This window comes from Streptococcus sanguinis, from assembly GCF_026781265.1.
GTDB lineage: Bacteria > Bacillota > Bacilli > Lactobacillales > Streptococcaceae > Streptococcus > Streptococcus sanguinis_T.
Map to the genome: position 1 here is coordinate 1 of NZ_JAKUVC010000006.1, position 53,655 is coordinate 53,655.

The window sequence follows — 53,655 nt, forward strand, 5'->3', positions numbered from 1 at the left end:
TTTTGTTTTAATTCAGGAGAGTAATAACGGTTTTTCCCTTTTTTGACATTTTCTATTCCGTAGCGATTAATCAATCGGATTAAGTACTTAAGATTTGAAAGGTTCATTCCATATTTTTCTGAAAGTCGCTTGAAGCTGATTCCTTGTTTTCTTAGTTCATAGATTCGAACTTTATCCTCATAAGTTAATTTCATTTAAAAACACCCCAAAAGTTAGATTTTTTTCTGTCTAACTTTTGGGGTGCAGTTCAGAACAGCGGGTCTTTTGTATTCTACAAGTAGGCCTCCGTCCATCATATCAATACGACCAGAAAATTCAAATCCAAAATCTTGTTGTGTAAATTCTTTTTTTTGTTTATCCTCAACACCTAATTTAGATTCAAGAAATAGATAGATTTCATTTTCGAATATAGAAGCGATAGTATCCTCATTGTCACTTTGATGAACACGTGATTTAATTTTTGATACTGAGATAGCTAAATCTTCTTTATATTTTTGAGATTCTAAATACTGATGTTGATTCCTAGATAATTTCATGGGCTAGTCCTTTCAGTTTACTATACTTTATATTATATCAAAAAATTGTGGACAGTATACAAATATTGAAAAAAATTGTGGACAGTATTTTTCAAAAAATCTTTTTTGGAAATAAGACAATAGACATTAACATACCTACTAGCCGTATATGGAAATAAATCTGATGACTACAACCAAATATAATAGTATAATTCCAGCTACTTCAACTTTAGTGGTTACATTGATACATCCCCACCAGAGCTAAAAAGCCACTGTTACCAGTGACTTGAAAAGCCTTTCGCTAAAAGGTTTCTAATCTTTCACGAGCAGAGCCACTACCTCCACGTGTGCTGACGTTATCTTCCTATACTATGAAACGAAATAAAGACCGTCCGAATATTTGAATTAAACCATTAAACGTAACTTATCAGTTTACTTAGTACATCTTCGACATACAAAATAGCAATGAAAATTTTGAGGAAATCGTTCTTACTATTATGCTGGTTTAGTTACTGGCCGCCATACTTCATAGATATACTTTTAAAAGTTTTTATGTGATCTAAAATCCCTTAATTTCGCATTCAAAAACTTGGCCACTTGAATATCGTGGGTATTAATTATTTTTGTTCGATTCGCAGTATCTCCACTCAATTTAGGTTTACGAAAAATATCCAAATTTTCGTATATTAGGTTTTTGACTATGAGTTTATCAAATTCTTCTTTTTCTTGCACTGATTCAAAAACAAGTATCAACTCAAGAAACCTTCTTTGAGCCGAACAAGCTTCTTGGTTTTTTTCGTCAAGAAGAAATTTGTGAATTAGCCATTCTGGACTTCCATCTATAAAATAATTGTAAGAAACATCATTTTTTTGTTCTTTATCAATTGAAAGAATCTCCCACCTAGGACTTGAAGTTGTATATCTACCTGAGTCCATCACAATCAACTCATCCTCATAAATAATTGTCTGATGATATTTGAATTGATAAGACATGAAATAGTGCCTACTGTTCATCATATTATGAGCGTAGTACACATCTTTACTTCTATCTTCAGAATCCTTATCCTCTACAAAAACAAATTCTGGAAATTGCTTATAATATCTTCCAACAGAATTACTCTCCCATCCATCCTTATCTTCTATGTAATGGAGTAATCTATCAAACGGTGATAAATCAATTCCAAATCGCTTTCTCCATAGATATTCAACTTCTTGTTGACTCGCAACGCTATCAATTGGGGTATTAGTATCCTGCCTTCGTGTATATATTGTCCCAGCTGGAATACATGTTTTCCCATCTTTATACTTCTTTTCTAAATAGAAAGGTGTATTATCGGAATTCTTTATGATTAACACATCAATTTCTTTTGAATTAAGAGTTATGGTTTCAATTGTTATAAACGGTACATTTCCACCAGCAAAACTAGTATTCCTAAGCATATCTACAATCATGGCTTGAGTTTTTCTGCCTTCATCATTGCTGACTCCCTTTATTTCCCCATGATCTGATACTCCAAAAATTAAATAGGAATCATTCCTAGAAGGTATGTTAGAAAGGCATAGAATATCATGGATAAATTTAGCCTTATTTTGATGGTATTTTTCTTTGAAATCCCAATACTCGCCTTCTCTTTTTAGACTAATCAGGTCCATAATAGCAGTCTTGGAAAAACTCATGACTAATTGCTCCTTAGTTTTCTATAAAAGATATGTACATACACAATTTACAAGTTTACAAAATCAACTACTCAGAACGATTATTTGTCTCAAATCTCATTGACCCTCTGGTTTTTCAACCAGTATAGTAATTAGCTTCCAGTCAATTGGGATTATCAATATCAATAATTACCGTGCCATTATCTATAGTACTTTGTAATTCATCCCTTGGATTAATTAAATAGGTATAAATTAACTTTGTCAACATTTCTAACCTTCCAAGTCATAAATTTATCAAAATCTTCATTTGAGACTTTTGGTATCAAATCTAGTTTTTATTTATTAATTTGAAAGTTTGCAGTAATGTGTAAGAGTAGCTTCTAAATGATTGACTTGATATAGGAAAAATGTTTAGTCTCGCAAATGCTAAAGACATAGACACTTTCAGTAGCTTTTGATACTCATTGTTATTTTGTAATTTTTTGTAAAGAGATTCAGTCATTATAATATTTTGAGATGCATCTAACAAAAAAAATTCAATGATTTTTATAAAGTCACTCTTATCGCTCTTGCTATATTCTGCTTCTATATTCTCAATTACAATTTTCATTGAATCCTTTGATTCGTTTGGAATTAAAATACAGAAATATGCTGTCTTTAAACTCTTTTCAGGAATTATTGCATAGATAGACTGAAGGGGACTCTCACTCCTAGTAGGATTGGCTGAGAAAAACATAGTTCCACTTGCAAAAAAGTTAGGAAGGAATCCTAAGTCATAATACTTCAATTCAAAATATTGACAAAAATCAGTATAATTTGGTGATTTCTTTTCAAGAAATATATTATCAAATCTATTTTTTAAAACATCAGAATTATGAAAATTTGCATTTTCGCTTATAATCTTGGTCGAGAGTTCCTGTTCAAATAAATATCGACTTTCGTCTTCTTTTGATATTTTTTTAGAGTAATCCCTTTCGATATTTATTTTTCTATTAACGATTGGATTGTGAACTTCGGATTCCAATTGATAATCATATATATAAGAACGATAGAGAAACAAACAAAGATAAGTCTTAAGGTCTGTGTTAAAATCTTTTACTTCGATTGCTTTAAATAGGTCAAAATCATGTTTTTTACAGAATAAAGGTTGAACACCAGAATATTTAATATTAGTATCTATTACCAAATCTAAGACACCTTTATCATAGATATTACCTACAATATGCTTTATATCAGTTGCAAAGACCTTGTTTCCATCGGCGATTCTTCTCAAAAAAGATTTTGGATAAGTATGAGATTCTATAGCTTTCTCACAACAACCAGGATAATGACATAACGTTCCAGATTTATTTTCTTCATAGTAATCAGTTTCGTTAAGCTTTAGAAATATATTGCTTTTCTGTTTATATTTGTTCTGAATAAAATCATTCATAAACTTATCGACTGTTCCAAACTCAAAATTCAAAATGATACCTCCATTTAAAATCCATTCATAAAGTTTGCACACTTTTCTAGCTTTCCCTTGTTTTCACGAAGAATCTCTACAGCTCTGAAGAAACCTTGCTGAAGCGTTTCCTTATCAATATGTCGATTAGTACAGCCTTGAACACTTTTCACCTTATAGTGGTTGTCACACTGCTAGACTAGCCGTTTCCCTCTGCTTGTGGTCAAGTTCTTTCAGCCAAACAGACCTCCACATTATTTACAAAAAAATTCTTGAATCTTGGCTTTTTTTCATCTATCCACCGGTACATATTATTGATGTACTCTCGATTTCTTATGCTACTCATTTTATATTGAAGATCACTGATTTGCCGTTCAAGATTTGAAATCTGTTCTATTTTGCGGTTGATAGCATCATATTCTATCAAAAATCCCTTCAGCGATAGTATCATACGCTGTTAAATTCATATTTTGTGGGGTAGTATCTAGAGTAGATGTATTTATTTTATAACTATTATTTTTTCCCCAATATTTTTATTCTCCATAAATTGAACCTACTATCTATCATTTAACAAACAAAATTCTTAATGAATCTCTAAAGGTATAAATTGACACTCTGAACTATACTAGACAGAAACTTCCGACTTAAATCATAAATTATTTAATTCTTCGATTTAAATCTTCCATGACAGGGTCGAAATCAAAGGTGCGTTGACAATCTGAACAACTATAAAAAGGTAAGTAGGTAGTTGAATTAATATTTAGATATAAGTCTCCCGAACAATCAGGACAGGCTGCTCTATATTCAGAGAATAAGCCAGATTGCTCACGTTGATTAATCGCAAAGACAAAAAAAGACACGTTTTCTGCTCCAGCTTGAAAAAGAGCTTCCGCGCAGGCTTTTAGTGTTGCACCAGTAGTGACAACATCATCAATGACCAGAATGTTTTTCCCGGTTAAATCCTTTGTTACTGTAAAGACGTTTTCTACATTCGTCAACCGTTCTCCAGTGCTTAGATATTTTTGTTTTTCAAAATCCCTTGTCGCAATTAAAAATGGTGAAATATCTTCTAGTTGTTGTAACCATTTATCAGTTCTCGAAAAAATATGGTCAAATATATCACTAAATCTACTTTCCTCTTTAGGACGAGGAGGAACATAACAGAGTGCATCAAGCTTAAAACTACCAGGAAAAGACCCTATTGTTTGGATAATAAGGTCCGAAAGTTTTGTATTAAATTTACCAAATAACTTGCTGCTAGAGCTTTTATTAGAAATAATCGCCTTAGAATATGGGTGTAATTCATGCATATAATGTTTAGAACCATAATATCTCCCCAACGAGAACAGTCGAACTCTCTTAGAATCCGAAATAGGATATAATGAATGAATATATCTACTAATGAATTGACTGGTCGACAATGGGATTTGATTTTCACCAAAATAATTTTTTCCCACAAGATTTTTCGCAATTACTTTTTCATAAAGTTCATCAAAGCTGTAGAGTATAACGTCTGGGGTATTGTCTAATTGCTCATATTTCAAAATATTCTCTGTTATCAAGACGACCCCGCATAATAACTTCATTGAACGTTTAGTAAATCGAGGCTCTTTAGAGACTAAAATAATTTCAGAGGTCCGTGCATTGAGGCGTTCCTTAAAAAGATCAAAAAGAGATAATGAGGGCCAAAGAACCATTTTTACTGTTTCAACTTTTATAATATCACTTTCATCAATAAAACCAGGCAGCCCTTCTAAGTCGGTTAAAAACAGACAATTAAACTCGGACTCATATATTTTCTGAATGTCTCTCCAATCATCGGTAGATAAAAGAGGAAGCTCAGAAATATGGAAAACGATACCTTTTATCTCACTAACATTTCTAAGCAAGTCTATTTCCCCCCTCCTCAGAGATAATATCTAACGAAAAGTCCAAAGGGATAAGCTCAAATTCTTCATCAATATCAAACTCCCCTTTAAAGAAACTACTCTCTGCCAAAATCTTTAGTGCATCGCTAGGATTATGCATCACTTTGGCTCCTTTTTTAACAAACTTCTCTGGCCAAGTTATATGTTTATTTTCTAATGCACTCTCAGGTAGAAGAACCAATCTCCCCTGTTTAAGAGCATAATCAGCTTGAATAAGAGAGCCAGATGTTTCCCCTGCTTCCATAACAATAGTCGCAAGAGACAGAGCACTCATAACCCGATTTCTCATTGGGAAGAACCACCGTTGAGTTTTAGATGCTGGAGAGAATTGAGAAACTACTAAGCCTTTCTTCTCTATCTCTAACTGCACTTCTTTGTTTTCTGCTGGATAGTACTGATTTAAATGAGTTCCTATTACAGCAATAGTATCTAAACTTAAATCAAGCGCTGCTTTATGAGCAGAAACATCAATTCCCTTTGCTAAGCCTGATACTATAGTAATTCCGTTTTTACCAAGTTTTTGAGCTAGCCTAGTTGTGTTGTATTTAGCCTTTTCAGTCGCATTTCTTGAACCAACAAGCGAAACCTTTCGTAATTCGTATAGAAGACTTTTTCTGCCTCTAATATATAAAAATCTAGGTGATTTTTCTGTTGATTCCAGCATATCTGGATAATCGCTGGTCCCCCGTTTTATTATCTCATCTGCTTCTTTCAATTTTGAAAACTGAGAAAAAGCAAACGCATACTCATGATTTAATTGATCTTGATTGATTTTGAAATAAGCGCTATACAAATCTAGATAATCTAAAATAGGAGATGACTCTTTACCTTTATATTCTTCTATAAATGAATCAAAAATTGGCTCAAATTTCCCTTCTGTCATTTTTAAACAGTTTTGCAAAGTTGAAAAATTCAAAGCTTCTTGTTTAATCTTATTATCTATTTTAAACATGTGCCCTCCTTTCCAAAAATCAATTTGTGCCTTATCATTATAACATATTCCATGTCAAATTAATTTATATATGTAAAATTGACTTTAAAAATTTAAAACTTATCTTTAATTATAACATTAAAATAGAAAAAAAGCTGTAGTGACAGTATCTCATTCTGTAACTACAGCCTTATAAATTTACTTCTGTTCCTTCTAAAAACTTAACGGTGATGTTACCGTCTTCTCCAAGACTAATCTTCTCGAGAACCTGGCACATTTTTCTTCCATTGAATTCTTCCTGATTACTATTAAGTGTCTCCTTTAATTTAGCCGCATGGTACCTCTCCAGCTTTTGTTCTTCTCTAAAGTTATCCCACTTATCTCGTAGCTTTTCTTTATTTTCTCGAAGAACCTCTACGGCTCTGAGGAAAGCTTGCTGCAGGGTTTCTTCATCAATATGGCGATTAGTGCACCCCTGGATTCCTTTTACCTTGTACCGGTTATTGCACTGCCAGACAGGACGTTTCCCTCTGCTCGTGGTCCAGTTCTTTCTGCCAAATAGACCTCCGCATTCTTTACAGAATACTTTGCAGGTGAATGGGTTTTGTTCGCACTGGATAATGTAAAAATTGATGTAATTGTCATGCCGAAACTGGTTTCTCCGTTCTATCTCAAGCTGAACCAACTCCCATTCTTCTTTATCAATAATAGCTTCATGGTTGCCTTCGATATAATATTGATTGACTTGTCCCTGATTCTCACTGCGCTTTTTGGTCAGAAAATCAACCGTATAGGTTTTCTGTAAGAGGGCATCTCCCATGTACTTCTCATTCTGAAGCATCCTTTGAACCGTAGTGGGATACCAGTTAGCTTTCCCATTCCATCCTGGAACCCCTTCTTCTTTTAGACTTCTCGCTATACTTTCTGGTGTTTCTCCTTGTAAAAAATCCCGAAAGATTCGTCTGACAATCTTGGCTTGCTCCTCATTGATGACTAGATTTCCATTCTCACCCTTATCGTAGCCTACAAACTTGGTTGTGTTAACTCTTATTTCGCCCCGTTCGAACTTCTTTCGAATCCCCCAGGTCGCATTCTCTGAAATAGAACGGGATTCATCTTGGGCCAAGGAAGAAAGAATAGTCAAGAGCACCTCTCCTTTGGCATCTAGACTGTCAATATTCTCCTTTTCAAAGATAACCCCAATTCCAAGTTCCTTTAATTCCCGGACATATTTCAAGCAGTCTAGCGTGTTTCTAGAAAAACGACTAATGGATTTCACAATGATTCTATCTACTTTGCCTTTTCGGCAGTCAGCTATCAACCGATTAAACTCTGTGCGTTTCTTGGTATTAGTTCCTGAAATCCCCTCATCCGCATAAATATCAACCAACTCGTAGAGAGGATTCTGCCTAATAAACTCTTTGTAATACCGAACCTGGTTCTCATAGCTTGATAGCTGTTCGTCTTGGTCGGTGGATACTCGGCAGTAGGCCGCCATTCGGATTTTCTGAATGTGTTGCTTCTGCTCGACTTGTATCGTTTTCTTTGCTGGAATAACTGTAATATTTTTTGCCACCGATGTTCTCCTCCTTTACCACTGTGGGTTCATGGATACTCCAATCCTGTACTGCACTGTCTGGCACGCGCATGCCGATGCAGGCGACCTTCCCTTCTAGGATGTACTTGCTACAGACCCATACAACCTTTCCTTTGTAGTACTTCTGCCGTTTTAAAGTAGAGCCACAATGCTCGCATTTCAATAAGCCACTCAAAGGATATCGCCGATTGTAATCGATGCTTAGGTTTGCCTTTCTATTCTGTTTCAGACGCTTTTGAACGGCTTCCCAATCTTCTCTGGATACAATAGCTTCATGGTTATCTGTAATCAGGTACTGCTGCACCTGACCTTTGTTGAGCCGTTGCTTGGCCTTGATTTCCGCAAAATAGTATTTTTGTAGGATTGCATCTCCCTTATACTTTTCGTTTTTTAGAATATTGGTAATGGTGCTTGAATACCATCGCCCACCGTCTACCGTAGGAACTTCCTCTTCATTGAATAGCTTTGCGATAACATGAACTCCCATACCAGATAAATAAAGGTTATAAATCCGTTTGACTATTTTAGCTTCTTCAGGATTGATGATTAACTCGCCATTCTCATCCTTGTCATAGCCTAAGAAGCGCTTAGTGTTAATCACTAGCTCTCCTCGCTGGAACTTCTTCTGAAAAGCCCACCGTTGGTTCTCACTCATGTTGCGCAGTTCTTCTTCTGCATAGCTAGCCAGAACCGTAAGCATGACCTCTCCTTCGTTTGATAAGGTATGGAGATTTTGTTCTTCAAAGAAGATATCCACTTGAATAGTTTTCAGTTCCCGGCTTACTGCAAGCAATAACTCAGTGTTTCTGGCAAAGCGAGAAATGGACTTAGTATGAATAACATCAATCTTTCCGGCCCTGCAATCTTCCAGCATCTGCTGAAAACCTGGACGCTTGGCCAGTTTGCCTGAAATCCCCTGATCATAATAAACCCCGATAAAGTCGACATCTTTTTTATTTTGATAGAGATGACTATAGTAGGCTTGCTGATTGGTGAGGGATTCCTGCTGTTTTTCTGTCATGGTTGAAACCCGCGCATAGGCACAAACTCTTATCTTTCCTGGCTTCATCCCATTCTCCTTTCTTCCTTACTATATATCACTCTAAAGGCCAAATTTATCAAGTATTCAGCCCACTCATTCAAGCTTTTTTCTAGTTGAAATGCTGTCTATGTAAAAGGCCTGCATAGACAACCACACAGACCTTGATGGATTATTCAATTCGTAACACTTGACCGGGATAAATCAAATCCGGATTTTCAATTCCATTAAGGGCAGCTAAGTGCTGGTAGTTCGTGCCATGCATGTCCGCAATGGCTGAAAGCGTATCGCCACTTTCAACTGTATAAGTGGTGCTACTAGGTGCTTGAGGATTTCCCGTAACCTGCAAAACTTGCCCCGGATAAATCAAGTCAGGATTGGCAATCCCATTGATTGCCGCTAATTCCTGATAACTTGTTCCATAGAGAGCCGCAATAGCTGATAGGGTATCCCCCTCTTGAACCGTGTAAGTCCCAGTCGACCCTGTGGCTGTTGCTTGTTGCGGCAGTTCTGATCGAGGCTCTGGTACCTGTCCGGTATAAACAGAACGCAAATCCCGATACATATAATTGGAATCTACTCGGCCACTGATACCACCAACAATTCCGTCACTGGTAAACTGCCAAATATCTGTTGGAACAGAACAAGTAGCCACCTGCCACTGAGCTACCCAATTCGTATAACGGGATAAGTCGCCCATATTCTGGAACCAGTACAGGCTCGCATACACACCAGCCCAGTAACCAGCTGCTTCTACATTGTCACAAAACAGTCGGCAGATAGCCGTAGAAGTTTCCCAACTCACACCCCCATTGTTAGCTTTCCAACCGTCTGCATCCTCCATATCAATGTAGAGCGGCATGCTGGGATGGAACTGTCCTGCAAAGTTCAAAAATGCATTGACCTCAGCTTGTGCTTCTCCCAAGTTTCGAGCATAACTGTAATGGTAAAAGCCATAAGGAATACCAACCCGTTCACATTCAGATGCATTTCGTCGTGCACGCAGGTCTTCCGCAAAGCTACCCCAAGACGAACGGATAATGACAAAGTCAACATTGTTTTTCAACTGATCAAAATCAATAAAACCATTGTGTTCACTGATATCTACTCCAAATAATGCCATCTTATTTTTCCTCCGATTTTAATTGTTTCAAAGTTTGTTTGAGTTTCTCTGGAACTGGCAGACCAATCCGTGCTGTATTTTCTATAATACTGAGCCCCTCGTTAGACAAGTAATAGAAAATAATAGCAGTTCGGATGATGCCTCCCTGTTTCAAGATATGAGTATCAATAATCTGCCCCATAGCCACTAGCATCAAAATAACAACTTTTTTAAACAGTCCTCGAAAACCAACTGCACTGGATAGCTTCTTTTCAACAACTGCTGCCATCAACCCACTGATATAATCAATAGATATAAAGACAATCAAGGCAAAAATAAAACCATCCCAATCACCAAAAACACTTCCTAAAAGTCCTCCTACTGTGGAAAACAAGACTTTATTCGCAAAAACTAACTGTTTCATGATGCATTTTCCTTTCTATGCGGTTCGCTCCAGTTGGGATTTCCCTTTTCGTCAAATTGCATGATATAAAAGTTTTTATGAAATAACTCAGACAAATTAATGGTTGGAACTGTCGCACCCCACTGAGTCAAAGCTCCCACTGTTTCGACTTCCATCAACTGACGTCGACCTTCCTTAATCACGGGACGCTTTTGTACTTCTCTGTACATATAAAAATCCTCCCCCTCACTCTTGCAGCGAATGAACTCACCATTCTCGCGCATATAAGTGAGTGCTGCCACCAAATCAAAAGGTTCTGTAATTCTACTTAGATCAGGTAGTAATTCCTTTTCTTCCATCTTTCTTTCCTCCATCTATTTTTAATGGTGTAGTTGCTTCTTTGAGATTAGCTTCCAATTCTTCTTTCTTCTGAAGGAGAACTTGGTAAGCTTCCTCTTTCTGCGTCAATTGAATGGCTAAGAGGTTCTTTGATGTCACCTCATCAGCCAGCTTTCTGGTCAGCTCTTCAATAGTCAAACGAAGAGCCTGATTAATTTCTTCTGGGTTCATTTGTTTCCTTTCTTATAAATGTCCCACTAAGTTTCTGGTATCCCACCAGGCTGGATGCCCTTCACTATGGCTAGCCCTGTATTCATAGAGCGCCCCAATGCTATTAGACATTCGTTGTAATACCTCGTGAAGTGAAACATAATTACCGCTTGTATCTAAATAGAGCCAAACATCGCCTGTATTAATGGTTGAATCCCTTCTGTCCTGTTTCCTGCTCGGACGCAGTTGAAGTTTTCCTGTTGTAGTCATGACCCAACCATCTTTATTATCATAGGCAGAACTGGCAAAGGACAATTCATCCCCAACCAGATCAAGTGAATCAATATTGTACCCATTCCAAGCACGAATACCGACAAAGCCACTATCATTGGAGCTTTCAGTGCCATAACGATTGGATCCAATAACAGTTACACCCGCTCTTCCTTTGCCATCGACATTCCCTGTCGCAAACTTAATAAACTGGGTTGGATAACCAGCTAGAACTCGTTTCAAGGCAGCTTGGTCTGTATAATACAAAATTTGACCCGCATTGAGACTGATTTCCATAGCTCGGTTAATGGCTGTTAGGATACCACCTGATATCTTGTTCGCAGATAAAGTTACCGACTGCACCTGGCTGATGAATGCCTGCTTTGAGAAAAGCTTCCTCAGATAAGCTTCGGTCGCAGATAGCTTGTTAAACAAGGCATCATCAACTTTCAATTTCTCAGCCGTTACTGCTTCTGCACTTAAGATTGCGGTTGTGACTGATCCCGATTCAAAGTTGGCTGTCTTTAACTTATCCACCATGGCAGACTTAATCACAGCATGGTCAATTAAAGTTTGTCCTGTGATATGAGTGAGTCTACCATGGATATGATTTACTCCATTCGCTAATAGATTCAAACTGTTTAGTACTGCCCCACTTGAAGTCAAATGCTGAACCGACCAACTGTTTGCGAGCTGAGTTTGAACAGTAGAAACTTTCTGGGTCAAATCCGTCACCTTGGTCACATAGGAAGAATCTGTCAGGACAATCTGAGCCAAGTTATGTTTGATACTATCTTCCTTTGAGCCAATGAGCCGTGAGTACAGATTAACTGTTTCCTGAACCTTTTGAAAGTCACTGCTGTTGGTCTTGCCATTGACTGCCTGCAAAATTTCTGAAATGCGTCCCTCCACTGTTTGAGAATAGGAGGCAATCTTGGTTTCTGTGTACTGCCGGTCATCCTCTGGAGCTGGACTCGGTGTCGTCGCAATTGTCCCATCTTCCAATTGTGGATCCCGAATATAAAGAACATCGCCAACAAGCCAGCCATTTGAATAACATACCAAGGACCAAAATCTCTCAAACTTCACGGTAAAAGGGTGAACAAACCGATGCCATTCAGTTTGAAGTGTCACGGTCGAAACACCACCTGTCTCAAAACCAAACCGAACAACTACCGACCGACTCGCTTTCATATCAGCTGCATAGACCATTTTCTTTCCTTGCCATTCAGCTCCCCTTAAATCAAAAATGGGCTTATGAAAGCCACCATTTCCTGCTTTGGTACAAGTAGCTTTGAGATAGTATCCACTTTTGGCATTCGTATCCGGTGCCCGTTCAAACTTCCATTCTGATACATTAGACGAGAGGGGCAACAGACCATCAAAATCATAATGACGGATGTAGTTGCGCCCACCAATTTGCAAACTCTCAAAGCGACGATTTAAGCCTTTCACATCTTCTGAATAGGAGGCTTTTGCGACATAGTCCTTGGCTACTTGTTCTCGGACAGTTCTGGCCTGATTGGCTGTTTCCGTCCGTACATACTGCTCCAGTCGTTCCCGTCGTTCACTATCTTTTGAAACATACCCCTGAACCTGTTGGAGAGTTGTTTCAAGACCGGATAGAGTTTGCTTGACTTCTGTCTTACTGACAAAAGTGCCCATTTTCTGAAGAGTTTCTGTTTGAAAAACTTTCAACTCTGCTATTGTTCGATTAGTTACTTCTTGGACTTTGTTCAGAGCTTGCTGAGTGGCTCCTACCTTCCCCAAGGCTTCTTCTGACTTTTGGGAAATCGCTTGAAGCGTGGATTCTGTCGTTTTCGTAAAAGCAGTAAACGAACTCTGAATCTGTTCACGAGTCTGAGCTGCAATTTCCTCTGCCTTTGCTTTTGCCTTTTCAATGCCATCTAATACAATACTCTCTTGCTTCTCAAAAGCTGCATCAAAGGCTCGATTGGCATTTTCTAAGGCTCGTTCAATCATCAACTCTTGACTGACTTTAACAAGATTCAAAATGGAATGTGCTGTAGCAGTTATATTTGAAGAGCTCCCATGGCTACTTACTTTTGCAGCATCATCAAAGGTCAATGAGATATATTCTTTAGTCAGCGCATCATATTCATAAGATACTGCTTGTTTGATGACATCTACATGGTGTTTTCTGCTCTTTAGAGTAATCCAGTCAGCTAAATGAACCGTTTGACCATCTAGCTCATAGGCTTCTATCACAATTGCATCTTGCTCTCGGTCAATCTTATCATGATAGAATTTACTCTCACCCCATTTTTGCAATTCCTCAAGGGTTTTAAGATTGTTATTCGTGAATTCTTTTTCGTTGATATAGGGATAAGCATCAAGCAAAGGACTATCAACAGTCACGGTTAACGTCTTCTCTTCTTTAGCTCCGTCTGGTTTAAAGGTCGAATGAACATGGATACGTGTCACTACAGTTTGCGAACTTCTATTCCGTTTGTATGATTTCAGGTTTTGATGAGTCGTAACAATGACACCACGATTCTCTCCTCTGTGCTCTTGAATGGAGAATGAGAAATTATCTCGAATAAGCTCTCCTTCCCAAGTTCCGACAATAGAATGAGCACCATCTAACAGGACGTTATAAAGCGTAGTTGTATCAGCCGTGTTAAAATCCCTGTGTTTGGTAATATCACTTGTGAAAGAAAAAGGCTCAAGACTTGTCTTAGCCGCCTGGACCATGCTAGACAAGGCCGTCATACAACCTACTTGAGAATTGCCAATTGGCTTGATGGAATGCTGCATGACATCATCCGTAATGTGGTAACACAGAACCTCCACATGGTCATCCATTTCAACTGGTTTCTTAATACGAAAAAGCTGTTCTCCTAATTCAGGGACAGGAGCCTTAATGAGTTTATCTACTTTCAATAGCCGATAAAGATGGCTGTCCGTGATGGGATACTTGAGGGTTAAGGTAAAATCTCCATTCAACGTTTCCTTTACCCTAGCAGATACTGCTTCATAAAGGGGGATACCGTTCCATTTAACGGTCTGTACTTCCTTATCCAATAAATAAAGCATTAAGCCCACCCCCAGACAATCTCAAAACGAATGGACTGAATCCCAGTTTCCAATACGACTCCCACTGTTGTATCTTTTGAAGGGTCAATCGTTAAAAAGTCACCAGACCACTTGATGCTTTTTCCCGATAAGGTTCTAAAACTTGGTTTGTCAGGGTTGTTATCCATCACCAGTGTTTCACCAGACTCTATTTTCTCCAAACGAATAACCTGACTGCCAATCGTAAAACTGGTTTCAGTTGAGGTGTTTCCAACTATTGTCAATTTGGGAAAAGCCAAAGCCGACCCCTTCGTTCGCAGAGCACCATTTTGAGTGAACGACTGACTATCTGTATCTTTAAAGAACTTTGTGGGATGGCATTGGAATGTCGCTTCCATCTCATAAACCTCATGCTTGTCCTTTATAACTTTTGAAACAAGGACCTTATAGCACCAGAGTTGGACTGTTTTCAACTGCTCGCTCTCCAGCCAAAACTGTTCTTTAGAAAAGAGAGTCAAAAACTGAAAAAGTTCTTCTTCACTTGGCTTGACCACATAAATCTTAAATGTCAACTCCATCACATTGCGATGCTTGTTGGTTTCCATGACGGCACCACTGATCCCTCTATGCTCAAGGAGCTGAGTCTTGCTGCTTTTCATGACAATCGGTGGACTGTTTTCTACAATCACCTTAAAAGGGAAAGAGGAAGTATGCACCCCATCAATCACCAACTCATTGTGTCGAATCATATTCCCAATCCTTTCAGTTGTTTTTGCCTAGTGAGTTCATCTGCCAATCTTCCTGCTACATGTTCTGCCAAGCGTTCTAAATCCGCTTCTTCTCTGATCACAACATCTGAAATCGTAATGGTAATCTGCGGCAGAGCATCCAAGGTAGAAGCAATTCCACGACCAATCTGACTCAATGTTTCTCTGTTTAAGGGAAGAACCGCCTCTCTGCCTGCCTCCCCTCCTACTAAGAGATTCGTACCATTTAGGCCAAAGATGGTTGGCTTGGTTAAAATCCCACCCTTGGCATACCATTCAATCCCAATCCGTGGAATATCCCCTTTTAGCCAATCAAGCGGATTGGCCGACCCACTGACACTAAAGTGTGGCAAAGGAATATGCGGCCAAGAGATATGAAAATTAAAGAGACTCTTTATGGCATTGATGGCAGAGGATACGGCATTTTTAGCCCCATCAATCGCTCCAGAAATGGCATTTTTAATTCCATCCCAAATATTTCGAACAGTTGAGAAGATGTTGTTTAGGATATTTGATATGGTCTGCAAGATACCATTCCAGATATTAGATAGTGTGCTTGCAATCCCCTGAACAATCCCTGTCACCGTGGATTGAATGGCATTCCAAATGGATGAAAATAAAGAAGAAAGGGCTGATAGAATATTTGAAACACTATCTCTGATACCGTTCCAGCTATTCACTATAAATTGCCAGATGGCATTAAGAATGGTGCCAATGATGGACTGAATCCCTTCCCATACGGTAGATACAATTTGCTTAATGGTTTCCCAGGCACCAGACCAATCCCCAGTAATTACCTGCATGACCAATGTGATAATGCTAAGAATAATATTTAGGACTGTTTCTATTATCGTCTTGATAATATCCCAGGCTGTTGTGACAACGAGCTTTATATTCTCCCAAACGGCTGTTAGATAAGGCCCAATTAAATCCATAATGGTGGTGATTACAGTCGAAATGGCATTCCAGACTGTCGTTGCAGTATCTTGAATCAACTGGTGATTTTCCTGCCACCAAGAAACCAAGATTCCCCAAATTTCCATCACAAAGTCTACGACTTGTTGAACGATGAAAGAAATAGCTGAATAGATAGCATTCCAAGCTTCAGTAACAGCCGTTCTGAAAGCTTCATTATGTTCCCATAGTTCCTTAATACCAATGACCAATAAAGCAACAGCCGCTATCACCGCAAGTACAATCCCTACAATCGGAGCAGCCGCAGCTAACATCCCTCCAATCGTCGTCCCAAGAGCTAAAGCTGCAGCTTGTAAGGCTACAATAATGGGTAAGAGAATACCCGCAACAGTCACCAGTCCACCCACAACCAGAATGAACTCGCGCACAGGTTCCGGAAGATTCAAGAACCATTCCGCAACACTTTTTAAAAGCGGAACAAGTTGTTGGAGAAACGGAGCTAGGGTTTCTGCAATCGCTCCTCCAACTTCGGCCATGGCCTCTTTAGCTGCATTTTGAGCTAAGGTGAACTGATCAATAGGGTCAAGTGTTGCTTCATAGGTGGAAGCAACCACTCCCTTTGCTTTTTCTGCGGTTCCCGCTAAATCATCAAAAGATAGAGCCCCCCGCTTAATGGCATCCACCATCCGTGGAGCAGCTTTAGTACCAAAGATACTGGATGCAAGCGTTAAGGCTTCCGTTTCACTAGTGCTGCTTCGGATTTGTTCGACCGTTTCTTTTAAGCCTTCACTCAGTGTCTTTCCTTTAGCTGCATAGTTGACTGCTGCTTTGGAGAGAGAAGAAAGAGCAGCCGAAGAATCGACCCCACTTTTTTCAAACTGCCCCATAAGAGCCACGCCCTCATCAAACGAAAGTCCTAAAGCCTTAATTTGTGGAGCACCTTGAATGGCTTTGGTCATCAAATCCTGAACGCTGACACCAGTCGCCTGGGCCGTATAAGTGACAGTATCTAAGACTCGATTTAAATCAATCGTCTCAAGTCCATAAGCTTCAATAGCTTGTTTTGCAGAAATAGCTGATTCCGTCACGTCCGAACCATTAATTTCCGCATACTTAATCAAAGTCGCAGAAGCGTCCTTTAAGGCATCACCAGTCAACCCAAATTGGGTATTAAGCTCACCAACAGCACTGCCCACTGTTTGAAAGTCCGTTGGAATTTCAGTCGCAAGACCTTTTGCAATATCTGTCATCTCATCCAGCGCTTTTCCACTGGCACCAGTTTTGGTGACGATGATATCCATCCCTTCGTCCACTTCCCGAAAAGCTTCCAGTGTTGCTTTTCCGAAGTCAATCAGTTTCTGACTGATTTCGCTCAGTTTTTCACTGAAGTTGGCTAGAATCTCAGACCTTAGTAGATTGTTAGTTTCTGCTAAGCTGTGGTTGGCATTATCACTTGCCCCACTCATGCTGCCCATCTCATTTTGCAAATGATGATAAGCCGTCTTGGTTTCATTGAGAGACTTCTCTAGCTTATTGGCTTCAACTGAGTTCTCACCGTATTCAGCCTTGGTCAACTCTAACTGTCGTTCTAAATTGGCAATCTGTTTCTCGACAATCTCTGACTGAGCCGCAACCTTTTTCTGAGCAAGGGCCAGTTTTTCAGATTCACTGGCATTACGACCTAGCTGACTTTCTTGCAACTTAAAGGAGGAAGCGACTTTCTCACTCTCTGATGCTAGTTGATTTTGTTCAGCTCCTAAAGCAGCTAGTTTACTTTTGTTGCTGGTGACACTGGAGCCATTTTGCTCCAAAGCTCGGTTGACACCCTCTAGCTTATTTTCATAGCTTTTGAGAGTGTTCTGAGTGATTTCGACCTCTCTTTGAAAAGCCCGATACTGATCAGCTCCGATTTTCCCGCTTTGAAACTGAGCTTCTACCTGAGATTGGGCTTGACGTAGTGTCTCTAGCTTCTCTTTGGTTGTTTGAACTTGCTTGGCTAAAACCTCTTGTTTCTGAGTTAAGAGAGTGACATTGCCTGTGTCAAATTTTAGTGCCTTATCAATTTGTCTCAGCTCTCGGCTTGCTTCTAAGGCTTCGTGGTTCACCCCTTTTAGAGCTTTTTGTAAGGGCTGGGTATCGCCTCCAATTTCAATTGTGATTCCTTTAATCGTTCCAGCCATACCGTCACCTCCTTACCACCACATCAAAAATTATCAAAGTCTACCTGCGTAGCCTTGCGAGTTCTATCTGCTTCTTTAGTACGCACTTCCACATAGTCTGTCTGATAGTCCAGTGCCATGCCAATCGTTATCTCTTTTAAATCTGACATGGATAGTCCTGTCTCTTTACAACAGTGAAGATAGGATTCTACCGTGAAGGTTTCGCTGCTCGCTTCTTCCGACGCATCGACTTTTTTCTGGTTGTCATCCCTTGATTTAACAATTCCATCAGAACCGGTCCTACTGTTTGAAGCGGAAATTCTTCTAAGCCCATAAAGAACTCTTCAAAAGGTTCAATAGATGGGTTAGCTGATTTGGCAAAAACCCAAAAGAGCCGGTGGAAAAACGTCATATCAAAATCCGCTAACATGCTCATATCCACATCAGATGCAGATAAAGTTTTGCCTTCTTCTAGCTGTTCAACTTTTTTTAGAATCGACTCAGCCTGCAACATTTGAAACAGGTCCTGGAAATAATCTTTTCCAAATTCTTTTTTATAGGCAATTGGTGTGTAAGCATTGGTCGCAAGCTCAATTTTCTTACCTGATAACTGAATCGTTTTCCGCATGATTAACCTCCCGGTTTCACAGTTGGCTCATAGACTTTTGTAAACCAAGTCTTTTTGACATCTTCTGGGGTATCCTCTGTGGTCCTGCGACGGACGATTTTATCCAGCGGCCGAGGACTGGCTTTGAATTTCAATTCTACTTCGTTGATGTCTGAACCGCTCTTTGTTTTAGAAGCAACGGTTGGCCGGCTTGCATAACAATAATAGAGCACATGAAGCGTTTCTTTCTTATCCCCTTCAAAGCGAAACATTAAAGCAAAGTTTTTCTTTTCGCTGCTTGCAATTTCTGAGATGACTTTACTCTGGGCATCGATAGTTTCTCCCAACACTCGGGTCAAAAATTCCTGTGTCAAAAGAGCCAGTTTCAGAGTTCCTTCATAGCCATCATTGGATTCTGTCGTATAAAAATTGATGTTGTCTGCTTTATATGAACCAGAATCGCCTTGTGGCTCCAAGGTCAGCTCTGCGGCACCCCTAAGTCGCTCCACTGCTCCGTAGGTCAGCGACCCATCATCTCCTTCTTTGGTCACTTCTGCCCAATGGACATCCTGCAAACCAAAGGTGACTTTATTTTTCTCCATCGGATTTTTCCTTTCTATTGACTTAAATGATAAATAACCTGATACAGCTTTTCTGTATCCAGATAGGTTTCTTCCTTGTCAAAAAAGAGAGAATGAATGTCGAGTGCCGCTTCTATTTTCTCTTCTAAACCAAGGTCTTTTTTCTCGGTATAAAGCTCCAGTCTGACTTGACTTCCTTTGTGATAAGCCAGATTATCTGCTCCATAATTCTGAGAAGCAGGAAACCAATACACCAAAAAGGGAGGAGCTGGACTATGCCCCTCCTCAAAATGGTGGTAAGCACAGGACAAACCTAGACTGCTTAAAAATGGAAACCACTCATCTTTTTTCATAACTTCTCCTTCAAGCGCTCTTCAAATTGTCGAATCATCTTTTCTTCAACAGGAGCAATATGCCGAATTCCTTCAACCCTACCACCGCCTCGTTTGGCATGACCATTTTCTAAGAGATGCGTCAGTCCTGGTGTTCGATTATGAATCGTTTTTGTCAAAGCTAGATTCGTTTCTTTAGTCGCGGTAGAGGTCCATCCTCGAGCATATTTTCCCCGATTTTTTGGAGAATGTTGCTTTAACTCATTGACGGCTTCCTGCGTACTGTCTTCCACCACTGCTTTCACTGTTTCAGTAGACCTTTCAACATAATCTTCTAACTCCTTTTGAACAACCCGAGCTAGGTCAGACGGGTCAATTGTTGGCATATTGTACCTCCTCTGTCGCATCTATCAGGATTATCTTCTGAGGATAAGTCAACGAATCAATGGCCTTGATATTATAAACCTTATTATCAAAGCGAAGACGAGTGGTTTTACTATCCAACTCTTGAATAGCTGGGTCATAGCGCAGCGTAAAGCGTAACTGATGAATATTCTTGACCATTACTGTTGCAGTGCCTTCCGTTTCAAGAAGTACCTTGCAGGAACACCACCTAGAAAACAATTGCTGCCACTGACTGCTTTCATTGCCAATAGCATCTTTCACAATGACTCGTTTTTCAAAGAAAACCCGTTTGCTTAATGGAGCTATCTTCATCAGAACACATCCCTTCTGTGAGCAGAAAGAAGAGCCTTGAGGAGTTCTACCAAACTCTCCTGCCCTCCTTCTTCTCGGTGCTCGTAAAGATAAGCTGTCCCAAACAAAACAATCGTCTGAAGGAAGTCAACTTCTTTCTCCTCCGTCACTTCCTCCAGATTCTTGCGTAGGATACTGGAACACAACTCTTCACTGGCAGAAATCATGACTTGAATCAAGTGGTCATCCTCTGAGTGTTCAACCCTTAGATAGTTCTTTGCTTCCTCCAAACTAATCTTCGTGAGAAGCCTCATTTCATGGTCAAAACTTTAACCGCTTCATTCAGAATTAACTTACCATCCACACGCTGACTAGCAAGGAAGCCAACTTGACCACTTTCTGCATAGAGCTCATTCAGACGCTTAAAGGAACGTCCTTGACGGTCCGCAATCCAGTAGTAAGAAAAGTCACCGAAAGCCAAAACTTTCTTACCTGTATCAATCGTTGGTACAAAGCTAGAGGTGAAATAAGGACGATTCAGAATCATATCTGGTACACCAGCTTGAACAGATGGCTGCCAGATATAGTTGCCATTATTGTCCTTGAGTTTCCGTAAGGCTTTGACAGTCGAATCGTTCAAAATCCATACTGCATTTTTCCGATAAGGTGATTTAAGCGAGTGATACAAATCCATGACATCGTCAAAGGTAATCGTCGCACCACCACTAGTCGCCCCTTCAGTGACCGTTTGAAAAATTCCAGTTGGCTTACCTGTTCCATCACCAATCAGAAAAGCTTCTTCTTCCTTCACACCAATACGACGAGCAAATTCATTAGCCATATAGCTTTCCAAATCAAAGACGGAATCATAGAGCAGCTCATCAGAAATCTTAATGGCTGTTCCAACCTTATGGGAACCAAGCGTTACTTGACTAAAGGTATCTTCTGATTCCTTAAACTTAGAGTTCTCATCCATCCAAGTGGCTTCACCGTTCCCTGACACAACTGGAATCTTCCGCTCCCCGCTTGAAGTCTGAATGACCGTTGCAAGACTCCGCATGAAGTTTTCTTCTTGAAGAGCCTGAATCAGGCGTTTCTCATATTCATCTGGAACCAAGTAACCGCCACGTGAGTCGTCTCCAATACTGAGGGTATTTTCGATATCATAGAAGTTTTTCTTGCGGATATTGTTCCAAAAAGCTGTGTTATAGGCTTTAGAGGAACGTCCGCCTTTTGGATTTCCTCCGCCTACAGTTGGATTGGCAACAATCGCTTGACTAACCGGACTGGCTAATTCCTTATCCAGTGCTTCCTGCCGCTCCAAGCGTTCAATCTCTTTACCAAGGCGAACAACCTCATCTTCCATTTCTTCATAACGGGCCGTATCTTCTACAGAAACCAGCCCCTTATCATCCCGACAGGTATCCAGAAAGCTTTTTGCTTTCTCCCATACCTGTGCTCGTTTTTCCCGCAATTGTAAAATTTTACTCATGGTTATTCCTTTCTTATTTCAAGAGTGACAACCGTTTCTCTAACTGAGAAACTGGTGTTTTGGGCTGAGGTTTTTTATCAGCCAATTTTAAAAGCAGCTGGTTGGTCACCGCTGCTCGACTAAACATCATACTTTGAACCATCCCATCTTCATGAGGTGCAGGCTCATACAAAATAGAATCCGCAAATCCAAGTTCAAGAGCCTTCTTAGCATTAAACCAAGACTCAGCATCCATCAAGTGGGATAGCTGTACCCGAGATAAACTAGTCTTAATTTCATAGGCATTGAGAATGGACTCTTTGACTTCCGATAACATAGCAATGGCCTTCTCCATTTCTTTAGAGTCGCCAATTGCGACCGTCATCGGATTGTGAATCATCATCATAGCTACCGGACTCATATTGACTGTGGTTCCCGCCATAGCAATGACACTGGCTGCCGAAGCTGCAATGCCATCAATATTGACGGTCACGTCATCTTTGTAGTCCATTAACATGTTGTAGATTTGGGCTGCCGCAAAGACATCTCCACCCGGTGAATTAATCCATAAGGTCAATGGACCACTGCCACTCATGAGTTCATTCTTAAAGATTTGTGGAGTCACATCATCATCCACCCAGGATTCACTGGCGATTGTGCCATTTAGATGCAGTACGCGCCCCATTTCATCCTCGCTGAAATTCCAAAATTTATTCATGACTCTCTCCTTCTTGATTTGTTTTCATAAATCCTCCTGCATCCTTTAACTTGGTCATATTTCCATTAATGAGATAAAGGTCACCACCTTCTTCTGACGGTATAGGGTTAAGTTCTTCTAACTTCCTGATGTCATTGGTTGATAGCCAACCGTTTTGTCGGCCAATCGCATAGCCATTCATCCGACTTTGGTAATCCCCACGAAGCAAGCCGTCCACATTAAATTTGATGAAATGGGTCTTCTTCTCTTCCGGCAGCAGCAAACTTTTCTTAAGAGCCTGTTCAAACCGAACCACCCAGGGGTCCAAGGTATACTTAACAAACTCAAGGGATTGCTGTTCAATATTAGAAAAACTGGACTTCTCTAAATCTCCTACCATATGCGGTGGAATCCGAAAGAGACGTGCAATCTCATTGATTTGAAACTTGCGGGTTTCCAAGAACTGTGCTTCTTCAGGCGGTATCCCAATTTGCTTATAGCTCATCCCTTCTTCCAGGACAGCTACCTTATGAGCATTTCGTGTCCCCTGATAGACTGCATTCCAAGAATCTCGCACCTTTCCAGGGTCTTTTAAGATACCCGGGTGTTCGAGAACTCCACCGGGGTTAGCACCGTTGCTAAAGAAACTAGCGCCATATTCTTCACAAGCAAGCGTCATCCCCACCGCATTCTTCGCCAGAGCAATCGGAGAATAACCAATCAGACCATCAAACCCTAAGCCTGGAATATGAAGTACCTCTTCTTGTGATAAAACAATGCTTCCTTTTTCCTGAAAATTAGGATTGTCTTCCTCATAACGATTGTAAACATAATAGAGCTTCCCCTTCTCACTTCGATGAACGCTCATCTGATCCGGTAGCAAAGGATACAGTCCAATCACCTGACCTGAACGGTCACGAAGAATCTGAGAATAGGCATTTCCCCAGATCAAGAGATGGCTCATCAAGGTTTCCCGAAAGACAAAAGATGTCATGTCAGGATTCGGCTCATCATGCAAAAGCGTGTAAAGGACATGTTCCGTATCCTTTGCTTTTCCTCCTTCGGTGTATCGATAAACATGAAGAGGTAAAGATGCAATGGTCTCTGACAGAATCCTTACGCAGGCATAGACCGCTGTCGTTTGTAATGCCGTCCGTTCATTGACCGTTTTCCCACTCGTGGTTCGACCAAAGAGTAGCGAAAAGTCATTCCCTTCATACTTATTTTTGGGCTCTCCCCTCTGTCGTTTTAGTCCTAATCGTTCCAATATTCCCATAGTCATCTCCTTTTCTAGGCATGAAAAAAAGCACCTCGCTTGAGATGCTTTACAATCACTCTTTCAATTGTGGAAAATTTAATAAATTTAAAAGTATAAGATTCCTCGCTCATCATAAATACTACCGTCATTCTTTTTATGTCGAATGCACCTGTCTAAAGCCATAATGGTCGCAATAATCCCGTCAATCTTTTCGACAGATTTTTCTTTATCAGGCTTAATATTTCCGGCTGGGTCCTGTCTCATGACTACGTTTTGGGCCATCCATTTTAGAACCGGATGACCTCCATGCTGGATTTTACCTTCCATCATAAGTTTATAGTACTCTTTGGAAGGTGGACTCATGTCCTTATAGCCCTGACCAAATGGAACCATTGTTAAGCCCATGCCTTCTAAGTTCTGAACCATCTGTGTCGCATTCCAGCGGTCATAGGCAATTTCTTTGATATGATAGATAGTGGACAGTTTTTCAATGTACCGTTCAATAAATCCATAATGAACAACATTCCCTTCCGTGGTAAGAAGAAATCCTTTCTTTTTCCAGACATCGTACAACACATGGTCTCGTCTAGATCTAAGAACCAAGGTTTCTTCAGGCAACCAAAAATATGGAAGAACTTGATAGTTCTCTGCTTCATTTCTTGGTGGGAAGATTAGGACAAAGGCTGTAATATCTGAAGTGGAAGATAAATCCAGACCAGCATAACAATCTCTTCCTTTGAGACTCTCAACATCAATCGGCTGTCTTCCTTTATCGTAGATATGTTCCGGAATCCAAGTCACAGCTGAATTGGTCCAGATATTGAGTCGCAATTGCTTGAATACATTTTCTTCTGCCGGGTTATCTAAGGCATTCAGATAAGCTTCTCGAACCCGGTCAATCCCAATTGTATGACCAAGGGAGGGATTAGCCTTTAGCCAATTCTCTTCATCGTTCCAATCATCTTCTTCTGAAAGGCCATAAACAACTGGATAAAAGGTACTATCTTTTTTTCGCCCCTTTAGTATATCTAAGGCCTTGGTATGCAGTTCATAGCAGATGGAGTTTTTGTCATTTCCTGCTGTCGTGATAATAAAAAAGAGGGGCTGCTCTCTGGCATCACCACTCCCTTTGGTTAAGACATCATACAAATGACGATTGGGCTGGGCATGGATTTCATCAAAGACCAAACCTGATACATTGAGTCCATGCTTGGTTCCAGTTTCAGCCGATAATACTTGATAGAAGCCTGCATTGGAATAATTGATGATACGTTTAGTGGCACCCATGACTTTGGAGCGTTTTTCTAAAGCCCTGCTCATCAAAACCATTTGCTTGGCCACATCAAAAACAATAGAAGCCTGATTTCGGTCACAAGCTGCTCCATACACTTCGGCACTGGCTTCCCCATCTGCGTATAAGAGATAAAGAGCAATTGCAGCAGCCAGTTCAGACTTCCCATTCTTTTTGGGAATCTCTACATAGGCCGTCAGGAACTGTCGATTCCCATCTTCCTTTACGATACCAAAAAGGTCACGTACAATTTGTTCCTGCCAGGGTAATAATAAGAATTTCTGTCCCGCCCAGCGCCCTTTGGTGTGGCAGAGATTCTGAATGAAGGTTACTGCCCGGTCTGCCTTTTTCTCATCATAATGAGAAGTTGGAAGCATGAAGGGAGAAGGGATATAGTGATACGTCATAAGCGCCCTCCAAGTAAATCTTCCATTTCATCTCCTGAACCCACTTCTGTATCCATTGAAGCCAGCCGTGTTCTGGCAGATGGCGTTAAGCCAAACTGCTCACAGAACTTGAGCATGATTTTGAGATTAGTCTGAGAAATGGAAACTTGTGGCACTTGTTGGAGATAGCCATTGGGAGTTTTGATGATAGAGCCGTGTTTTGAAAGAAACTCTTCTGCTTCCTTCCAGCGTGCATAAGCTTGGCAGTAACCCGCAAAAGCCATCATATCCATATCAGTTAAAAGTCCCAACCCTTCCAGGATTTTACCCATACGCTTCCATTCTTTTTTAGCATCTTCTTCAAGCCAGGAAGGGCATCTAGGGGCTTTCTTCTTAGGCTGAATTTCATTCTTTGGAAGGGGGCGCTTGCCAGGATTACCTTCCAAGATTTTCAAACTGGTTGGTTTGGGCTTTCTGCCCTTTTGTGCCATGCCCTCACCCCCTTCAGCCCACAAGAAAAAGCCCGAAGGCTTAATTTCTTATGAATCGATTTTCTCTACTTCATCAATACCATGTAACACATGGAGTTGTCGGCCATTGTCCCATTGAACAACCAAGGAACCAATATCATCTACATCTTCCACCGTTCCCAACATACCAATTGGCACTGGATTCGGGTCTTCCATTTTTAAGAGTCGCACCCTTGTTCCAGCAGGATACCGCTTTTTTAATAATTCTACAATCTTCGCATTCATCTTTGTTCTCCTTTGGGGTTCAATTTGTTCAGTGGTATAATAGCTCTATTATACATATTTATCCAGTCACAAGAGATAATTATTCGAATATTTTTTGACTTTCAAGAGTGGTCTCCACAATCAATTGCTCAATCATTTGATTGATATATTTCAATTCTAGATAACCAAACTGATTGGTCTTCAATGCCCTCTTAATATGCATAAGCAGTTCCTGAAGTTGTATTTTGGAAACTGGTGATATCGATGGAAACGACTCCAATTGAACAGCAATTTTTTCAAGATAATGCTTGGTTTCTGATTCAGGAAGATTATTCGTCATGATTTTCCTTTATCGCATTTAGAATGGCTTTCCCAATAGCAAATACAACTGATACTGTCACACCGTTACCTGCTTGTTTATACAACTGAGCATCCGAATTTACGGCACAAGCTTTTTCAAATAACTCATCAGGAAATCCTTGAAGCCTGAAGCATTCTTTAGGAGTCAATCTTCGAATCTTAACTGTTTTTCCCTTCCAGACAACAGCTCCCATTTGCCCTCCGCAAGAAAGGTTATAAGCCAATCCTTTTCCAACTCGTGCTCTTCTTGTTCTGGATCCTGGATAAGATAAATCAACTGAATCTCCAACATTCGCAACTTGATAACCTTTCTTAGTACCATTGCGAACCTTTATCCCCTCTTGATCAGCAACTTCTAAAACTGCTGTATTCATAGCTGTTCTTTTTGTCACCCCTGATGTATAGCGAGCAGTGATACAGCGTGCTGTATTTGTTACCTTAGGAGCTGTCAAAGATTGGTCAATCATATAAAGTCCTGTTTTAGCACCTACTCCGCCTCCCTCACCAACAAGAGTCGTTGAAATGCCAGAAGTATCATAAACTCTGTAACTTTGCATGCCACCTATAAGCTGCTTAAGATGGCTGCTGCTTTCTCTGCGGACAGGTAATACTTGTCGTCTACCTCTGCTTCTAAGATGTCCGAGAGTATAGACTCGTTCTCTGTTTTGTGCGACTCCGTAATCTTTGGAATTAAAAATCTGCCATTCGAGGTCATACCCTGCTTGCCCCAGACTAGAGAGATAGTCGAGATAATCTCGTCCCCGGCTGCTTGATAAAAGTCCCTTAACATTTTCAAGGAGTATCCACTCGGGTTTATCCTTTTCTTCTTGGCTTTCGAGCAAAGCAACAAATCTAAAAAAGAGTCCACTTCGTTCACCGTATAATCCGGCTCGCTTTCCTGCGATAGACAGATTTTGACAAGGGCTTCCCGCACACCATAAATCTGCTTTGGGAAGTTGTGCTGGGTTGATGCTTGTGATATCGTCATGGAACCATTCTCCTTTCGTTTCATACATGGCTTCATATGATTTTCTTGCAAACTTATCCTTCTCGCAATAGCCAATACATTTCATTCCCGTCAACTCTAATCCACAACGAAAGCCACCGATTCCTGCAAAGAAATCCAGAAAAGTTATTGTCATTGTGCTTCCTCCATTTCATTCACAGCCTCTTCAAAAAATAATGTCCTGCCTTCACGGATTAGTTTCACATCCGTCTTTTCTGTTGCTTCCATGTAGCGTTTGACAATAACATCCACAAACTTTTCATCCAGTTCTATGCCATAACAAATTCGACCTGTCTGATCAGCCGCAATTAAGGTAGAGCCACTGCCTAAAAATGGATCCAGTATAAGTGTCCCTCGCATGGAAGAATTCTGAATCGGATAAGCCATAAGCTGAACAGGCTTCATAGTCGGATGCTCTTTGCTGGATTTTGGACGGTCATATTCCCAAATGGTCGTCTGCTTTCTATCAGAAAACCATTGGTGTTTTCCTTTTTGTTTCCAGCCATAGAGCACAGGTTCATGTTGCCACTGGTAAGGGCTTCTACCTAATACCAGAGCATTCTTTTTCCAAACGCAACAACCGCTCAGATAAAAGCCAGCATCCTTAAAGGCCCTTCTGAAATTCAATCCTTCTGTATCTGCATGGAAAACATAGATGGAAGCATCATCCTCCATGGACTGTTCTACATTGACAAACATGTTAAAAAGGAACTGATAAAAATCCGCATCGGACATATCATCATTTTTGATTTTTCCCGCAGTTTCTTCCACATTAACATTGTAAGGAGGGTCAGTTACGACAAGGTTGGCCTTCTTATCTCCCAGGAGAAGCTGATAAGTTTCTAGCTTTGTAGAATCACCACAAATCACTCGGTGTTTCCCAAGATGCCAGATATCTCCTTGTTTTGAGATAGTCGGTTTTGTCAGCTCCCCATCTACATCAAAGTCATCTTCTTTCACTTCCTTGTTGTGAACCTTAGAAAATAGCTGATCGATTTCCGGGGCTTCAAAACCGGTTAGGTCTAAATTGAAATCCGCATCTTGCAAGTCCACCATCAGGTCTGCGAGAAGTTCTTCATTCCACGCGCCTGTGATTTTATTTAAAGCAACATTCAGAGCCTTCACCTTATTCTCATCATCAATCCGAACCTGAACACATTGAACTTCTTTATAGCCTAAGTCAGATAAGACGGTCAGTCGTTGATGGCCTCCAATTACAGTGCCATCGAAATTAACAATAATCGGGTCAACATAACCAAACTCCACAATGGATTTCTTGATTTTTTCGTATTCCTTATCACCCTTCTTGAGTTTCTTTCGTGGGTTATAAGCTGCTGGTTTTAAAGAGTCAACGGGTAAAGAAACCCATGTCATATCTTGTGTGACTTTCATACTACCTCCTTAGTAAAAACGAAATTGAATATAGCAGGCATGGCTACAAAACTTCCGGTTCGCATTGCCGTATGATAAAAAAGACTTACCGCAATGTTTGCAAGTCAATTCATAGTAAGCTGTATTTTGCTTCTGATGTAATTCTGGATGGTTCTGCCACCAGTATCTCCGACAGGCATCTGAACAAAACTTCTTAGGTCGCCCAGTTCCTTTGGGGATAAAGGTTTCTTTACAGTGAAGGCAACAAGGAAGGCCGCTGGCTTGGTCTTTCATCATCTTTGTGACGGCATTTCGATAGCCCAATAGTTCCGGATTGCGTTTGCAGTAATTGCGAACAGAATCCCTAGACAAACCGACTATCTTTCCAATTGATTGGTATCCCAAACCTTCAGAACGTAGTTTTCTAATCTGTTTTCGTTGAAAATCGTCCATTTCTGCCTCCTTTCTTTACTGAAATCTCTAACCTTTTAAACCATAAAACGAAAGAAAAATAAGCCATAACATCTTGTTACAGCTTGTTTCTCAGTTATTTATTTCTTCAAAAAATATACCCCTTTTGCATTTTGCGAAAATGCACGTTTGAGGGGGCCACGGTCTTGTGAGAGACAGCTCACAGAGATTTTATCCCCCCTCCCCTTCACTAAAAATCATATCCATAAATCGGAGTATGGTCTTCGATCACGGTTTTATGATCATGACAGGATTTACAAAGAGGTTGCCAGTTGCCCTCATCCCAGAACAATTTTTGATTTCCTCGGTGAGGAACGATATGGTCCACCACTGTTGCCTGCCTGTAGCGATTCCGCTTCAGGCATCGTACGCAGAAGGGATGAAGTTTCAAGAAACGAAGCCTAGCTTTGTTCCACCGTGAATCATATCCTTTAGCTTTCGTGGACTTTACTTCCAGTGAATGAAGCTGGCTGTGTTCCTCACAATACTTGGAACCGTAAGGCACTAGCCTTGGACAGTTTGGATGCTTGCAAGGCAGAGCGGGTCGTCTTGGCATGGCCTTCACCCCTCTCTATATTTTTTCACATCTTAATCATATCACAATATTTCGTGCAAAGCAGTACCGACTTAGTACAGTATTAGTTCCAGGGTAGTTCCGCACTAGTTCCACCCTAGTACCGGAGTAGTTCCGTCTTTTTGATTTTTGCAGTTTTTACTTGACAAATAAAAAAAGTTCTATCTCATAAATGATAGAACCTCAAAGTTTAATCTTATAAATAGTCATCCCAATCTAACCCATCTTTTAGGAAATGTTGCTTTAATTCCTCTCCCAATAAACTTTTAGAATATATGCAAGTTACAGGGTCACCCTTTGGAAATACTTCCTTTGACTTTAAATTTAGTAGTGACTGTGGAACTATTTTAGATTGTGTATCCTTGAGTGTCAGTGCCAGGATTTGCTTTCTTGTTCTTAAAGAATAGTCAAATTCTAAACGCAAATACTTACCAGAGCCAGTCAAACAAACAAATGTTCCAACCAATTCTTGAACAGCTCCTAATACTTGTAGCTTTTGCATTGTTGTTCCGTCTTTCTTTATGCTCACCTGGTCAATACTGATATGATTAGCTAAACAATCGTCAAAGAAACTCCCTGGTCCTTTTTGATAATATATTCCACATAAATGCATGAAGTTGGTTGGAGAAAAATAAACCTCAACTACATTAGATTCTGTATGGTAATACATTACTTTTCCCACAAAATTTTTCTTGAAAAAAACCGCCGCAAAATGTAACTGTATTAAAAAGCGTTGAAGCTTAATTCTTTCACCATAATTAGGTTTTTTATATTCTTCTTGTTTTGCCATACTCTCCTCACAAAAAAAGTGGCTTACAGAATCTGTAAGCCACTCAGTCAGTCGGTTTATTCTGGTGTCTGCCACCGCCTGGCCCTTACGTCCAAGATTAATATCGGATTTAGTTCTGGTGTCCGCCACCGCCTGGCCCTTACGTCCAAGATTAATATCAGATTGACCATGAGCCGACTACTCATCTATGATTATATTATACATCATATCAGAGAGCTATGCAAGTAAAATCTTTTTCCAAAGAACAACGAACCATATGCCTGTAATAGTTCTCCATCATGTATGTTGCCATATCTGAAATGGCTTCCTTTGTCACTGGCATAACCTGCATGCTGTAGGTTTGTTGATTATAAAGTGTTAAGAATTGAACCTTGATATGGTAGATATAAACTCCTGAAACAAATAAAGTAGATAGGATTTCAACTTCTAAGATTTTCAAGTGTAGCACCTCTTTCTGTTGATATTTCTAGTATAACTCAAAACAACTGATCAGGGATTGCTATCCTCTCAAATGTACAAAAAAATGCCTGAAATGATCATTTCTTGTATCTCAGACATTTTTAGGGAAGAAACTTCAAATATTTCTGCCCTCTATATTTAAGCTGGAAAACGTTCTAGAATCAGGTCCAAAATTTCTTCTAAGCTTTCATCTTCCGGGTACATTTCCCAACCCCTGTCGTAACTAATGACTTCCTCACCGTCTACGTCCACTCCCAATTTAAAGATTCGTCCGTTGTCTATTCCATCCTCGAAAGGTTCAGTGCTTACCTTTGCTAGGTAAACCACTTTTCGATTGCGGCTTGTAAATATTCCTTCTTGCCACATGTTTCTCCCTCCTTAGTCCAACCAAACGTAGTCGTCAACTTCCAACGTGGTAAAATCCGTATTTCTTAATTAAGTCCACTATTTTTTTCATGGCTTTTACTCCTTTTCTTTTTTGTATGTGTATGTTACCGAACGACTCTTTATTTATCAAGTCATTAGCGAAGATTATTCAAAATTTTTTAAACTCCTATCTGGACCCGTAAAGCCCGGTCAATCCGCACCAGCCAGGCTTCTTCTCGAATGGTCATGAGCTTATTTTTTAACTGAAATTTATCCACTGTAAGAACCTGCTCTGCCAAAACCAAGCTGGACCACTTAAGCCCTTTGAAAACTTTCTTAGGTAGATACACATGAGTAGGCAGGTGCTTTTTCTTTTGAACCTGCTTGGTTAGGGGAACAACCGTAACCAAATGAGAATGGTCATTAGCTTTATTATTGCTGACAACAATGGCTGGTCGAATTCCCTGCTGAATATGACTGTTTTTCTGATTTCCAAAATCTACGTAATAAATATCGCCTCGTTTGCACATATGGTTCTCCTCTAGCTAAGTAAAAAATCTTCTAACTGCTGGTTTCTAATGGCATAAATCAATCGCAGTTCCTTAATGGCTTTCTGCTTCCACCTGCTAATGGTACTCCGGCTGATATGGTGCTTGACCATGAGGTTATCCCAGCTTTCTGACATGATGACTAAGTCCGTCACAAATTCTGCCAAATCATCCGGAAGCTGACGAACTGCCACTTCAAAAAAATGCAATTCCTGAACTAAACGACAGTAGCGCTTTGACAAATATTGATAAAGCTCCCGATTGGCTTTCTCTGTTTCTTCCTTGTAGGATAAAGCAATGATCTCACTGCGATAAGGATTCTTACTGGTCTGCACCCTTGGTTCATCAGACCGACCATAGACCATGGTGTCCAGCATCTCATTTTCTGAGATGCCGACAAATTGGTCCAACTGGCTATGTAAGAGCTTCATCTCCTTTTCCATGTTCTTGTAATCATAGAAAAGGCTCTCTATTTTATCCATCCCCTTCCTCCTCTCTCAATTCATATTTGACGGCATCAATCAGGGATTGCTGAGAGATGTCCTTTTCCTTCAATCGTTTCATGACTTGTTCGTCCATTGTGCTTTTTGTAATGATGTGGTGAACAACAACCGTTTCTTTCTGCCCTTGACGCCAGAGTCTGGCGTTAAGTTGCTGGTACAGCTCCAAAGACCAAGTTAAGCCGAACCAACAAATGGTATGACCGCCATCTTGAAGATTCAGTCCATGACCACTGCTTGCTGGGTGAATCAAACCAAGGACTATCTTTCCCTTGTTCCATTCCTCAATATCCTGATTGCTTTGAATCACTCTAGCTTCTGAAAAACGTTCCTTGATGCGTTTCAAATCATGCTGGAACCAATAAGTGACTAACAAAGGCCGGCCATTCATACTCTCCACCATTTCTTCAAGAGCCACTAACTTCTGATCATGCAAGAGTACTGCCTTTCGATTCTCGTCATAAACCATGCCATTAGCCATCTGCAGTAATTTATTCGAAAGGCTGGCACTGTTCACGGCATCAAGTACCTGTCCCTTGAGAGAAACCACCATTTCTGCTTTGAACTCCTTATAAACTGCAAATTCTGGCTCCGACATCTCAACCAGGACTTCATTATCCACTCGCTCTGGCATATTAAGATAATCTACTGCTTTCATGGAAATGGTCATGTCCGCTATCTTATCGTAGATGGCTTCTTCTGCCCCAGCCTTGGGCTTATAGGAAAAGATAACCTGACCATTTCGTTTGTCGGGGTCAAAATATTGATTGCGAAATCCTGTGATAAAGCGCCCTAAACGCTCTCCGCCATCTAAAATCCCAATCTCAGAAAATAGATCCATGATGTTTCCAGGAGTTCCCGTCAGCCCAACCATGCGCTTGATTTTAAATCGAACTTTCTTTAAAGCTTTGAATCGTTTGGCTTGATAAGACTTGAAGCTAGATAGCTCATCAATCACCACCATATCAAAATCAAAGAGATGATTCTGAATCAACCAGACGATATTTTCTCGGTTAATGGTATAGATAAAGGCTGCACGTGATAAAGCTGCTCTCCGTTCTGATTCACTGCCAATGGCTATCGAAATATCAAGGCCCTTTAAATGTTCCCACTTATCCAGCTCACTCTTCCAAGTATGACTGGCTACTCGAAGCGGGGCAATGACCAAGACTTTTCTGACCTCAAATGAATCCAATATCAAATTCCACAATGCCGTTAAGGTAATCACGGTTTTGCCTAGTCCCATATCAAGAATCAAACAAGCTGTCTCGTGCTCCTCAATGAATCGAGTCGCCACCTCTTGATAAGGATGCGCCTTGTATGTCATCTAGTATTTCTCCAATCTTTTCTTTATCATCCAACACATAAACTAGAAAACCTAGCTTTCTTAACTGCTCCATGCGCCTAAGCTGAATCTTTCTGGGCTTTTCTCCTGGGGCTTTTAACTCCACAAAACCAAGCCGGCCTTGAGGTAAAACCACAATGCGATCAGGTACTCCCACCAAACCAGGTGAGACAAACTTCATGGAAAGGCCACCCCGCTTCTGACTTTCTACTCTTAGTTTTTCTTCAATTGCTCGTTCTCGCATCTTTCACCTCCCAGGGTTTCCGATAGGGGTTGCCAAAAGGGTTCAAACTCCTTACGCGCGTACGGGTGCCCATTACCCCTATTTTACTAGTAGTAACACTACTCTCTTAGAAAAGATAGGCAACTAAGGAAACTAGTACGAGAGAAACCACTATTGGCAACGGCTTTGAGAGGTTTCCCATTCGGTTGCTGAAAGGTAAAATCGAAAACCTGTGGAAACCAACTAACGGTTCCCAAGTTGCCTTACGACATCCGGACAAAAGCACGCTGAGTGCCATACAGGGAAAATTTCATCTTACCAGTCGTGTTTCCAGTGTACTTATTCCAGCCACCGATTTTATTTAGAATCCCTTCAATTTCATAGGAATCAGCCTTTTTGATATTCTGCCGTTCCTTACCAAAACACTCACACCAAATTTCCATAATGCAGACACGCTCACGCTGCTCCGTTCCCTTCAAAGTTTGACTGCCAAAGTCACTCCCAGCCAAGAAAGTCCGTCGCTCATATAAGTCCATCTTGGCCCAGTTATCTGGCAATAAGGTATCCAAATACTCTGCAACAATACCTTCTCGGTCGTCTGATTCCATGGCTTCCTGTCGCTCTTTATTTGCTTCATTTTCTGCTTTTCCTTTGAGAAACAGTTCCTCTCCAGCTTCATAATAGACCTTGGCTTCCGCCCACAATTGGTCTACATCGACTAGCTCCCAGGGCTTTAACTGACTGGCATCGGACACTCGAATCGGCCAAAAGCGCCGGTTCCCCGTCACATCTCGCAAGAAGCCACCTTCTGAATTGGTTGAACCCACAATGATACAAGTGCGTGGGTGACTTTCCACATTCACTCCATAGGCTTGACGGAATTTATCATCCTGGCGGGATATAAAGGATTTGACAGTCTCCACATCTGTTTTTCGGATTCCAGTCATCTCGGAAATCTCAAGAATCCAATAGCCTTGCAGCTTTTCTGCTGCAGTCTTATCCCGCATGTCTGAAATCGCCAGAGAATCCGAGAACCATTCTTTACCTAACTTAAGAAAAAAGGTTGATTTCCCTATTCCTTGCGGTCCATTTAATACCAAGATAGAATCAAATTTAATGCCGGGTTCATAAATTCTTGCTATCGCAGCCACCATGGTTTTTCTCATAACAGCTCGTGTATAAGCAGTGTCCTTTGCCCCAAGGTAAACGATAAGAAGCGAATCAATCCGCTCAACCCCATCCCAAACCAAAGGTTCTAGGTATTCCTTAATAGGATGGTAGAGCCGGTAAGATGTCACCACAGCTAAAAGAGCATCCTTGAACTTGGTTGGTGACCAAATACCATAGACACGCTCAAAGTAGAGTTTGGCATTAGCTAAGTCCGAATCATTCCAGCCTGGGCGTGACCGTCTCCAAGGGAGCTCACCAATCACATCAATGACATTCTTGAATTCGTTGTAGACAATATTTTGAAGGTTGGGGTCAAAATGGAGAATGGTCGCAATGTTGGATAAGGTATCCTTAACCCGGCCAGTCTTATCCAGCTCTAAGCTCGCCTGCCAATTCTCCGTATCAGCAAATTCCAAAGTCGCATCTGCTAAGCGCTCTTTTGCCAGTGTCTCCCTGGTCGCATCATCTTTTAGGACATAATCCTGCATAGCCTTATAAGACGGTTGCTTAGCTGAGTCTTTCTTTTCCTCATCATCCTGATCACCAAAGAGATGCAGGCGAACCAGGTCAAAAGCCGATAAAAGCCTGTGACCATAAGGGTCGGTCGCATGGTGGCTATAAGCAAATTTGTCATCATAAAGAACAACCCCAGCACTGGTTGTGGCATGAATATAATCAAAACGACCTGGAATGCTGGAAGGCTTGTAAACATCTCCTAGAAATTTTTCAATTGCTTCTGTAATGGTGTAGGTTCGGTTAAAAGCCCCAATCAAGCCAGATTTTCCAAGAGGATCTGCTTGTTTGACAATGGCCCGCTCCAGCAGCTTGTTCTGCCGGCTGGATACAGGCCACTCAGTCGTATCTTTCCAGTTTTGATAGCGTGCTAGAACCGTATCCGGATTTAGGAAGTCACCCTCTAATTTTTTGAAGACAAACTCTCCGTCTTGCGAGGTTGAAGGCCAATACATGAGTCGACTCGGTTCATAGGTCGTATCATCAAACAACTCCATACCAATGTCTTCAGCTACTTTTCTGGCAACAGCCTGGTATTCCTCAGCCGATACTTCCCGAGATAAGGGGAGTATCAAACGCAGCCTCGGATGCTCTTTGGTATGTTTATGCGTTGAATAGAAATAGGCAAAGAAAGAAAAGAAGAGCTCAACTTCATCCATAATGCCTGGTGTCGCAAAGTCCATGTCCAGAGTCAGGGCAGAACGAGACAGTACGGCATCTTTCTTTCGTCTTCCTTTGTCAAGCTTTCCTAAAACAAAGCCGCCGACATCTTTGATATTATCTTGTTTTGATTTCGCTAGTTTCTTATACTCTGCAACAGTCTCAGCCGTTCGGATAGTGGTTGAAATGCGGGCTTCAAACTGCTCGAAGCTATAACTGGTTTGCGTCCAAATCTTATCGGTTCGTTTGTTTCCTAATGAAATGGTAAGTTCCATTCTTTCCTCCTTAATCTTTCTTATAAAATTCACAGGCATAGCCGTCGGCTCGTAAAGGCAGACTTTCGGCCCAGTCCGGCTTTGTGGCAAGTAGCTGGCAGACTTTTGCCACACTCTCTTCTCTCACTTCTACCACCGCTTCATCATGCACATGAAGAACAATAGCTAATCCCTTTTGCTTGAGCTGCATCATGCCATAGGCCAATAAATCTCGGGCAATACCTTGAACAATATTTTCCACTAACTTTGGTCCATAGGTCTCAAGCCTTGTCCATTTCTTACTCTCTCCAATCCCTTCATAGGTCAAGCCGGGCTTGCCAAATGCGTTCATTCCTATGCGAGGTTTAACATAGGCTAATTTACGACCTGAAGGCAACGTAATAAAGAGCATTCCAGATTGATAACTAATGACTAGATTCTTAATCTTCTTCGGTTCTCTTGTTTCGTATACCTGCTTTGCGACCTTATCTATCTCCCACCAAAAAGCGACAATATGTGGATTGGCTGACCGCCACTGATTGACGAGCGGCTGCAACTCCTCTTCTTCCAGTCCCATATCCAGTGCTCCCATAGCGGTTAAAGCACCAACTGAACCACCATAGCCAAGAGCCAGCTCCGCAATCTTACCTTTTTGGCGAAGGTGGCTATTAACACCGTGTTTCTCAACCGGTACTCCAAACATAGAAGACGCAGATGCGCAATAGATATCCCCGCCCTGTTCAAAAACATCTAACCGCCAAGATTCCCCAGACAGCCAAGCCAACACCCGAGCTTCAATCGCAGCAAAGTCAGCAACGATAAACTGATGACCTGCTTTGGGGACAAAGGCAGTCCGAATAAGTTCAGAAAGGACACTCGGGACATTCTCATAGAGAGTATCCAAGGTTTCAAACTGCCCTTCTTTGACAAGCGTTCTAGCAAGGGACAAATCCTTGAGTTTGTTCTGAGGGAGATTTTGTACCTGGACCAACCGTCCAGCCCAGCGGCCGGTACGGTTTGCCCCATAAAATTGCAGAAGACCGTGTACCCGACCGTCAGAGCAAACACAACGTTCGATAGCCTGGTATTTCTTGACAGAGGTCTTTGACATCAAGAGACGCAGCTTTAACATTTCAAGCACTTCTCCATCTGCTTCTTTGAGATGCTTTGTCACCTCTTTCTTTCCCAGCGAATCCATGAAGACCCCTTGTTCTTCTAACCAACCCTTTAGTTGAGAGACAGAATTCGGATTCTCTAACCCACTCAATTCATAGGCGCGCTTCGTCACTTGCTCCTTATAAGAGAGATCACAAAGAATGGCCTGTTCAACCAACTCCTGGTCTACTTCTATGCCTCGGTCATTAATTTCCTGATCCAACTGATAGAGATGCTGCTCACTATCAAGCAAGGGATAATTTCTTAAACGCTCTCGAATAGCTTGTTCCACCTCTACATCTCGCTTGCAGTAACGTTTAAATAATTCCCAGTCCTCAGGCGCGTGATGGGGTAAATTTCGCTCGCGCATACCATTGGCTTTCGTTGCTTTACAGGGCAGACAGAAATAGCGAATAAGCCTGCTTCCCTCTTTCATCTTTTGTTCTTCTATGTTGAGAACTCGTCCTACTCCTTCAAGGGATAATGGTAGGCCTAGACTTGCTGCAAGCACTGCCGTACAGGACCAGGAATTAGCTGAAAGATGCTCTCCTAGAAGCTTGGAAAGACAGACCCTCTCAAAGTTGGCGTTGAAGGCCGTTTTTATAATGGCATCATCTAATAGAGCTAAACGAATCTCTTCAGGAATCTGTTCTCCCTGAGCTAAGTCTACCACCTGTGTTTCTTTCTCGTCCTCTTTATAGGCAAAGAGCAAAATCTCAAAGGCTAGACTATCCACATAGCGATAGACTCCGCATTTTGTTAAGTCTACATCTGAATAAGTTTCAATATCAATGCTTAGAGTTTTCATCCGTCCTCCAATAGGTAAAGAGATGGATACCCACCTCAAGCTAGAAAGTCGTCATCATCAACGGTACCGAATTCATCTTCTGCTCGAACTCGACCACCCAGTGGTTCTCCGTCTTTCAATTTTTGAATGTTTCCAAGGCCAGCTGCTACCCCACGATTGCCATTGGAATTAAAGCCGTAGAAGGTCACAGATACTCGACCATAACAGCCGGAATAAACTTCTGCCTGATCCAGGATTGGTTGAACCTGCTGGTCTACAACCTGCGGCTTTTGTTTGGAATTACAGTTAATGAAATAGCTATTGGCATAGGCTTCATCATCCGGCCGGTCAATATCTCCATCTCGGAGTGGCAGTTTCAGATTGGCTGGAATTTTCCCGCCAAATTTTGAAATAGCTTCTTGTTTCGCTTGCTCTACGGCTTGTTGGATTTTCTGAATGGTGGCCTTATCGCTCTTTGGAATAATGACCGATACAGAATATTTTGGTTCAGAACCATTAATGGATTGCGGTTCCCATACATTGGCATAGGATAGACGTCCAGGGACGATTACTTTTGTTTCTTTTGACATATTAGTTTCCTCCAAATTCAGCTGCTGCTGGAATATATTCTTTTCGTTTATCACTTTCAGGAACAAGGGTCAGCTTACCTTGAGGTTTGCGGACCAAATGCCCTAACACTCGGTTAAATTCTTTCTTGCCCATTCGTTTCTCCAGTTCAGTCAGAGAAACCAGACTTTGTTTATAGATATCGGTGAAGCCTTCTGCTTCTGCAAGTTTAGCCACTTCATCTTCATCAGTGAACTGACGGATAGAGCGACCTTCGACCAGTTTAAACCCATTCCATGATTTATGAGAATTAATGGCCACCTTGGTCGCAAAGTCTTTCACCTCTGTTGCCCATTTGACTAGGTCATCCACATGAAGAAGAATTTCTTCAATTTCCCTATCCGTCAAAAGATGAGGGGAAGCTAACTGGAATCGTTCAAGCTCTTTATGATAGTCCATCCGTGCCCTAAGAACGGCATTACAAGGAGAGAACTGACACCAAGGACCGTAGGTGATTTCTCCTTCTCCTTTAAAGGCCAATTCAGCCTTTGGTTTCAGCTCCGTCTCAGCCCACTCTACCAAATCTTCTCGCTGTAAAATGGCAGTTGAGATATTACCTTTTCGTGGCTGAAAAATGGTCATTTTGACATCCTCAATATCATAGAGAGCATCATAGAGTTCCAAGGCTCCCAGAGCATAGAGTTTCATCTGCGGATTGTTCTCGGCTTCAACTAGCACCCCTTTGCCATACTTAAAGTCCACGACATGAAGGGTGTCGTCTGCCACAATGACGCAATCAGCAGTCCCAAAACCTTCTGGAACATAACGGGAAAAGTCAACTTTCTGCTCAATGAGAATAATTGTATCACTCGTTCCTTGTTTCAGTTGTTCTAACTCATCTAAGATGAAGGCAACATAATCTTCCGTGGATTGTTCCATCTCAAGCGTCAACTCACCTTCCGGTTCTTCTGCTTCTATCTGAAGTGCTCTTCTCAGCTTATACTCAGCTAGAGCATGGGCCAGTGTCCCCTCTTCTGCTGCAGGATTAGTCTTGTGTTCAAAGAACTCCTCTAAGCGAGCAAGAGGCGGCACCGTCAGCCAGCGGTGGCTGGAGGATGCCGATAACATCGCGTGTTGTTTTTCTGCCATATCAGAGTCCTTTCGCATCTTCAAGAAGTGAAGAATAGCGCTTTTCTTCTACCGCAGAGAGCTTGTTTGCTCCATATTTTTGAAGGAGTTCTCGCACCTGTTCTGTTTTTCCAGCTCGAGACTTTTCAGCCAGAACTTTGCGGATATCTTCAATGGAGACAGTTGGTGATGAAACCTTTTCAGTTTTTTTAACAGGTGCTTCATCCGTTAAGTCGACTGCACCACACAGTTCTTCCAAACTATCTGCTAGCATCCGTAAGTTGGAGATAACGGTTTCTAGTTTTTTCATTTGTGCCATAGCTTTTCCTTTCTTATTCTAAGAACATGCTTGGAAACTTCGACCAAACAGAATCTTTAGTATTAGTAACTTTTGGATTCTTTTCTCCTGCGTAGCGAACCTTATGTCCGCTGCATTGGAGTGCAAACAAAGGCTCTACTCGGTCATCAATCTCCATAGTATCTGGATTAATAGGCTGGCCATTCTCATGGAAGAGTCGGAAAGGTTTCCCAAGCTCTTTCGCCGTTTCAATCTCATACTTCATACCTTGAGAGATATTGGGACCATAGACCCAAATCTCATCACATCGTTTTAAAAGCTCCTGCCCCATAGTCAGCCCTTGAATTCGCTCATCGGGATTTCGGTCATTTAAGAACTGAGTCAAAAGTAAATGCGGAGCGATGGGTACATAACCTGTCTTAGCAGCTTGCTTGGAATAAGCAAGTGCCTTCTTTTCATTTTCTGCAACATTCCCTCGATAGGGTGAACAAATAAATACTGTTTTCATTTGGAAAAATCCGTCCTTCATCATTTTTTTGGAGTTGCTGTCGATGGCCATCTCCAACTCACAAGACTAGTATAAAACCATTTGGCGAAAGTCAACAGAGCAAAAAATGAGAGATTCTAAGCCTAAAAATGCGGTTTTAGTAAGTGGACCTTTAACTAGAAAGACTGTCAAAACGCAAAAAAAGACCCCTCAAAAAATGAGGGGCAAAAATAAATTTTTTTAAATTGTTTCTATATTCATGGATTTTAGCTTTTCATTCACTTCTTCCACTGAAAGATGATAACAGTTTCTGAGAATCATTTTATAAGCACTATGATGTGGAATCATATCGCTTAAGCTATGAGTGCTCTTTCCTATCAAATCGAAACTGAAGTCCGGATACAGCTTCAGTCCAATACAGACAGCTATAATGTTCGTCAACTTACCATTCTCTCCGTGCTTCAATTCCATCCTTTCTATTGTAGAAACACTGACACCACTGTATTCTTCCAATTGTTCTCTGGAACAATCTTTTCGGTCTCGATGGTAACGTAATGTCCCACAAAAATGATTCGGAAGAGATTCCATAATGCGCTGAATCTCAGAAAAAATATGACCAGAGTATTCTGGGATTGAGTTGACTTCAATGATATGTTCTGAAAAATCAATCTCAATTTTTAGTTCGGGCAAATTTCCACGATACAAAATATAATCGTTGAAATCCTTATAACTAATACTTTTTCGGCCTGCATAGTGGATATCAAAAATAAGACAGCATTCATCCATATGGGAATAAGCGTAGTCAGTCATTTGATAAACTCCGTATTCTACCATTTGAACATACTTCTCAGAGTTTAAGCAGAAATGAGAATCTACATAAACATACTTTCCTGAATCCATTAGCTCTCTAAAACGTTCATTCTTGAAGTTCAAAAAACAAGCGTTATTAAAAGAGATGGTGAATGTCTGATTATTTTGAATCGCATCCGCTTCACAAGTATAGCTCTTGATGTATTCATGCCCCACATACTTGTAGATTCCTTCAAATTCCGTAAAACCTAGCTGCATCATGCGAATTTTAACAGCCCATCGGGACACTTGAAAGAAATAAGCTAAATCATCAATCACCTGTTCAAACATAGTGATCCGTTCATCTTCATCAAAAACTAATGAATATTTGAGAAACAGTTCTTGGACCATCATTTTCGTGGTTTTCCTTGGCATCAGAATCCTTGCTGCAATACCATTGGCCTGCCACTCCATCCAGTCATAAGTACTCCATTTATCTTCTTTGATAGCTGAGCGATTTAAACGGCTGGAAATTTTGGTATCTTTCGACCCTAGTAAGCTCTTATATTCATTGTGAGTACGGTGCAGAAGCCAGTGAACACATTCATGAATAATGGTATTATTAAAACTTCCCTGATTTCGAAGACCTTTGACCTGAGGGTCAACTAGAACGGTTCCAGACTTCACGGTACGTTCCTTTTCCTGATCACCATCAAAGAAAATTACAAGACTATCTTTAAAAACCATCTCGCCAAAAATAGAACCATCTGAGGAAAGAGTACCTTCTTCAACTTCAACTCCAATATTCCGCACAAAATCATAGATGGGCAGTGCCATAGGAGTTTGTAGCATCTCTGGATAATATTGTTCTAAAATGTCTTCTGCAATACTATCCATATTCTTCGCGCTAACATAGGGCACAAATTCTTTTGAGAAATAAGGAATAGGTCCTTTCTCACTTGAATGAACATAAGGCTTGACTTTTAAGACAGAAAATTGATGAAGGCCATCAGTCAATAAATACTTTACTTTTACTGAGAGCCAAATTTCAGCACTGTCTTTTTCATAGCCAAAACGACCATGGCCTCCAATATTTAAAAATCCAATTACAAGTAAATCCGAAACAATAAAGTCTCCACTTTTATTGCTTGCATGGATACTCTTTATAGAGAAATCATCTAGTTTGGCAAACTTAATGTCATCAATTGAATATGAGGATATATTTAAGGATTCTCTAGAGTTATAAACATACGAATTAATCTGAGTAAAAAGCTCATTATAAAATGTATTTTGGAATAAGGTTTTAAATGACATAGCAATCTCCCTTTTTAATAAATTTTCTACAAATTTGAGTCGTAGTTCCATATAAATCACAAAAGAAAATTTCTTAATCCATTTTTTCAATGTATTCAGTATACCAAAAAATACATTATTTCTTAAGTTTTATAGAATTATATTATATACACTTCCTTTTAAACTAATAGTAAACGAAACTCATCTAAAATATTTTTTGATAAAAATTATTGAAAACTAAATCTCTTTTTGATACAATGATGTTGTTTTATAAAACAACACAGGAGTATTATATCATGTTTTCGGGAAAAAGACTAAAACAAAAACGTATAGAAAAAGGAATGACGCAAGCTGAAATAGCAGATATCATCCGTATAAATCGCTCATCATACAACAGTTGGGAATCTGGACGAGCAAAACCTAACCAAAAAAATCTCTCAGCTCTTGCTTCTATCCTTGGGGTCTCAGATACTTATTTTGAGTCTGAATATGACATTATGAATCATTATCTTCAACTGAACCCTATGAATCAACAAAAGGCTGACACATATGTTGAAGACTTACTACAGTCACAGGAACAAAAGAAAACTATTCAGCTTTTTGCTGTCAAGGTATTGTCGGATATTGCTCTCTCAGCTGGAGCAGGTGAAGCATTCTTTGATGAACAAGAAACTGAAACCGTCTATTCAGATGAGGAACAATATGGATATGATTTCGCTGCTTGGATACAGGGGGATTCAATGAAACCTGTCTACGAAGATGGAGAAATTGCGTTAATTCGAGCAACTGGCTTTGACTATGATGGGGCAGTTTATGCTCTTTCCTGGAATGAGTCTGTTTATATAAAACGACTCTATCGGGAAGAAAATGGTTTTAGGATGGTTTCCTTAAATAAAAAGTATCCAGATCGTTTTATCCCATCTGAGGACGAACCAAGAATTGTTGGCTTGGTTGTTGGGCATTTTATGCCTGTGATCGGAGGATAACTATGGTCAAAAAACATACAGATATGATTTATCTAAGTGATAATCGAATTTATATTTCTTTGACTTTATTTGAATATGATATTACCAATTACCTAGATATTCTAATTGCAAAATTGGAAAGTATAAAATCGAGGTAAATTATGGCTTATATTGACTATTCAAAAGAACCTCATTCTGACATAGCTTTTTTTGATATAAAATCATTCTATGCTTCCGTTGAGTGTATTGACAGAGGTTTAAACCCACTAACTACTTCACTCTGTGTTATGAGTCGAGCGGATAATTCTGAAGGACTTATTTTAGCTTCGTCACCTATGTTTAAAAAAGTATTTGGAAAATCCAATGTAGGACGTTCTTATGATTTACCATTCGATATTCAATCTAGGCAATTTAATTATCTGAATGCTAGGCGGAAAGGAATTAAAATCTCATACGACTATATCTTTTATATTGAACATTGGGCAAAGAGAACCTTAATTGTTCCGCCTAGAATGGATTTATACATAAAGAAAAACATTAATATACAAAATATCCTTCAAAATTATGCCAGTCACAAAGATATACTACCTTATTCAATTGACGAAGGATTTATCGACTTGACATCCTCACTCAATTACTTTATTCCTGGAAATACATTAACTCGGAGAGAAAAACTGGATAATATTTCCGCAAAAATTCAGCACGATATTTGGAGAGAAACAGGTCTCTATTCGACTGTTGGTATGAGCAATGCTAATCCTCTACTTGCAAAACTAGCATTGGATAACGAAGCAAAAAAGACTCGAACTATGAGAGCAAATTGGTCTTATGAAGATGTTGAAACAAAAGTCTGGTCTATTCCCAAAATGACTGATTTCTGGGGGATTGGTTCAAGAACAGAAAAAAGATTAATCAAATTAGGCATTACTTCAATCAAAGAATTGGCAAATTGTGATCCTGCCATTTTAAAAAAAGAATTCGGTGTTATCGGACTTCAACATTGGTTTCACGCAAATGGAGTTGATGAAAGTAATGTTCATATAGCATATAAGCCAAAATCTAAGGGGCTTGGAAATTCACAAGTTCTACCAAAGGATTATATACAACAACGTGATATAGAGATTGTCTTAAGCGAGATGGCTGAACAAGTATCAATTAGGTTACGAAAAGCTCATAAAAAAGCTAGCACTGTTTCTATATTTGTGGGATATTCTCGTATCGAAAATAAAAAACCAATTAGCACTCAGAGAAAAATAGAGCCAACTAATAACACAAAAATACTAACAGAAACGGTCCTATCTCTCTTTCGTAGTAAATACTCAAGAGGGGCAGTTAGACAAATTGGGGTGAGATATGATGATTTTGTAGATGAATCATTTAGCTTACTTTCACTATTCGATGATTATGAGAGTATTGAAAAAGAAGACAAACTTCAACAATCCATTGATAGTATTCGAAACGAATTTGGATTCCTAGCAATCCAAAAAGCTACTTCTCTTCTAGAAAGCTCTCGAAGCATTGCTCGTAGTAAATTAATTGGTGGCCACTCTGCTGGTGGATTGGAGGGATTAAAATGATTGACCGCTCTTATTTACCCTTTCCAGATGCCCGACAATATCATGATAGAAAAATGGCAAAATGGATGGGATTTTTCTTGTCTGAACATACTTCTGCCTTGAAAGAGGATGGCAACAAGACTTCTTTCAAGTTCGAATTGTCTTTTGAAGAAAAATTACTTTTACTGAACCAGCTTTATGTAAATCAACTAACTGGTTGTATCCGCAGCAAATACTTAGAACAAACTATATCTTATTTTGGTACTGTCTCAACAGTTAATAATGAAAGAATACTCTTAAAAAGCACGGAAGGGTATGTACCTCTAAAATTAGCTGATATACTTACTATAGAATTAGTTGAGGAATTTGAGAATGAAACAGCTTGAATCTAATAGAAACGAATTGCAGATGGATTACTTCAGTGAAAGCTACAGAAAATTTGAAACTGACTTCTATCGCTATTCTGCTTTAAATACTCCGCTTACTTTTCTTACTGATGACATCATGCTAACCATGGCAAAATCCATGAAGAATTTTTTTAAGTTAAATAAAGAGAATTCAATAGACAATCGAGATCATTACTTTGTATTTAATATAGAAACAATAAATGATGGAAGGTTAATCAGGAAGTATAGTTATCAAAAAACAGTAACACATATAAAATAGCTCAGCACAATTATTGTGCTGAGCTGTTTTATTATCGAAATATAAATGTGAACTATTTACTGAATACAAAATTTGCAATTCGTTCTGCAGCTTTCTCTGTGGCTTTATCAATATCATTTTTCGTCCAAGTATCACTATCATAGTTTACAAGTGAATGAGCAATTGGAAACCTGCTGCCAATGTAGCCTCGGCCACTCGTTATATTATTCTCCTTTTTAGTTCTAAACCATGCATCCCCTATACCTCTATTAATAACCGATTCGAGAAGAATCTTATTCCCGAGTTTTTCAGCATATTCTTGAAATTCTTCTTGACTAGAACAACCAGCATCCGCCATTATGTTTTCCCTGTTTAAACCACTTTTAGGCATAATATGTTCAATATCAATACCGCCCTCAAGATTATATTCTTTGCCCTGTTCAAGAGCATAAAGATACTCATTCACATAAAGAATCGAATTCGGAACCCCACTTTCGGATAGAGTCTGTCTGATGCTATTATAATCAAAATTATTTTCAATATGGTCTTTTATATTAGCAATTAAGTCCTGAGTAGAAATTGTTGTAACTTGACTATACTTCAAATTTATTTCTTCAAGAAATCCCTTAAACAGTCTATGGCTATACGAGAGTTCTGAAAGTTCAATGAGAAGTCCAAGTTTTAACAACTCTTCAAGATAGCTGATATCATCTCGATAAAATAAGTAGCTACTAACAAACGGCTTCAAATTGCCATTGAGTCTGCTAATAACTTGACCTAGCATAGATTCAGAAAAAATATCAAAGTTTGTTAGTATTTTTTCTAGCTCACTAGTGAATAATGTATCTCGATTTAAAAGCTCCTTATTCTTAGCAAAGAAAGCACGAATCCCAGGATTTCTTCGATCAGAACCATTTTGTTCAGAAAGTTTCACAAAGATATAATGAGTAATAAGTGTATTTAAGTCTAGCCGTGATACATCCGTTCTAGCAACAATATTTTGCCAATTACTTTCAAAAATTTTTCTATCTTTTGCGTTCGCGGTGGTTTTAGACACAATTACTTCAATTGGTGTCAAAGGAACTCCTGTACCATTCAAAGAGTTAAAGATGTTTATAGCCTGATCAGTATTATAACTAGTAATCGTAATTACCTGACAATTGTTAATAAAATGATTTGCAAAATTTATGCAACTAAGTACACTAAGATTACTACACCAGTTATAAAAATAACGAAAATTTTTAAAAAAATTGGTATACCTATTATCTTTCTGTCGACGATATATTTGGAAAGCTGAATTCTTGATACCATCGAAATCGTTCCCAAGAAGTACAACATTCATATCATTTGCATACTTCTCAGAAATCGAACCGTTCAAATATTTAATCTTACCCTTAGTAGGGAAATAAACTCCCTCAACAAAATCATCCTTTTCATCTTCAGATAAATTGAACAACATAACTGAAATCTGTTCCTTAAGTCCGTTCAACCGCTTGATGATTCTTTTTCCATCGGCATCCGTTGATGGTTGGACAATTAGCTCATTCTCTATTTTCAAAAGCAATGCCTTTAATAAAAGCATAAACGTTGTAGTTCTTTGTTGACCATCAATCAAGGCAACCTCATGCTCCTCACCTGACTCTTGCGCGATTAGTATCGCTCCAAAAAAATAATTATCTTGAACAGAATCATCAAAATTTTCCATATGTACATTAATATCTTCAATCAGCTGTTCACATTGTGCCACCTGCCAAGCATATGGACGTTGATAGGTTGGAATATAAAATTCTGACTTTGTGAAATACTCCTTTATTGTTTGTAAATTGGGCTGAATGTCATTTCTCATACCACTATCTCCTAAAACTTCTTAGTTTAAGCTATTATACCACGAAACTGTTACCAATCAAACTGAAATTGAGTTCTATTTAAAAAATCCAAACTCTACAATTAGCTAAAGTAATACCATTTTTAGTGATCAATTAGACTTTAATTGATAGTTTTTATAACACACATAAAATATAAAAAAGGTAGAGCCAATATCGACTCTACCATAAACCTAGTAAGAATCAACTTTCTTTGCGATAAGGTTTAAGAACCTCATAGCCTTTTAACTCAAAGACAAAGGCCCTATCCTCAGCAATGTATATACCTGGTACTTTATAGCGTTTCCCACTCTCCCAGTCTGGCATAATTGTCAAGATGGCTTCTTTCAGATTCTTATTCATCATCTGAACCACACCTTTTCTAATCTTTTTTGACTTGCAGAACTCATAAGACCCCTTGGTATTAGCATGGCATACCTGAATCCCCATGACTTTTGTGTCTTTGTTAAATGCCACAATGACATGACTAGGATAGTTCAGCTCAGCAGCTATAGCCTTGCTGAATGTTACGAAATTCTTATTGACAGTCATGCTGTAATCACTAGCAGTTTTCTCTATAGTAATAACCTGTAAATCGTAGTCTGAAAATCTCATGGTTTTTCTCCTTTAAATACAGTTTGAATCTCCTTCTTCTTCCAAGAAGAATCGAGTACAATAAAATCCTTCAGTATTCCTGACTTCACCCTTTTTACATAGAGTTTTGGCACAAGAGCTACTTTGGCAGATTTCGTTCTTCTTCTCGGTTGAGAGAGCAGCTCTTGAACCAAACTCCAGTCAGAGTCAGATATAATTGAAGGAATTCCATTTCTCAGTCGGTATTTCGGACGCTCACCATTATTCTTCCGCGTCTTATGACTAAAGCAGTCTACCGTATAGGTCTTCTGCATGATAATCTCACCCTTATACTTCTCATTCCTAAGTATGTTATTAACAGCAAGGGTAGACCAATTTTCAAGTCCAGTGACCGTTGGAATATGATGTTCCATTAGCGCATCAGCAATCTCACGCACAGTTCTGCCATTCATATATGAATCGTAGATATACCTTACTACCTTGGCTTCCGAATCATCAATTATTATTTGACCATACTTGTCCTTAGTATAGCCAAGTAGATTATGCGTTGGGATGATTGGGATACCGCGTTTGAAACGCTCGATAATAGACCAAGTAATCGAAGCACTCTTCTGCTCACTCTCGCCTTGAGCTACTATAGACATAACTCCTAACACCAGCTCACCTTTGGTATCCAGCGTGTTTAGATTAATGTCTTCGATTAAAATACCTACTGGATGAGGTAAAGCTTTCAGCTCTCGGTAGATGCTTATGAAGTCCAGCTGGTTTCGAGCAAAACGACTGATACTCTTGACCAGTATCAAATCAATTTTCCCTTTCCTGCAATCTTCTAGCATTTGTTGGAACTGCTCACGCTTCCTAATGGTAGTACCAGATGCTCCCTGATCAGCATAAATACCAGCCAGCTCCCAATTCGGTGTATTCTGAATCCGTTCCAGGTAGGATTGTTTTTGAAGTTCAAAACTGCCTGACTGGGATTCATCAAAGGTACTGACCCTGCAATAAGCTGCCACACGAGTCTTCTGCTGTCCTAAGCTAGCATTCTGCACAACTGCTGGAATGACCTCTACGGTTCTCTCATACTCAAAGGCATTACGAATACGCTCTTGCTTCTTCGTTAATTTCTTAGAACTCCTTCTAACCATTTTTCCTCCTTTCCAGAAATCTGCATCTTTATTATAAGAAAAGAGAAAGCTAATCAGAAGAGTATTAACAAAAATGTAAAAAAATAGCTCAAAATCCATTGAGCTATTTAGGTTCCACTACCTAAAATTTATTCAACTTCCTCTCAATAATTTCTATTGCTATTTTTAACAACTTATTAATCTCGTTAAATGAGTAAAATAAGTATCTATTTTGAGATAGATAGTTTTGATACTTTGTAAGCTGACTTAAATAATTTTTAGTTAAATGAATTATTTCTTTGTTTACTCTGTTTGAGTTCATAGATACCATCCTTTCAGTGATGGTATCTTAACTCTAATAGAAAATTATAGCAAGTAATTAGGAATCTTCTTCGCAAATTGCTAAGTACAATTCATTCAACTTACTCAAGAACGTATCAGATACCTTACCTAGTGAAATCGTAGATTTTACTATTTCCGATATTTCTCTGTGAAGCGGATTGTTTTCGTCATAAAGTGGGAGTTTAATTTTTAAATCAATAGAAATACTTCTATGACTGAACGTGCTTAGCATATAGTTTTCAACAACTGGTGAATTTAGTATGCCACATATATAATAAGCTTCATTTTCAGAAATATATAATTCTTCTTGATTTTTAACCTTCTCATTCGGGAATGGTTTTCTTTGTGAAATATAAGGAGCATGTTTAGCAGGAATAGGATTTACAACTTCTCCCCATGAAGTAACTTTCGGACCTAATACTGCAGCAGCCCACTTACTATTATCTCTAAATACTACCTTGAAGGGTGCATATGTATACGCCCCTATTTTACTAAGTGAGTAAAAATCATCTCCTTTAGCAATCGCCTTAGATCTTTCACTTTGTGCTCCGATTACTGACTCTTGATTTAATAAATACTGAGTTAGTTTTGGTGATCTTTTTAATAAATCATGCAACGCAACTGAATTGTTTTGATTTTCCCTATATGGATATATAACATATTCATTTGACCAATCTATACAGAATTTTCCAATCATTGGGCCTTTAATTAGAGGGCGGACAAACTCCGTCTCTATTTTTAGTGGACCGATCTGATTTACTTTATGAATAGTTCCTCTTGCCACATCATTGTTAAAGGTCCATCCTAGTGTGTTTGAAGAAGAATCATTTCCTCCATCTTTTAGCATATAGACTTCTTTAGGAGTGAATTCAACGCCTGATCTCCCTTTATAAGCACAGTAACCTATAATCTTGGAAAAATTCTCTACTTGCCTTGTATCCCTGACAAATGTAAAACCTGACCTAGAATTATCCACTTGAACTAATTTACCTTGAGTAAACTCAAAATTATTCTTTACTTTTTCAAAAGAATGTTCTAAGTTAATTATTCTCATGTTCTTACTTTGCTTACCCCTCTTTTTCGTAACAAATTCAAGAGGTAGGCCTTTACTGTAATCAACATAATCACGTTTATATATGTATGATAGAAATGATTCTTTCATAGCAATAAACGGATGACCTGATTTTTCCCAATCTACACATTTTTGAAGATAGAATCTTTCATCAGTAGCCTCATCAATAATAAAGTTCCTGAAACCTTCATATGAATCCTGCGTCAGAATGGTTTTAGGCATTAAAAATGCAAGTACCCCAGTTGTTTTTAACCAAGTAGTTGCTACAACATGAGCAATCAGTGCACAAATATTTAAAGAAATAGCACCCATATAAGTCTGACCACTAAATAAATGTCTACTAATTGAGATTGCTTTTATTCTTTCTGCATAAGTACTTGGTAAGAATTCCCATTTTACCCAAGGTGGATTTCCAATGATTACATCAATATCGTTGATAGTAGCCATTTTGATAAAGTTGCCAATCACTTTCACCCATAAACCATTCCAACCATTTTCATTCAATGCTATAATTTGGTCAATCATATCACGCATACGTAACTCTAATTGAGTGTTGGTTTTTCCAACATTACGAATAACTGACTCATTAAGATATTCAAAGAGTAACTCCTCATTACCTTTTTTAGCTAGTTTAGCTAAGAAAGTAATTAGTCGTGAAAATTCTTCTTTGTTCTCCACAACTTTAACTGGAAAAATTGCATTAATATCACTTTGAATACTTGCCATATCATATTTAAAACACTCAACATCCTCAACTAATTCCTTTTTAGGAGTTACAGCGGAGTCACCAAGATAAACTGGTATTTCAAAAACGTTATTTCCTGTTAGCAACGGAGAAATAGCTAACATATATCCCACTCTGGCAGTCAATACACTTAATGGATTTATATCTACTCCTTTAACTCTTTCAAGTATTTGAAAAAGAAGTTTTTCTTTCTGCTCATCAGTATAATCCTTAATATTATGCTTTGCAATAATATTTTGAATTATAGCAATTAAAAATATACCTGAACCACAGGTAGGGTCTACAGCAACAAAATCATCAGGCTGATTATGAGAAATAGCTTCTTTTATTAAAGAATCAGCAAGCCAAGCGGGTGTAAAGTATTCACCTAGTGAATGTCTGACCGCTTTAGGCATAATTTCAATATACAAATCTTTAAAGACATCAGCAGATTTCAAGTGATTCTCAGAACCATAGATTGTATAATCCTCAATCATTGAAACAAGCTCTTTTATATGTGAATACAATTCAAAATCCCATTTTTCCTCCCAGACATACCAAGAGAAAAAATCCCCTTCAAGAAGATTTCTAATTCCCTCATCAGCGAATGAATATCCATCTTCCATTTTAGATAAAAATTGATGCATCTGCTCCTCTGTTACAGATGTTAAATCACTAAAGTATTGAATATCCTCAGTTGTAGTCACTCTATGAACAATTTTACAAGCCATTAATTTTACAATAATAGCATAGGTAGTTTGTAAGGCAAATAAACCCTTATATTCAAGTTTTGGGCTATTTATTATGGTGTTAAATAATTCTCCCAATTCTTCTCTTCTTTTAATAATGTCCTGATTTTTTCCAGTATCAGCTTCAGATAAATGAAATAATTCTTGCCATTCCCTTTGAATCATATTGGTTCTATCATTATTATCTGAATCATTTAAAAATAGAAATAACTTATTGGCAATTCTTTTTGTGATACTATTTTCCATGTCGAGAGAGAAGTCTCTAACAATATTATACGAATTTAAGCGTTTAGAGTCTGAAGCGATAATTGCTTTAATAATTCTATCAAAAGAATGGACATCGAGTTCTTTAAATGGAGTTGACTTAATTCCGTCTATATTCTCAACAACCTCGGATACTTTTTTTCCGTCAGTTACCAACATCAATGAGATATCGATATCTGTCTCTTTTAGTTGCTGATAATAGGCTAAGACCTGTTCAGTCGCTTTGACTTGACTACTTTTTGATGTCAGAATGTACTGACCCCAAAAAGTTAGACAATTA

Annotated in this window: 54 protein-coding genes and 1 pseudogene; 4 read left to right on the top strand and 51 right to left on the bottom strand. The window is 39.5% G+C overall.

Translation table 11 applies throughout. From position 1 onward, the window contains the following. The 47 genes and pseudogenes from MK370_RS08130 to MK370_RS08360 form a co-directional block, all read right to left on the bottom strand. Positions 1–194: pseudogene (locus MK370_RS08130) on the bottom strand (IS3 family transposase); the annotation flags it as partial. A gap of 18 nt (positions 195–212) precedes the next feature. Beyond that, positions 213–536, bottom strand: a complete 324-nt coding sequence (locus MK370_RS08135) for a hypothetical protein (protein WP_268684880.1) — start codon at positions 534–536, stop codon at positions 213–215. 519 nt (positions 537–1,055) lie between these two features. Next, on the bottom strand, positions 1,056–2,192 hold the full coding sequence (locus tag MK370_RS08140; protein WP_268684881.1) for a helix-turn-helix domain-containing protein: 1,137 nt from the start codon (positions 2,190–2,192) through the stop codon (positions 1,056–1,058). 307 nt (positions 2,193–2,499) lie between these two features. After that, positions 2,500–3,636: a hypothetical protein gene (locus MK370_RS08145; RefSeq protein WP_268684882.1), complete on the bottom strand. Its 1,137-nt coding sequence runs from the start codon at positions 3,634–3,636 to the stop codon at positions 2,500–2,502. A 635-nt stretch (positions 3,637–4,271) separates the two neighbouring features. After that, a complete protein-coding gene (locus MK370_RS08150) occupies positions 4,272–5,504 on the bottom strand; it encodes a ComF family protein (RefSeq protein WP_260467790.1) in 1,233 nt (410 codons plus the stop codon). Beyond that, positions 5,497–6,495: a DNA-processing protein DprA gene (gene dprA / locus MK370_RS08155; protein WP_125347254.1), complete on the bottom strand. Its 999-nt coding sequence runs from the start codon at positions 6,493–6,495 to the stop codon at positions 5,497–5,499. The genes MK370_RS08150 and dprA overlap by 8 nt, the downstream gene beginning before the upstream one ends. 169 nt (positions 6,496–6,664) lie before the next feature. Next, positions 6,665–8,029, bottom strand: coding sequence for a recombinase family protein (locus tag MK370_RS08160; RefSeq protein WP_419153000.1), 1,365 nt, complete (start codon positions 8,027–8,029; stop codon positions 6,665–6,667). Beyond that, positions 7,917–9,140, bottom strand: a complete 1,224-nt coding sequence (locus tag MK370_RS08165) for a recombinase family protein (protein WP_268684883.1) — start codon at positions 9,138–9,140, stop codon at positions 7,917–7,919. Before MK370_RS08165 ends, MK370_RS08160 begins: the two co-directional genes overlap by 113 nt. Positions 9,141–9,282: 142 nt before the next feature. Then, entirely contained in the window at positions 9,283–10,233 is a 951-nt protein-coding gene (locus tag MK370_RS08170) for a LysM peptidoglycan-binding domain-containing protein (protein WP_125347256.1), read from the bottom strand. A 1-nt stretch (position 10,234) separates the two neighbouring features. After that, on the bottom strand, positions 10,235–10,636 hold the full coding sequence (locus MK370_RS08175; RefSeq protein WP_101771486.1) for a phage holin family protein: 402 nt from the start codon (positions 10,634–10,636) through the stop codon (positions 10,235–10,237). Further along, positions 10,633–10,974 (bottom strand): hypothetical protein, encoded by a 342-nt coding sequence (locus tag MK370_RS08180; protein ID WP_002904770.1) that lies wholly within the window; start codon positions 10,972–10,974, stop codon positions 10,633–10,635. Before MK370_RS08180 ends, MK370_RS08175 begins: the two co-directional genes overlap by 4 nt. Beyond that, a complete protein-coding gene (locus tag MK370_RS08185; RefSeq protein ID WP_101771487.1) occupies positions 10,949–11,185 on the bottom strand; it encodes a hypothetical protein in 237 nt (78 codons plus the stop codon). Before MK370_RS08185 ends, MK370_RS08180 begins: the two co-directional genes overlap by 26 nt. A gap of 12 nt (positions 11,186–11,197) precedes the next feature. Then, positions 11,198–14,491 carry a phage tail spike protein gene (locus tag MK370_RS08190; RefSeq protein WP_268684884.1) on the bottom strand — a complete coding sequence of 1,098 codons (3,294 nt, stop codon included), beginning with the start codon at positions 14,489–14,491 and terminating at the stop codon, positions 11,198–11,200. Further along, positions 14,491–15,219, bottom strand: coding sequence for a phage tail protein (locus MK370_RS08195; RefSeq protein ID WP_125347258.1), 729 nt, complete (start codon positions 15,217–15,219; stop codon positions 14,491–14,493). Before MK370_RS08195 ends, MK370_RS08190 begins: the two co-directional genes overlap by 1 nt. Beyond that, on the bottom strand, positions 15,216–18,332 hold the full coding sequence (locus MK370_RS08200; RefSeq protein ID WP_268684885.1) for a phage tail tape measure protein: 3,117 nt from the start codon (positions 18,330–18,332) through the stop codon (positions 15,216–15,218). Before MK370_RS08200 ends, MK370_RS08195 begins: the two co-directional genes overlap by 4 nt. 23 nt (positions 18,333–18,355) lie before the next feature. After that, positions 18,356–18,481: a hypothetical protein gene (locus tag MK370_RS08205; RefSeq protein ID WP_001281455.1), complete on the bottom strand. Its 126-nt coding sequence runs from the start codon at positions 18,479–18,481 to the stop codon at positions 18,356–18,358. A 38-nt stretch (positions 18,482–18,519) separates the two neighbouring features. Beyond that, positions 18,520–18,939, bottom strand: coding sequence for a hypothetical protein (locus MK370_RS08210; protein WP_002906244.1), 420 nt, complete (start codon positions 18,937–18,939; stop codon positions 18,520–18,522). Between the two features lie 2 nt (positions 18,940–18,941). After that, positions 18,942–19,520 (bottom strand): major tail protein, encoded by a 579-nt coding sequence (locus MK370_RS08215; protein ID WP_002906242.1) that lies wholly within the window; start codon positions 19,518–19,520, stop codon positions 18,942–18,944. 14 nt (positions 19,521–19,534) lie between these two features. Next, complete coding sequence (locus MK370_RS08220; protein WP_002906240.1) at positions 19,535–19,852, bottom strand: hypothetical protein; 318 nt, start codon at positions 19,850–19,852, stop codon at positions 19,535–19,537. Continuing rightward, positions 19,849–20,217 (bottom strand): HK97 gp10 family phage protein, encoded by a 369-nt coding sequence (locus MK370_RS08225; protein ID WP_002906238.1) that lies wholly within the window; start codon positions 20,215–20,217, stop codon positions 19,849–19,851. The genes MK370_RS08220 and MK370_RS08225 overlap by 4 nt, the downstream gene beginning before the upstream one ends. Beyond that, on the bottom strand, positions 20,204–20,548 hold the full coding sequence (locus MK370_RS08230) for a head-tail adaptor protein (protein WP_002906236.1): 345 nt from the start codon (positions 20,546–20,548) through the stop codon (positions 20,204–20,206). Before MK370_RS08230 ends, MK370_RS08225 begins: the two co-directional genes overlap by 14 nt. Then, positions 20,548–20,841: a head-tail connector protein gene (locus MK370_RS08235; protein WP_268684886.1), complete on the bottom strand. Its 294-nt coding sequence runs from the start codon at positions 20,839–20,841 to the stop codon at positions 20,548–20,550. Before MK370_RS08235 ends, MK370_RS08230 begins: the two co-directional genes overlap by 1 nt. After that, entirely contained in the window at positions 20,838–22,019 is a 1,182-nt protein-coding gene (locus MK370_RS08240) for a phage major capsid protein (protein WP_000036012.1), read from the bottom strand. Before MK370_RS08240 ends, MK370_RS08235 begins: the two co-directional genes overlap by 4 nt. A 13-nt stretch (positions 22,020–22,032) precedes the next feature. Beyond that, positions 22,033–22,716 (bottom strand): head maturation protease, ClpP-related, encoded by a 684-nt coding sequence (locus MK370_RS08245; RefSeq protein WP_268684887.1) that lies wholly within the window; start codon positions 22,714–22,716, stop codon positions 22,033–22,035. Then, complete coding sequence (locus tag MK370_RS08250; RefSeq protein WP_268684888.1) at positions 22,709–23,971, bottom strand: phage portal protein; 1,263 nt, start codon at positions 23,969–23,971, stop codon at positions 22,709–22,711. The genes MK370_RS08245 and MK370_RS08250 overlap by 8 nt, the downstream gene beginning before the upstream one ends. Before the next feature lie 87 nt (positions 23,972–24,058). Then, positions 24,059–25,651 (bottom strand): terminase large subunit, encoded by a 1,593-nt coding sequence (locus MK370_RS08255; protein WP_268684889.1) that lies wholly within the window; start codon positions 25,649–25,651, stop codon positions 24,059–24,061. After that, entirely contained in the window at positions 25,648–26,121 is a 474-nt protein-coding gene (locus MK370_RS08260) for a phage terminase small subunit P27 family (protein ID WP_268684890.1), read from the bottom strand. The genes MK370_RS08255 and MK370_RS08260 overlap by 4 nt, the downstream gene beginning before the upstream one ends. A gap of 48 nt (positions 26,122–26,169) precedes the next feature. Then, positions 26,170–26,385 carry a DUF4314 domain-containing protein gene (locus MK370_RS08265; protein WP_000992184.1) on the bottom strand — a complete coding sequence of 72 codons (216 nt, stop codon included), beginning with the start codon at positions 26,383–26,385 and terminating at the stop codon, positions 26,170–26,172. A gap of 79 nt (positions 26,386–26,464) precedes the next feature. Then, positions 26,465–26,704: a hypothetical protein gene (locus MK370_RS08270; RefSeq protein ID WP_000183781.1), complete on the bottom strand. Its 240-nt coding sequence runs from the start codon at positions 26,702–26,704 to the stop codon at positions 26,465–26,467. Next, the gene (locus tag MK370_RS08275; RefSeq protein WP_268684891.1) at positions 26,694–27,866 is read right to left on the bottom strand and encodes a DNA cytosine methyltransferase; all 1,173 of its coding nucleotides are present in this window, start codon (positions 27,864–27,866) and stop codon (positions 26,694–26,696) included. The genes MK370_RS08270 and MK370_RS08275 overlap by 11 nt, the downstream gene beginning before the upstream one ends. After that, positions 27,863–29,122 carry a site-specific DNA-methyltransferase gene (locus tag MK370_RS08280; RefSeq protein ID WP_268684892.1) on the bottom strand — a complete coding sequence of 420 codons (1,260 nt, stop codon included), beginning with the start codon at positions 29,120–29,122 and terminating at the stop codon, positions 27,863–27,865. Before MK370_RS08280 ends, MK370_RS08275 begins: the two co-directional genes overlap by 4 nt. A 9-nt stretch (positions 29,123–29,131) precedes the next feature. Next, the gene (locus MK370_RS08285; protein WP_268684893.1) at positions 29,132–29,554 is read right to left on the bottom strand and encodes a helix-turn-helix domain-containing protein; all 423 of its coding nucleotides are present in this window, start codon (positions 29,552–29,554) and stop codon (positions 29,132–29,134) included. 208 nt (positions 29,555–29,762) lie between these two features. Then, positions 29,763–30,128: an HNH endonuclease signature motif containing protein gene (locus MK370_RS08290; protein WP_125378352.1), complete on the bottom strand. Its 366-nt coding sequence runs from the start codon at positions 30,126–30,128 to the stop codon at positions 29,763–29,765. 214 nt (positions 30,129–30,342) lie between these two features. After that, complete coding sequence (locus MK370_RS08295) at positions 30,343–30,936, bottom strand: PBECR4 domain-containing protein (RefSeq protein ID WP_268684894.1); 594 nt, start codon at positions 30,934–30,936, stop codon at positions 30,343–30,345. A 208-nt stretch (positions 30,937–31,144) separates the two neighbouring features. Next, positions 31,145–31,375 (bottom strand): hypothetical protein, encoded by a 231-nt coding sequence (locus tag MK370_RS08300; protein ID WP_125351115.1) that lies wholly within the window; start codon positions 31,373–31,375, stop codon positions 31,145–31,147. 158 nt (positions 31,376–31,533) lie between these two features. Beyond that, the gene (locus MK370_RS08305; protein ID WP_125351116.1) at positions 31,534–31,761 is read right to left on the bottom strand and encodes a DUF7678 domain-containing protein; all 228 of its coding nucleotides are present in this window, start codon (positions 31,759–31,761) and stop codon (positions 31,534–31,536) included. Positions 31,762–31,940: 179 nt separating this feature from the next. Beyond that, a complete protein-coding gene (locus tag MK370_RS08310; RefSeq protein WP_125351117.1) occupies positions 31,941–32,291 on the bottom strand; it encodes a type II toxin-antitoxin system PemK/MazF family toxin in 351 nt (116 codons plus the stop codon). Positions 32,292–32,302: 11 nt separating this feature from the next. Beyond that, positions 32,303–32,791, bottom strand: a complete 489-nt coding sequence (locus MK370_RS08315; protein WP_268684895.1) for a hypothetical protein — start codon at positions 32,789–32,791, stop codon at positions 32,303–32,305. Beyond that, positions 32,784–34,136 carry a DEAD/DEAH box helicase gene (locus MK370_RS08320; RefSeq protein WP_268684896.1) on the bottom strand — a complete coding sequence of 451 codons (1,353 nt, stop codon included), beginning with the start codon at positions 34,134–34,136 and terminating at the stop codon, positions 32,784–32,786. Before MK370_RS08320 ends, MK370_RS08315 begins: the two co-directional genes overlap by 8 nt. After that, positions 34,087–34,398, bottom strand: coding sequence for a VRR-NUC domain-containing protein (locus tag MK370_RS08325; RefSeq protein WP_125351120.1), 312 nt, complete (start codon positions 34,396–34,398; stop codon positions 34,087–34,089). The genes MK370_RS08320 and MK370_RS08325 overlap by 50 nt, the downstream gene beginning before the upstream one ends. Positions 34,399–34,640: 242 nt before the next feature. Beyond that, complete coding sequence (locus MK370_RS08330; protein WP_268684897.1) at positions 34,641–36,995, bottom strand: virulence-associated E family protein; 2,355 nt, start codon at positions 36,993–36,995, stop codon at positions 34,641–34,643. A 10-nt stretch (positions 36,996–37,005) separates the two neighbouring features. Beyond that, on the bottom strand, positions 37,006–38,937 hold the full coding sequence (locus MK370_RS08335) for a DNA polymerase (protein ID WP_268684898.1): 1,932 nt from the start codon (positions 38,935–38,937) through the stop codon (positions 37,006–37,008). A gap of 35 nt (positions 38,938–38,972) precedes the next feature. Next, positions 38,973–39,506 carry a DUF2815 family protein gene (locus MK370_RS08340; RefSeq protein ID WP_101771513.1) on the bottom strand — a complete coding sequence of 178 codons (534 nt, stop codon included), beginning with the start codon at positions 39,504–39,506 and terminating at the stop codon, positions 38,973–38,975. A 1-nt stretch (position 39,507) separates the two neighbouring features. Further along, a complete protein-coding gene (locus tag MK370_RS08345) occupies positions 39,508–40,650 on the bottom strand; it encodes a DUF2800 domain-containing protein (protein ID WP_268684899.1) in 1,143 nt (380 codons plus the stop codon). Next, positions 40,634–40,930 (bottom strand): rRNA biogenesis protein rrp5, encoded by a 297-nt coding sequence (locus MK370_RS08350; protein WP_268684900.1) that lies wholly within the window; start codon positions 40,928–40,930, stop codon positions 40,634–40,636. The genes MK370_RS08345 and MK370_RS08350 overlap by 17 nt, the downstream gene beginning before the upstream one ends. Before the next feature lie 13 nt (positions 40,931–40,943). After that, the gene (locus tag MK370_RS08355) at positions 40,944–41,441 is read right to left on the bottom strand and encodes a DUF4406 domain-containing protein (protein ID WP_326845086.1); all 498 of its coding nucleotides are present in this window, start codon (positions 41,439–41,441) and stop codon (positions 40,944–40,946) included. Between the two features lie 195 nt (positions 41,442–41,636). Then, the gene (locus tag MK370_RS08360) at positions 41,637–43,499 is read right to left on the bottom strand and encodes an XRE family transcriptional regulator (protein WP_268684902.1); all 1,863 of its coding nucleotides are present in this window, start codon (positions 43,497–43,499) and stop codon (positions 41,637–41,639) included. A 275-nt stretch (positions 43,500–43,774) separates the two neighbouring features. Here MK370_RS08360 and MK370_RS08365 point away from each other — a divergent pair, with 275 nt between their 5' ends. The 4 genes from MK370_RS08365 (at position 43,775) to MK370_RS08380 (ending at position 46,665) form a co-directional block, all read left to right on the top strand. Then, positions 43,775–44,464, top strand: coding sequence for an XRE family transcriptional regulator (locus MK370_RS08365; RefSeq protein ID WP_268684903.1), 690 nt, complete (start codon positions 43,775–43,777; stop codon positions 44,462–44,464). Positions 44,465–44,604: 140 nt separating this feature from the next. Next, positions 44,605–46,020 (top strand): Y-family DNA polymerase, encoded by a 1,416-nt coding sequence (locus tag MK370_RS08370; protein WP_268684904.1) that lies wholly within the window; start codon positions 44,605–44,607, stop codon positions 46,018–46,020. Next, positions 46,017–46,385, top strand: coding sequence for a hypothetical protein (locus MK370_RS08375; RefSeq protein WP_268684905.1), 369 nt, complete (start codon positions 46,017–46,019; stop codon positions 46,383–46,385). Before MK370_RS08370 ends, MK370_RS08375 begins: the two co-directional genes overlap by 4 nt. Then, the gene (locus MK370_RS08380; RefSeq protein ID WP_002904853.1) at positions 46,372–46,665 is read left to right on the top strand and encodes a DUF5960 family protein; all 294 of its coding nucleotides are present in this window, start codon (positions 46,372–46,374) and stop codon (positions 46,663–46,665) included. Before MK370_RS08375 ends, MK370_RS08380 begins: the two co-directional genes overlap by 14 nt. Before the next feature lie 52 nt (positions 46,666–46,717). On the opposite strand, the gene MK370_RS08385 is transcribed toward MK370_RS08380, so the two are convergent. The 4 genes from MK370_RS08385 to MK370_RS08400 all read right to left on the bottom strand — a co-directional run. Next, the gene (locus MK370_RS08385) at positions 46,718–48,490 is read right to left on the bottom strand and encodes a DUF262 domain-containing protein (protein ID WP_268684906.1); all 1,773 of its coding nucleotides are present in this window, start codon (positions 48,488–48,490) and stop codon (positions 46,718–46,720) included. Between the two features lie 220 nt (positions 48,491–48,710). Next, positions 48,711–49,121: a hypothetical protein gene (locus tag MK370_RS08390; protein ID WP_004186305.1), complete on the bottom strand. Its 411-nt coding sequence runs from the start codon at positions 49,119–49,121 to the stop codon at positions 48,711–48,713. Then, positions 49,118–50,245, bottom strand: coding sequence for a recombinase family protein (locus tag MK370_RS08395; RefSeq protein ID WP_268684907.1), 1,128 nt, complete (start codon positions 50,243–50,245; stop codon positions 49,118–49,120). The genes MK370_RS08390 and MK370_RS08395 overlap by 4 nt, the downstream gene beginning before the upstream one ends. A 358-nt stretch (positions 50,246–50,603) precedes the next feature. After that, positions 50,604–53,655: Eco57I restriction-modification methylase domain-containing protein (locus MK370_RS08400; protein WP_268684908.1), on the bottom strand; the 3,052-nt coding region annotated here is incomplete at its 5' end.

Excerpts from the sequence above, each read along its gene's own strand:
- MK370_RS08235 (WP_268684886.1), bottom strand. The coding sequence starts at position 20,841 with ATGAGGCTTCTCACGAAGATTAGTTTGGAGGAAGCAAAGAACTATCTA.
- MK370_RS08230 (WP_002906236.1), bottom strand. The coding sequence starts at position 20,548 with ATGAAGATAGCTCCATTAAGCAAACGGGTTTTCTTTGAAAAACGAGTC.
- MK370_RS08395 (WP_268684907.1), bottom strand. The coding sequence starts at position 50,245 with ATGGTTAGAAGGAGTTCTAAGAAATTAACGAAGAAGCAAGAGCGTATT.
- MK370_RS08220 (WP_002906240.1), bottom strand. The coding sequence starts at position 19,852 with ATGAAAAAAGATGAGTGGTTTCCATTTTTAAGCAGTCTAGGTTTGTCC.
- MK370_RS08380 (WP_002904853.1), top strand. The coding sequence starts at position 46,372 with ATGAAACAGCTTGAATCTAATAGAAACGAATTGCAGATGGATTACTTC.
- MK370_RS08225 (WP_002906238.1), bottom strand. The coding sequence starts at position 20,217 with ATGCCAACAATTGACCCGTCTGACCTAGCTCGGGTTGTTCAAAAGGAG.
- MK370_RS08315 (WP_268684895.1), bottom strand. The coding sequence starts at position 32,791 with ATGGATAAAATAGAGAGCCTTTTCTATGATTACAAGAACATGGAAAAG.
- MK370_RS08185 (WP_101771487.1), bottom strand. The coding sequence starts at position 11,185 with ATGAACCCAGAAGAAATTAATCAGGCTCTTCGTTTGACTATTGAAGAG.
- MK370_RS08340 (WP_101771513.1), bottom strand. The coding sequence starts at position 39,506 with ATGTCAAAAGAAACAAAAGTAATCGTCCCTGGACGTCTATCCTATGCC.
- MK370_RS08360 (WP_268684902.1), bottom strand. The coding sequence starts at position 43,499 with ATGTCATTTAAAACCTTATTCCAAAATACATTTTATAATGAGCTTTTT.
- MK370_RS08275 (WP_268684891.1), bottom strand. The coding sequence starts at position 27,866 with ATGACAATAACTTTTCTGGATTTCTTTGCAGGAATCGGTGGCTTTCGT.
- MK370_RS08295 (WP_268684894.1), bottom strand. The coding sequence starts at position 30,936 with ATGGCAAAACAAGAAGAATATAAAAAACCTAATTATGGTGAAAGAATT.
- MK370_RS08260 (WP_268684890.1), bottom strand. The coding sequence starts at position 26,121 with ATGGCACAAAAGGGCAGAAAGCCCAAACCAACCAGTTTGAAAATCTTG.
- MK370_RS08335 (WP_268684898.1), bottom strand. The coding sequence starts at position 38,937 with ATGAAAACTCTAAGCATTGATATTGAAACTTATTCAGATGTAGACTTA.
- MK370_RS08345 (WP_268684899.1), bottom strand. The coding sequence starts at position 40,650 with ATGCGAAAGGACTCTGATATGGCAGAAAAACAACACGCGATGTTATCG.
- MK370_RS08135 (WP_268684880.1), bottom strand. The coding sequence starts at position 536 with ATGAAATTATCTAGGAATCAACATCAGTATTTAGAATCTCAAAAATAT.
- MK370_RS08205 (WP_001281455.1), bottom strand. The coding sequence starts at position 18,481 with ATGTCAGATTTAAAAGAGATAACGATTGGCATGGCACTGGACTATCAG.
- MK370_RS08390 (WP_004186305.1), bottom strand. The coding sequence starts at position 49,121 with ATGAGATTTTCAGACTACGATTTACAGGTTATTACTATAGAGAAAACT.
- MK370_RS08140 (WP_268684881.1), bottom strand. The coding sequence starts at position 2,192 with ATGAGTTTTTCCAAGACTGCTATTATGGACCTGATTAGTCTAAAAAGA.
- MK370_RS08195 (WP_125347258.1), bottom strand. The coding sequence starts at position 15,219 with ATGATTCGACACAATGAGTTGGTGATTGATGGGGTGCATACTTCCTCT.
- MK370_RS08365 (WP_268684903.1), top strand. The coding sequence starts at position 43,775 with ATGTTTTCGGGAAAAAGACTAAAACAAAAACGTATAGAAAAAGGAATG.
- MK370_RS08375 (WP_268684905.1), top strand. The coding sequence starts at position 46,017 with ATGATTGACCGCTCTTATTTACCCTTTCCAGATGCCCGACAATATCAT.
- MK370_RS08310 (WP_125351117.1), bottom strand. The coding sequence starts at position 32,291 with ATGTGCAAACGAGGCGATATTTATTACGTAGATTTTGGAAATCAGAAA.
- MK370_RS08170 (WP_125347256.1), bottom strand. The coding sequence starts at position 10,233 with ATGGCATTATTTGGAGTAGATATCAGTGAACACAATGGTTTTATTGAT.
- MK370_RS08255 (WP_268684889.1), bottom strand. The coding sequence starts at position 25,651 with ATGACGTATCACTATATCCCTTCTCCCTTCATGCTTCCAACTTCTCAT.
- MK370_RS08350 (WP_268684900.1), bottom strand. The coding sequence starts at position 40,930 with ATGGCACAAATGAAAAAACTAGAAACCGTTATCTCCAACTTACGGATG.
- MK370_RS08250 (WP_268684888.1), bottom strand. The coding sequence starts at position 23,971 with ATGGGAATATTGGAACGATTAGGACTAAAACGACAGAGGGGAGAGCCC.
- MK370_RS08285 (WP_268684893.1), bottom strand. The coding sequence starts at position 29,554 with ATGGACGATTTTCAACGAAAACAGATTAGAAAACTACGTTCTGAAGGT.
- MK370_RS08165 (WP_268684883.1), bottom strand. The coding sequence starts at position 9,140 with ATGAAGCCAGGAAAGATAAGAGTTTGTGCCTATGCGCGGGTTTCAACC.
- MK370_RS08290 (WP_125378352.1), bottom strand. The coding sequence starts at position 30,128 with ATGCCAAGACGACCCGCTCTGCCTTGCAAGCATCCAAACTGTCCAAGG.
- MK370_RS08180 (WP_002904770.1), bottom strand. The coding sequence starts at position 10,974 with ATGGAAGAAAAGGAATTACTACCTGATCTAAGTAGAATTACAGAACCT.
- MK370_RS08370 (WP_268684904.1), top strand. The coding sequence starts at position 44,605 with ATGGCTTATATTGACTATTCAAAAGAACCTCATTCTGACATAGCTTTT.
- MK370_RS08175 (WP_101771486.1), bottom strand. The coding sequence starts at position 10,636 with ATGAAACAGTTAGTTTTTGCGAATAAAGTCTTGTTTTCCACAGTAGGA.
- MK370_RS08245 (WP_268684887.1), bottom strand. The coding sequence starts at position 22,716 with ATGAATAAATTTTGGAATTTCAGCGAGGATGAAATGGGGCGCGTACTG.
- MK370_RS08265 (WP_000992184.1), bottom strand. The coding sequence starts at position 26,385 with ATGAATGCGAAGATTGTAGAATTATTAAAAAAGCGGTATCCTGCTGGA.
- MK370_RS08270 (WP_000183781.1), bottom strand. The coding sequence starts at position 26,704 with ATGACGAATAATCTTCCTGAATCAGAAACCAAGCATTATCTTGAAAAA.
- MK370_RS08355 (WP_326845086.1), bottom strand. The coding sequence starts at position 41,441 with ATGATGAAGGACGGATTTTTCCAAATGAAAACAGTATTTATTTGTTCA.
- MK370_RS08210 (WP_002906244.1), bottom strand. The coding sequence starts at position 18,939 with ATGCGGAAAACGATTCAGTTATCAGGTAAGAAAATTGAGCTTGCGACC.
- MK370_RS08240 (WP_000036012.1), bottom strand. The coding sequence starts at position 22,019 with ATGAGTAAAATTTTACAATTGCGGGAAAAACGAGCACAGGTATGGGAG.
- MK370_RS08215 (WP_002906242.1), bottom strand. The coding sequence starts at position 19,520 with ATGGAGAAAAATAAAGTCACCTTTGGTTTGCAGGATGTCCATTGGGCA.
- MK370_RS08320 (WP_268684896.1), bottom strand. The coding sequence starts at position 34,136 with ATGACATACAAGGCGCATCCTTATCAAGAGGTGGCGACTCGATTCATT.
- MK370_RS08330 (WP_268684897.1), bottom strand. The coding sequence starts at position 36,995 with ATGGAACTTACCATTTCATTAGGAAACAAACGAACCGATAAGATTTGG.
- MK370_RS08385 (WP_268684906.1), bottom strand. The coding sequence starts at position 48,490 with ATGAGAAATGACATTCAGCCCAATTTACAAACAATAAAGGAGTATTTC.
- MK370_RS08200 (WP_268684885.1), bottom strand. The coding sequence starts at position 18,332 with ATGGCTGGAACGATTAAAGGAATCACAATTGAAATTGGAGGCGATACC.
- MK370_RS08190 (WP_268684884.1), bottom strand. The coding sequence starts at position 14,491 with ATGCTTTATTTATTGGATAAGGAAGTACAGACCGTTAAATGGAACGGT.
- MK370_RS08280 (WP_268684892.1), bottom strand. The coding sequence starts at position 29,122 with ATGAAAGTCACACAAGATATGACATGGGTTTCTTTACCCGTTGACTCT.
- MK370_RS08325 (WP_125351120.1), bottom strand. The coding sequence starts at position 34,398 with ATGCGAGAACGAGCAATTGAAGAAAAACTAAGAGTAGAAAGTCAGAAG.
- MK370_RS08305 (WP_125351116.1), bottom strand. The coding sequence starts at position 31,761 with ATGTGGCAAGAAGGAATATTTACAAGCCGCAATCGAAAAGTGGTTTAC.
- dprA (WP_125347254.1), bottom strand. The coding sequence starts at position 6,495 with ATGTTTAAAATAGATAATAAGATTAAACAAGAAGCTTTGAATTTTTCA.